59 protein-coding genes (2 of these 59 cut by a window edge) are annotated in these 54,806 nt (G+C 59.5%); 16 read left to right on the plus strand and 43 right to left on the minus strand.

The window, feature by feature from the left end; genetic code table 11:
- The 11 genes from ACX3M4_RS13420 to ACX3M4_RS13470 all read right to left on the minus strand — a co-directional run.
- On the minus strand, nt 1-207 hold the 5' portion of the coding sequence (locus ACX3M4_RS13420) for a hypothetical protein (protein ID WP_459359052.1). It extends 33 nt beyond the left edge of the window; 207 of the gene's 240 nt are visible here — the first part of the coding sequence; it begins with the start codon at nt 205-207; the stop codon falls past the left edge of the window.
- Nucleotides 204-947 (minus strand): CbiX/SirB N-terminal domain-containing protein, encoded by a 744-nt coding sequence (locus tag ACX3M4_RS13425; protein ID WP_459359053.1) that lies wholly within the window; start codon nt 945-947, stop codon nt 204-206. Before ACX3M4_RS13425 ends, ACX3M4_RS13420 begins: the two co-directional genes overlap by 4 nt.
- Nucleotides 904-2,451, minus strand: coding sequence for a cytochrome D1 domain-containing protein (locus ACX3M4_RS13430; protein WP_459359054.1), 1,548 nt, complete (start codon nt 2,449-2,451; stop codon nt 904-906). Before ACX3M4_RS13430 ends, ACX3M4_RS13425 begins: the two co-directional genes overlap by 44 nt.
- Nucleotides 2,426-3,646, minus strand: a complete 1,221-nt coding sequence (gene nirJ, locus ACX3M4_RS13435; RefSeq protein WP_459359055.1) for a heme d1 biosynthesis radical SAM protein NirJ — start codon at nt 3,644-3,646, stop codon at nt 2,426-2,428. Before nirJ ends, ACX3M4_RS13430 begins: the two co-directional genes overlap by 26 nt.
- Nucleotides 3,647-3,649: 3 nt before the next feature.
- Complete coding sequence (gene ahbB, locus ACX3M4_RS13440) at nt 3,650-4,138, minus strand: siroheme decarboxylase subunit beta (RefSeq protein ID WP_459359056.1); 489 nt, start codon at nt 4,136-4,138, stop codon at nt 3,650-3,652.
- Nucleotides 4,135-4,590, minus strand: a complete 456-nt coding sequence (locus ACX3M4_RS13445) for an Lrp/AsnC family transcriptional regulator (protein WP_459359057.1) — start codon at nt 4,588-4,590, stop codon at nt 4,135-4,137. Before ACX3M4_RS13445 ends, ahbB (ACX3M4_RS13440) begins: the two co-directional genes overlap by 4 nt.
- Complete coding sequence (gene ahbB / locus ACX3M4_RS13450) at nt 4,587-5,576, minus strand: siroheme decarboxylase subunit beta (protein ID WP_459359058.1); 990 nt, start codon at nt 5,574-5,576, stop codon at nt 4,587-4,589. The genes ACX3M4_RS13445 and ahbB (ACX3M4_RS13450) overlap by 4 nt, the downstream gene beginning before the upstream one ends.
- Nucleotides 5,577-5,579: 3 nt before the next feature.
- Nucleotides 5,580-6,728, minus strand: a complete 1,149-nt coding sequence (locus ACX3M4_RS13455; RefSeq protein ID WP_459359059.1) for a cytochrome D1 domain-containing protein — start codon at nt 6,726-6,728, stop codon at nt 5,580-5,582.
- A complete protein-coding gene (locus ACX3M4_RS13460; protein WP_459359060.1) occupies nt 6,725-7,039 on the minus strand; it encodes a c-type cytochrome in 315 nt (104 codons plus the stop codon). Before ACX3M4_RS13460 ends, ACX3M4_RS13455 begins: the two co-directional genes overlap by 4 nt.
- The gene (gene cobA / locus ACX3M4_RS13465) at nt 7,032-7,835 is read right to left on the minus strand and encodes a uroporphyrinogen-III C-methyltransferase (RefSeq protein ID WP_459359061.1); all 804 of its coding nucleotides are present in this window, start codon (nt 7,833-7,835) and stop codon (nt 7,032-7,034) included. Before cobA ends, ACX3M4_RS13460 begins: the two co-directional genes overlap by 8 nt.
- A gap of 75 nt (nt 7,836-7,910) precedes the next feature.
- The gene (locus ACX3M4_RS13470) at nt 7,911-9,674 is read right to left on the minus strand and encodes a cytochrome D1 domain-containing protein (protein WP_459359062.1); all 1,764 of its coding nucleotides are present in this window, start codon (nt 9,672-9,674) and stop codon (nt 7,911-7,913) included.
- Nucleotides 9,675-9,807: 133 nt separating this feature from the next.
- On the opposite strand from ACX3M4_RS13470, the gene ACX3M4_RS13475 reads away from it, so the two are divergent.
- The 8 genes from ACX3M4_RS13475 (at nt 9,808) to ACX3M4_RS13510 (ending at nt 18,316) form a co-directional block, all read left to right on the plus strand.
- Nucleotides 9,808-11,865 (plus strand): 4Fe-4S binding protein, encoded by a 2,058-nt coding sequence (locus ACX3M4_RS13475; RefSeq protein ID WP_459359063.1) that lies wholly within the window; start codon nt 9,808-9,810, stop codon nt 11,863-11,865.
- Entirely contained in the window at nt 11,865-12,749 is an 885-nt protein-coding gene (locus tag ACX3M4_RS13480) for an FAD:protein FMN transferase (protein WP_459359064.1), read from the plus strand. Before ACX3M4_RS13475 ends, ACX3M4_RS13480 begins: the two co-directional genes overlap by 1 nt.
- A 102-nt stretch (nt 12,750-12,851) precedes the next feature.
- On the plus strand, nt 12,852-13,304 hold the full coding sequence (locus ACX3M4_RS13485; RefSeq protein ID WP_459359065.1) for a c-type cytochrome: 453 nt from the start codon (nt 12,852-12,854) through the stop codon (nt 13,302-13,304).
- Between the two features lie 24 nt (nt 13,305-13,328).
- The gene (locus tag ACX3M4_RS13490) at nt 13,329-14,699 is read left to right on the plus strand and encodes a cbb3-type cytochrome c oxidase subunit I (protein ID WP_459359066.1); all 1,371 of its coding nucleotides are present in this window, start codon (nt 13,329-13,331) and stop codon (nt 14,697-14,699) included.
- A 5-nt stretch (nt 14,700-14,704) separates the two neighbouring features.
- Entirely contained in the window at nt 14,705-15,514 is an 810-nt protein-coding gene (locus ACX3M4_RS13495; RefSeq protein WP_459359067.1) for an AAA family ATPase, read from the plus strand.
- A 10-nt stretch (nt 15,515-15,524) separates the two neighbouring features.
- The gene (locus ACX3M4_RS13500) at nt 15,525-17,462 is read left to right on the plus strand and encodes a VWA domain-containing protein (protein ID WP_459359068.1); all 1,938 of its coding nucleotides are present in this window, start codon (nt 15,525-15,527) and stop codon (nt 17,460-17,462) included.
- Nucleotides 17,463-17,470: 8 nt separating this feature from the next.
- Nucleotides 17,471-18,037: a cytochrome c oxidase subunit 3 gene (locus ACX3M4_RS13505; protein ID WP_459359069.1), complete on the plus strand. Its 567-nt coding sequence runs from the start codon at nt 17,471-17,473 to the stop codon at nt 18,035-18,037.
- A 6-nt stretch (nt 18,038-18,043) separates the two neighbouring features.
- The gene (locus tag ACX3M4_RS13510; protein WP_459359070.1) at nt 18,044-18,316 is read left to right on the plus strand and encodes a cytochrome C oxidase subunit IV family protein; all 273 of its coding nucleotides are present in this window, start codon (nt 18,044-18,046) and stop codon (nt 18,314-18,316) included.
- On the opposite strand, the gene ACX3M4_RS13515 is transcribed toward ACX3M4_RS13510, so the two are convergent.
- Nucleotides 18,306-18,863: a DUF4202 domain-containing protein gene (locus tag ACX3M4_RS13515; protein WP_459359071.1), complete on the minus strand. Its 558-nt coding sequence runs from the start codon at nt 18,861-18,863 to the stop codon at nt 18,306-18,308. The genes ACX3M4_RS13510 and ACX3M4_RS13515 overlap by 11 nt on opposite strands.
- A gap of 2 nt (nt 18,864-18,865) precedes the next feature.
- Complete coding sequence (locus tag ACX3M4_RS13520; RefSeq protein WP_459359072.1) at nt 18,866-19,570, minus strand: Crp/Fnr family transcriptional regulator; 705 nt, start codon at nt 19,568-19,570, stop codon at nt 18,866-18,868.
- A gap of 169 nt (nt 19,571-19,739) precedes the next feature.
- On the opposite strand from ACX3M4_RS13520, the gene hemA reads away from it, so the two are divergent.
- Nucleotides 19,740-20,963, plus strand: coding sequence for a 5-aminolevulinate synthase (gene hemA / locus ACX3M4_RS13525; protein ID WP_459359073.1), 1,224 nt, complete (start codon nt 19,740-19,742; stop codon nt 20,961-20,963).
- Nucleotides 20,964-21,297: 334 nt separating this feature from the next.
- Nucleotides 21,298-21,681, plus strand: coding sequence for a c-type cytochrome (locus ACX3M4_RS13530; protein WP_459359074.1), 384 nt, complete (start codon nt 21,298-21,300; stop codon nt 21,679-21,681).
- A 439-nt stretch (nt 21,682-22,120) separates the two neighbouring features.
- Here ACX3M4_RS13530 and ACX3M4_RS13535 read toward each other — a convergent pair whose 3' ends face one another.
- The gene (locus ACX3M4_RS13535) at nt 22,121-23,605 is read right to left on the minus strand and encodes a recombinase family protein (protein WP_459359075.1); all 1,485 of its coding nucleotides are present in this window, start codon (nt 23,603-23,605) and stop codon (nt 22,121-22,123) included.
- Between the two features lie 556 nt (nt 23,606-24,161).
- Between ACX3M4_RS13535 and ACX3M4_RS13540 the strand changes: the two genes are divergently transcribed.
- Together ACX3M4_RS13540 and ACX3M4_RS13545 are read left to right on the plus strand one after the other, a co-directional pair.
- The gene (locus tag ACX3M4_RS13540; RefSeq protein ID WP_459359076.1) at nt 24,162-24,614 is read left to right on the plus strand and encodes a helix-turn-helix domain-containing protein; all 453 of its coding nucleotides are present in this window, start codon (nt 24,162-24,164) and stop codon (nt 24,612-24,614) included.
- Between the two features lie 176 nt (nt 24,615-24,790).
- On the plus strand, nt 24,791-25,042 hold the full coding sequence (locus tag ACX3M4_RS13545) for a plasmid partitioning protein RepB C-terminal domain-containing protein (protein WP_459359428.1): 252 nt from the start codon (nt 24,791-24,793) through the stop codon (nt 25,040-25,042).
- A gap of 16 nt (nt 25,043-25,058) precedes the next feature.
- Here ACX3M4_RS13545 and ACX3M4_RS13550 read toward each other — a convergent pair whose 3' ends face one another.
- The 13 genes from ACX3M4_RS13550 to ACX3M4_RS13610 form a co-directional block, all read right to left on the minus strand.
- Nucleotides 25,059-25,367, minus strand: coding sequence for a DUF736 domain-containing protein (locus ACX3M4_RS13550; RefSeq protein ID WP_459359077.1), 309 nt, complete (start codon nt 25,365-25,367; stop codon nt 25,059-25,061).
- Nucleotides 25,368-25,369: 2 nt separating this feature from the next.
- Nucleotides 25,370-25,627 (minus strand): DUF2274 domain-containing protein, encoded by a 258-nt coding sequence (locus ACX3M4_RS13555; protein ID WP_459359078.1) that lies wholly within the window; start codon nt 25,625-25,627, stop codon nt 25,370-25,372.
- Nucleotides 25,624-26,886 carry a TraB/TrbI/VirB10 family type IV secretion system protein gene (locus tag ACX3M4_RS13560; protein ID WP_459359079.1) on the minus strand — a complete coding sequence of 421 codons (1,263 nt, stop codon included), beginning with the start codon at nt 26,884-26,886 and terminating at the stop codon, nt 25,624-25,626. Before ACX3M4_RS13560 ends, ACX3M4_RS13555 begins: the two co-directional genes overlap by 4 nt.
- A 29-nt stretch (nt 26,887-26,915) precedes the next feature.
- A complete protein-coding gene (trbG, locus tag ACX3M4_RS13565) occupies nt 26,916-27,944 on the minus strand; it encodes a P-type conjugative transfer protein TrbG (RefSeq protein ID WP_459359080.1) in 1,029 nt (342 codons plus the stop codon).
- On the minus strand, nt 27,941-28,651 hold the full coding sequence (gene trbF / locus ACX3M4_RS13570) for a conjugal transfer protein TrbF (RefSeq protein WP_459359081.1): 711 nt from the start codon (nt 28,649-28,651) through the stop codon (nt 27,941-27,943). Before trbF ends, trbG begins: the two co-directional genes overlap by 4 nt.
- Nucleotides 28,652-28,661: 10 nt before the next feature.
- On the minus strand, nt 28,662-29,993 hold the full coding sequence (gene trbL / locus ACX3M4_RS13575) for a P-type conjugative transfer protein TrbL (RefSeq protein WP_459359082.1): 1,332 nt from the start codon (nt 29,991-29,993) through the stop codon (nt 28,662-28,664).
- A gap of 98 nt (nt 29,994-30,091) precedes the next feature.
- Nucleotides 30,092-30,802, minus strand: a complete 711-nt coding sequence (gene trbJ / locus ACX3M4_RS13580; protein ID WP_459359083.1) for a P-type conjugative transfer protein TrbJ — start codon at nt 30,800-30,802, stop codon at nt 30,092-30,094.
- On the minus strand, nt 30,792-33,251 hold the full coding sequence (trbE, locus tag ACX3M4_RS13585) for a conjugal transfer protein TrbE (RefSeq protein ID WP_459359084.1): 2,460 nt from the start codon (nt 33,249-33,251) through the stop codon (nt 30,792-30,794). Before trbE ends, trbJ begins: the two co-directional genes overlap by 11 nt.
- A complete protein-coding gene (locus ACX3M4_RS13590) occupies nt 33,245-33,502 on the minus strand; it encodes a VirB3 family type IV secretion system protein (RefSeq protein WP_459359085.1) in 258 nt (85 codons plus the stop codon). The genes trbE and ACX3M4_RS13590 overlap by 7 nt, the downstream gene beginning before the upstream one ends.
- Nucleotides 33,502-33,783 carry a TrbC/VirB2 family type IV secretion system protein gene (locus ACX3M4_RS13595; RefSeq protein ID WP_459359429.1) on the minus strand — a complete coding sequence of 94 codons (282 nt, stop codon included), beginning with the start codon at nt 33,781-33,783 and terminating at the stop codon, nt 33,502-33,504. The genes ACX3M4_RS13590 and ACX3M4_RS13595 overlap by 1 nt, the downstream gene beginning before the upstream one ends.
- Before the next feature lie 62 nt (nt 33,784-33,845).
- Nucleotides 33,846-34,826 carry a P-type conjugative transfer ATPase TrbB gene (gene trbB / locus ACX3M4_RS13600; RefSeq protein WP_459359086.1) on the minus strand — a complete coding sequence of 327 codons (981 nt, stop codon included), beginning with the start codon at nt 34,824-34,826 and terminating at the stop codon, nt 33,846-33,848.
- A complete protein-coding gene (locus tag ACX3M4_RS13605) occupies nt 34,819-35,343 on the minus strand; it encodes a CopG family transcriptional regulator (protein ID WP_459359087.1) in 525 nt (174 codons plus the stop codon). Before ACX3M4_RS13605 ends, trbB begins: the two co-directional genes overlap by 8 nt.
- Nucleotides 35,344-35,353: 10 nt before the next feature.
- Entirely contained in the window at nt 35,354-37,381 is a 2,028-nt protein-coding gene (locus ACX3M4_RS13610; protein ID WP_459359088.1) for a conjugal transfer protein TraG, read from the minus strand.
- Between the two features lie 391 nt (nt 37,382-37,772).
- Here ACX3M4_RS13610 and ACX3M4_RS13615 point away from each other — a divergent pair, with 391 nt between their 5' ends.
- Together ACX3M4_RS13615 and ACX3M4_RS13620 are read left to right on the plus strand one after the other, a co-directional pair.
- Nucleotides 37,773-38,123: a helix-turn-helix transcriptional regulator gene (locus ACX3M4_RS13615; protein ID WP_459359089.1), complete on the plus strand. Its 351-nt coding sequence runs from the start codon at nt 37,773-37,775 to the stop codon at nt 38,121-38,123.
- On the plus strand, nt 38,120-39,430 hold the full coding sequence (locus ACX3M4_RS13620; protein ID WP_459359090.1) for a type II toxin-antitoxin system HipA family toxin: 1,311 nt from the start codon (nt 38,120-38,122) through the stop codon (nt 39,428-39,430). The genes ACX3M4_RS13615 and ACX3M4_RS13620 overlap by 4 nt, the downstream gene beginning before the upstream one ends.
- Nucleotides 39,431-39,445: 15 nt before the next feature.
- Here ACX3M4_RS13620 and ACX3M4_RS13625 read toward each other — a convergent pair whose 3' ends face one another.
- The 10 genes from ACX3M4_RS13625 to ACX3M4_RS13670 form a co-directional block, all read right to left on the minus strand.
- Nucleotides 39,446-41,485: a DUF3363 domain-containing protein gene (locus ACX3M4_RS13625; protein ID WP_459359091.1), complete on the minus strand. Its 2,040-nt coding sequence runs from the start codon at nt 41,483-41,485 to the stop codon at nt 39,446-39,448.
- Between the two features lie 250 nt (nt 41,486-41,735).
- Nucleotides 41,736-42,215: a S26 family signal peptidase gene (locus tag ACX3M4_RS13630; RefSeq protein ID WP_459359092.1), complete on the minus strand. Its 480-nt coding sequence runs from the start codon at nt 42,213-42,215 to the stop codon at nt 41,736-41,738.
- Between the two features lie 20 nt (nt 42,216-42,235).
- The gene (locus tag ACX3M4_RS13635) at nt 42,236-42,706 is read right to left on the minus strand and encodes a DUF2840 domain-containing protein (protein WP_459359093.1); all 471 of its coding nucleotides are present in this window, start codon (nt 42,704-42,706) and stop codon (nt 42,236-42,238) included.
- Entirely contained in the window at nt 42,699-42,917 is a 219-nt protein-coding gene (locus ACX3M4_RS13640; protein WP_459359094.1) for a helix-turn-helix domain-containing protein, read from the minus strand. The genes ACX3M4_RS13635 and ACX3M4_RS13640 overlap by 8 nt, the downstream gene beginning before the upstream one ends.
- A 233-nt stretch (nt 42,918-43,150) precedes the next feature.
- Nucleotides 43,151-43,477 carry a DUF736 domain-containing protein gene (locus ACX3M4_RS13645; RefSeq protein ID WP_459359095.1) on the minus strand — a complete coding sequence of 109 codons (327 nt, stop codon included), beginning with the start codon at nt 43,475-43,477 and terminating at the stop codon, nt 43,151-43,153.
- A gap of 727 nt (nt 43,478-44,204) precedes the next feature.
- Nucleotides 44,205-45,920 carry a ParB/RepB/Spo0J family partition protein gene (locus ACX3M4_RS13650; protein ID WP_459359096.1) on the minus strand — a complete coding sequence of 572 codons (1,716 nt, stop codon included), beginning with the start codon at nt 45,918-45,920 and terminating at the stop codon, nt 44,205-44,207.
- Between the two features lie 126 nt (nt 45,921-46,046).
- Nucleotides 46,047-46,595: an antirestriction protein ArdA gene (locus tag ACX3M4_RS13655; protein WP_459359097.1), complete on the minus strand. Its 549-nt coding sequence runs from the start codon at nt 46,593-46,595 to the stop codon at nt 46,047-46,049.
- Between the two features lie 454 nt (nt 46,596-47,049).
- Nucleotides 47,050-47,478 carry a Ros/MucR family transcriptional regulator gene (locus tag ACX3M4_RS13660; RefSeq protein ID WP_459359098.1) on the minus strand — a complete coding sequence of 143 codons (429 nt, stop codon included), beginning with the start codon at nt 47,476-47,478 and terminating at the stop codon, nt 47,050-47,052.
- Nucleotides 47,479-47,885: 407 nt separating this feature from the next.
- Nucleotides 47,886-48,989, minus strand: a complete 1,104-nt coding sequence (locus ACX3M4_RS13665) for a Fic family protein (RefSeq protein ID WP_459359099.1) — start codon at nt 48,987-48,989, stop codon at nt 47,886-47,888.
- Between the two features lie 645 nt (nt 48,990-49,634).
- Nucleotides 49,635-49,874: a helix-turn-helix domain-containing protein gene (locus ACX3M4_RS13670; RefSeq protein WP_459359100.1), complete on the minus strand. Its 240-nt coding sequence runs from the start codon at nt 49,872-49,874 to the stop codon at nt 49,635-49,637.
- A gap of 112 nt (nt 49,875-49,986) precedes the next feature.
- Here ACX3M4_RS13670 and ACX3M4_RS13675 point away from each other — a divergent pair, with 112 nt between their 5' ends.
- Nucleotides 49,987-50,277, plus strand: coding sequence for a hypothetical protein (locus tag ACX3M4_RS13675; RefSeq protein WP_459359101.1), 291 nt, complete (start codon nt 49,987-49,989; stop codon nt 50,275-50,277).
- A 452-nt stretch (nt 50,278-50,729) separates the two neighbouring features.
- On the opposite strand, the gene ACX3M4_RS13680 is transcribed toward ACX3M4_RS13675, so the two are convergent.
- Complete coding sequence (locus tag ACX3M4_RS13680) at nt 50,730-50,945, minus strand: helix-turn-helix domain-containing protein (RefSeq protein WP_459359102.1); 216 nt, start codon at nt 50,943-50,945, stop codon at nt 50,730-50,732.
- Between the two features lie 55 nt (nt 50,946-51,000).
- Between ACX3M4_RS13680 and ACX3M4_RS13685 the strand changes: the two genes are divergently transcribed.
- Nucleotides 51,001-51,336: a DUF2285 domain-containing protein gene (locus ACX3M4_RS13685; RefSeq protein ID WP_459359103.1), complete on the plus strand. Its 336-nt coding sequence runs from the start codon at nt 51,001-51,003 to the stop codon at nt 51,334-51,336.
- An 11-nt stretch (nt 51,337-51,347) separates the two neighbouring features.
- On the opposite strand, the gene ACX3M4_RS13690 is transcribed toward ACX3M4_RS13685, so the two are convergent.
- From ACX3M4_RS13690 to ACX3M4_RS13710, 5 genes are all read right to left on the minus strand, one after another.
- Nucleotides 51,348-51,785, minus strand: a complete 438-nt coding sequence (locus ACX3M4_RS13690) for a DUF2285 domain-containing protein (protein ID WP_459359104.1) — start codon at nt 51,783-51,785, stop codon at nt 51,348-51,350.
- Between the two features lie 139 nt (nt 51,786-51,924).
- Nucleotides 51,925-52,170: a transcriptional regulator domain-containing protein gene (locus ACX3M4_RS13695; RefSeq protein WP_459359105.1), complete on the minus strand. Its 246-nt coding sequence runs from the start codon at nt 52,168-52,170 to the stop codon at nt 51,925-51,927.
- Between the two features lie 28 nt (nt 52,171-52,198).
- Nucleotides 52,199-52,837 carry an acyl-homoserine-lactone synthase gene (locus tag ACX3M4_RS13700; protein ID WP_459359430.1) on the minus strand — a complete coding sequence of 213 codons (639 nt, stop codon included), beginning with the start codon at nt 52,835-52,837 and terminating at the stop codon, nt 52,199-52,201.
- Nucleotides 52,838-52,922: 85 nt separating this feature from the next.
- A complete protein-coding gene (locus tag ACX3M4_RS13705) occupies nt 52,923-53,648 on the minus strand; it encodes a LuxR family transcriptional regulator (RefSeq protein WP_459359106.1) in 726 nt (241 codons plus the stop codon).
- Nucleotides 53,649-53,999: 351 nt separating this feature from the next.
- Nucleotides 54,000-54,806: the 3' portion of an ABC transporter ATP-binding protein gene (locus tag ACX3M4_RS13710; protein WP_459359107.1), read on the minus strand. 255 nt of this gene lie beyond the right edge of the window; only the last 807 of its 1,062 coding nucleotides appear in the window; its start codon lies beyond the right edge, outside the window; its stop codon occupies nt 54,000-54,002.

Consider the following 54,806-nt stretch of genomic DNA (forward strand, 5'->3'; position numbering starts at 1 on the left):
GCGCACCCATCTGGCGACGAACCAGGTCGCGGGCACGCCGAGCGGCAGGCACAGCCAGAGGCAGGCAACAGGCGAGAGGGCCGGCAGGCCGATTGCCTGTCCCATAAGGGCAAGCATGAAGAGGTTGATGGCGACGGCTGCCGCCGTGAACGGGTAAAACAGGATCGCCAGTTTTCGCACCGACCAGCCGGTTTGTGTGCCGGTCATGCAGCCAGATCCTTCCGGTTGGCGCCGTCGAGCGCAGAGGCAATAAGCTTCGGCATGAACGGCGTCTCGATCAGCGGTGCCAGGCGCAAGCCTTCGAAACCGGCCTGATCGAGCGCCTGTGGAATGTCCTCCGTCACGTGATGACCGTTGCCGGCAAAAAGCGGCAGCAGGATCGTCTTCAGGCCACAACGGGCCGCTGCATCTGCAAGGAACGGCGCTTCCTCCAGAAAACCGATACGTATCCGGGCATCCGTCAGGTCTTCGGCCAGCCCGACCGCAAAGCGCAAGGTGCATTGTGCGGTCGATGCTCCCGTTGCTGATCCGTGAGCGGCCAGCAGCACCTCATAACCGAAAGCATCCCAACGGGTTCTTGCCGCGAGCTCCTTCAGGTAGCCGGCGGTCAGCCGTGGCAGCTCGGGATGGACGCCAAGAGCCGTCATCTGCCTGGCTCTGGTGCCTTTCAACCTTCCTGCAAGGGCCTTTTGCGTGAACCAGCCTTCAGCCATGAAAATCGGAAAAACAAGCGGCTGGGGCCCTGCCAGATCCAGGCACCGCTCGAGACTGTTCCTTTCCGCCAGTGTGGCAGAGCGGACTGTCCAGCCGGGCAGGAACTCACGGACTTTTTGCGCCAGTAGCCGCAGATGCGCCTCGCCTGCTTCCGGCTGCGACGGCTGTCCATGCGCGACCAGGACAGCCTCAATGGCTTGTTCCTTCCGAGAAGGTGATCTTGTTCCAGACATTGTATTTTCCCGACGGTTTGCGCATGGGCATGCGCCTGACCTCTTCCAGGGTTTTTGCGTCATAGACGATCACCGCGCCGTCCTCCTCCCAGACCGAGACGAGGGCATGGCGGCCGTCCTTCGTGAATTCGACATGGGCGACAGTTGCGCCCACGACAGGCTTCAGCGTCCTGATAATCTTCAGGCTCTGCTTGTCGATGACGTGGATCTCGTCCTTGTTCGGACCAAAGAAGACATCGGCCCAGAAATAGGGCGTATTCTCATGGCTACGCAGGAAGAAGCCCGGTCCGTCCGTCCTGATGGTGGTGATCTCTTTCCAGGTGTCCGTGTCGATGATCGAGAGCTTGCCTTCCTTCAGATAAGGCGTCGCCATGACCCGGCGGCCCTCCCGCTCCCAGCTGATGCCAGAGCCGAGATGCGGCATGCCCTGGAGGGGCAGTTCGGCAATTTCCCGGCCGACCGTCAGGTTGACGACGACGCCGCGTTCGCCATCGCGCGAGGCACCGATCAGGTGGCGGTAATCGTCGTCGAAGAAGAAGTCGTCGAGCGGCTCGGCAGTTTTGATCCGGCGGCGGGCGAACAGCCCTTGAGACGACGGCAGCGCCTCGACCATGCCTTTCTCGCGGCTGTGCACGAAGCCCTCATAGACCGGCTCCGCATCGGGATCGGTAGCGACTTCCCAGATTTCCGGAGCGTCCTTCAGGGCAAGAATGAAGCTCTTGCGGTTGGGCGCCTGATAGACGGCGGAGACACGGCTCGCGCTCCCGTCCTTTGCCTTGACATCCATGACCTTGGCGACAGACAGGTCTTCGGTCGACAGGATCGTCAGCGTCATCGGCAAGTAATTGGCAACCGCCAACCATTTGCCGTCATGGCTCATGGCGATGTTGCGGCTGTTGAGGCCGGCGCGGATGCGCCCGACTTCCTGGAGGGCATAGAGATCGTATTTCTGCACCCAGCCGTCGCGCGACATGATGAAGACATAGCGTCCGTCCGGCGAGAATTTGGGTCCGCCGTGGACGGCGAAGGGGGTCGCGAATCTGTCCAGGGTCTCGAACGTGTCGCCGTCGAGAACGCTGACATGATGATCACCGGTTTCGACGACCAGGGTGATATTCATCGGATCGGAGGACCAGAGCGGCTTGCCGGCTGCTTCATAGTCCTCATTGACCACAAGGCTCTCGGCGATATCCGCTTCCTTCCAGTCCGGCACTTCGTTCAGGGGTTCCTTCAGAAAGGCGGCGAGTGCGTCGATCTGGTCCGCGCTCAGGACATCGGCGAAACCGGGCATCTGCGTTGCCTTGCGGCCGTTCCGGATGACAGCCCCCAGGTCCGGACCGCGCATGCGGCCGAGGGTTTCGGGGATCAGCGCAGGGCCGTGGCCGCCGAGGCGGCCTGCCCCGTGGCATTCGTGGCAATTGGCGGCATAGTCCTCCGCCGGTCCTGCAAAGGAGAGCGTCGTCGCCAGCAGAAGGGTGCTAAGCGAAGCGGTGAGCCGGATCATGGCGTTTTCCTCGGAACGGGGTCACGGCGAGGCGGTCGCCTGCGGAGCCGGTGAGCCCGATGTCGTCGTCGTTGAGATAGCAGGCCGGATCTTCCGCCCAGGGATCGCCGGTCAGCTGCAAGGCGCGGATGCGGGTGTTGCCGCCGCAGACATCCTTGAACGCACAGGCACCGCACCTTCCCTTCAGCGGCCGCGGACGTGTCCGGAGCTGCGCCAGCATCGGATCGGCGCCGGTCCAAAGGTCAGAGAACGCCGCGGTCTTGACGCTGCCGATGGTGTAGTTCGACCAGTAGGTGTCCGGATGCACATTGCCGAGCGTGTCGATATTGGCAACGCCCAGACCGGAGGAATTGCCGCCCCAGGCGGCCAGGTGCGTCCGGACGTGCTCCGCCTTGCCGTCTCCAAAATTTTCCCGCACCCAGTCCAGGAAATAGACCGCGTCCGCATCGTTGTTGCCGGTGACGATATCGAGCGGCCGGCCGCCGCTGACGCCCTGCCAGGCGCGGTCGAGCAGCAGGTCCATCGCCCAGCGGGAGCGCTTGTGCTCGGCATCCTCGCCGCGGTGCTTGTCGCCGCGGCCGGCATAGACAAGATGCGAGAGGTAGAACTTGTCGACGCCTTCGTCGTCGCACAGACGCAGGAGGTCGGCCAAGCTTTGATGGTTGCCCTCGGTCAGGGTGAAGCGAAGCCCGACCTTGATGCCGCGCGCCTTGCATTCGCGCACGCCGTGCAGGGCATTCAGATAAGCGCCTTCGACACCCCGGAACCAGTCGTTGGTGGCACCGATGCCGTCGATGGAGATGCCGACATAGTCGAATCCGATCTCGGCGACGCGATCCGCCGCAGCGCCGTGGACCTTGGTGCCGTTTGTCGACAGGGCCAGCATGCGGACGAGGCTGCGGGCGCGGGCGGCGATCTCGAAAAGGTCCTTGCTGTCCAGCGGCTCGCCACCGGAAAGGATCAGCGCGGGAATGCGAAAGCGGCCGAGATCCTCCAGCGTGGCCATCGCCTGCTCGTGGCTGAGTTCACCCGGAAAATCGACATCGGCCGAAACCGTATAACAGTGGCGGCATTTGAGGTTGCAGCGCCGGGTCAGGTTCCAGATCACCACGGGCTTGACCGGTCCGTTGCCTTGCCGGACGCGCACGGGGGTCGGCTCCACGATCTGGTGCATATATTCCGACAGACGGAACATCTTTCAGGCCTCCTTGCCGCGCAGGCGCATGCCGGTCTTTTTCAGGATGCGGGTGGAAAACAGGATGTCGCCGGCTTGAGCGGCATCGCCCAGCAGCGCCGCGATTTCGGTGCGCTTGGCCATGACTTCCTCGCGGTTCTCGCCATGCACCATGGCAAAGAGGTTGTAGGGCCAGTCCGGCAGTGCCCGCGGGCGGCGGTAGCAGTGGGTAACGAAGGAGAGCGCGCCGACCTTTTCGCCAAGCGCGTCAACTTTCGCGTCGACAACGTTCCAGACCGTCATGCCGTTGGCGGTCATGCCGAGGCGGTAGTGGTTGGGGGCAGCTCCGATCCGGCGGATGATGCCGTCTTCCTTCAGACGTTTCAGCCGATCGATCAGCTCCGCTTCCGAAAGCCCTAGATTTTCCGCGACGACGGCAAAGGGCGCGGGCACCAGCGGCAGGCCCGCCTGGGTCGCCTCGACGATCGTTCTGTCCTTTGGGTCCAAGCTCATGCGGTCACCCGGAAACCTATGAAAAATTCGCGTTCCTTCGGAAACAGGAGAACGGTGAGGCCCGTGTCACGCTCGATTGCCGCTGCGGTCGCGGCAATGGCGGCCTGGCTTTCGGTTGCCAGCACGAACCACATGTTCAGCCTGTGGTCCCGTTCATAGTTATGCGCGACTTCCGGGTAGGCATTGACTTTGGTTAAGACGTCCTCGAAACGCTCCGCGGGGACGGCCATCGCACAGAGACAGAAGGCACCGCCCAGAGCCTCGGCATCGAAGAAGGGCCCGAAACGCGTCAGCAAACCGTCGTCACGAAGGGTTCTGATGCGGTCCACCACGTCCTGTTCACTGAGACCCAGCTCCTCTGCCAGCGGGGCGAAGGGATGCGGCACCAGCGGCAGATCGTCCTGCAGGCGGTTGATCAGGGTCCGGTCCAGCTCGGAAAGCTCGTGGGTCATGCGGCTGCTCCCTGCCTCGCGATCAGCGCGCCGGTCTGCTTGAAGCAGCGGCTGGAGAAGAGCACCTCGTAACCGGCACCATTGACTTCCGGCAGCCGGGACGCCTTCTCAAGCACTTCCAGTGCCATCTGACGGCTCTGACCGTGGATCATGCAATAGAGCCGGTAAGGCCAGATGCCGGGAGCGGGACGGCGCTCATAACAGAGCGTGACACCCGGAAAGGCTGCCAGTGCAAGCCCGGCAGCAGAGATCCGTTCCGGCTCGATGTCCCAAACAACCATGGCGTTGGAGCGCCAGCCGAGCGCCCGGTGACGTACGATTACGCCAAGGCGCGCAATGATCCCGGCCTCCTGCAGGACGGTGAGCCGTTGCAACACCTCGCCTTCGCTTCGCCCAAGATCTTCCGCGATCCGCAAATACGGGCGTGAGACAAGCGGCAGACCCGTGGCTAGAGACTGCAGGAGGGCATCGTCTCCCTCCCGCAGTTGCTCCAGCCGGACCGTCCGGGGCGCTATTGGCCGGTCCAACCTGCCGTTCAGTCTGAAGCCGAGATCGATGTTGAAGGGCCGCAGGATCGGAAGATCGAGGACGGCAAGTCCCGTCTCCGTCCGGATAGCGTCGAGCACGTCATCCACATGGGCGCGGTCCGGTCCGGTGGCGACGAACCAGAGGTTCCAGGGGTTCTCGCGCAGATAGGAATGGTTGATGCCCGGTTGCGCGCCGACGAGAGCCGCGACCGTCTCGATCCGCGCCGGGGGCACCGACATTGCCGCGAGTGTACTGGCGGAAACGGTGTTCGGTGTGCAGGTGGCGCCGATGCGGGTGATCCGTCCGGCAGCGAACATCCGTTCGTACCGGTTAATGACTTCATCTTCCGGGCACTTCAGGGCGGTGCCGATTTCCGCGAAAGGCCTTTCTGCCAGCGGAAAATCCCGTTGCCAGTTGTCGAGCAGGGCAAGATCAAGCGGGTCGATGAGGCTCGTCATGGCTCACAACCCCGTCCTGTGCGCACGGGCGGTAAAGAAGATGCCGGAGGGGCTGTCCGCGTCGATCTCGGCTTTCTTCTCGAAGGTCCGCGTGTCGTAGACCATCACCTTGCCGGCATCCCGGACGGAGACCCAGACCTCGTTGCCGCGCGGGGTGAATTCCATGTGCAGGACCGCCGGTCCCGGCTTGAACTCGTGCACGACCTGCTTCGTCACCGTGTCGATCACCTGGATGGTGTCGTTGAGCGGATGGGCGAAATTCACCCAGACCTGGCGCCCGTCGGGGCGGGCCATGGCGAAGACGGGCTGCCCGTGCGTCTGCGTGCGTCCGGTCTCAGCCAGCGTTTCGCCGTCGATCCAAAGGACCTCGTGATGGCCGACCGCCGGCAGGACAAACTCGTTGCCGGCCTTCGCCCAGCCTTCCAGATGCGGCATCTTGTAGACCGGCAGGTCCGCTTCACCGCGGCCGTATTCCGGCAGCACCCGGATCGGCTTCGGCGTCTCGTCCCAGAGATCGAGCGCCGTCAGGCCGTCCTCGCCAAAGAGGCCGGTTATATAGAGACGGCCGTCGCCGGTGATGAGAGCGTCATAGGGATTGCGGCCCATGTCCGGGATTTTGGTAAGCTTCGGTGTCGCTCCGGAAAGGTCGGCGATCCAGGTCTCGCCCGTATCCCACAGGGTGAAGACGAACCGGCGGCCAGGTGCATCGACGAGCCCGATGGTCTTCGATCCGGTCGGTATATCGGCGACCATCTCCAGAGTCTCTGCATCGAAAATAAGCACCCCACCCGGCTCGTAGTTGGAAACGGCCACCAGCGTGCCGTCGTCGGAAATGGCGCCACCGATGGCGTTGCCCGACTGGACCACGCGTTTGGAAATGGTCTTTTCGATCAGGTCCACCTTGGTGAGGCCGCCGTCCCGGCCAAAGACATAGGCAAAGCGTTCGTCCGGCGAATAGACCAGGCTGGCATGGGAGAGATCGCCCAGCCCGACGATCCGTGTCAGTGCTGCCCGCTCGGACTGATCAACCAGGAGCAACGAACCCGAGGCGCGTTCGACGACGAGGCCGAGGTCGCCGGTGGCGACAACGGTCTGCGCCTGAGCCGCGCCCGTCAGCATGGCCGCCAGCGCGACCCCGCAAAGCCACTTCATTTCATGTCTCCCTTGAGAAGATATTCAGCAATCCGTTTGGCGTCGGCCTCCGACAGGATCGGCCGCCAGGGCGGCATTGCCGTTTCCGGAATGCCGTCCAGAACCACCAGCGACAGGGTGTCGATGTCGTAGTGACTGAGCGCGTCCGGCCGGATGTCCGGTCCGAGCCCTCCCTTCAGCGTCATGCCGTGGCAGGAGCCGCAATCCTGGCGCACCAGGTTGACGAGGGCCGCAGAACCGCTTTCCTCCGCAACGGCGAGGCTCGTGATCACCAACAGGCAGAAGGCAAAGGTCAGCAGGGTCTTAAGCATGGACCCGCCTTCCGGCAGCCTCGCTGCCGGCCGTTGCAACCAGGGTTTCAATGTCATGTGCCGGCCACTCGGCGCTCAGGGTCACGACCTTGCCGATGACAAAAAGAACGGGTGCCTTCAGGCCGGCATCGCGCACATCGAGGGCCACCGTGCCGAGATGCGAATAGAGCCTCTTTTCGCGCGGTGTCGTCGCGTTGGCGATGGCAAGCACGGGCGTCGTTTCGCTGAGCCCCTCGGCCACCAGCCGCAGGGCGATCTGCCCCATGTTGGCGACGCCCATGTAGACGACCAGGGTGGTTTCCTCGCTGGCAAGGCTCTTCCAGTCGAGATCCAGCGTACCGTTGGCCTGGCGGTGACCGGTGACATAACGAACGCCGGTGGCCAGACCGCGATGGGTCAGCGGCACGCCGGTGGCGGCGGCGGCCCCCTGCGCTGCCGTTATGCCGGGCGCATATTCGACGGGGATCCCGCGGGCAGCAAGATGCTCCGCCTCTTCCGAACCGCGCCCGAAGATGAGCGGATCGCCGCCCTTGAGACGGGCGACGGTCATGCCTTCCAGGGCAAGGTCTTCGAGGATTTCGTTGATCCTTTCCTGCGGAACGGGGTGATTGTCTGGAGATTTTCCGACCGGAACCTTCAGCGCGCCTTCAGGCGCGAGAGCCAGGATTTCGGGCGAGACCAGCCGGTCGAAGACGACCGCGTCCGCTTCCTGCAGCATGCGCATGGCCTTGAGCGTCAGAAGCTCCGGATCACCGGGCCCCGCACCGATCAGACAGACCTTACCTGGCTTTTTCATCTTGGGCTCCTGCGCCGGCTGGGTAGGTGGAGGCGTAAACGGGAGGGGCAGCGGTCCGCCCCTCCCGGCGGGACGTCAGTAGACGTCGGCGCGCGTGTTGTAGACGTTGAACTTGCCTGTCGGCGTGATCAGGCGCGGGTCCTTGATCACGGTCTTCAGCTCCAGCGTCTTGTCATCGACGACGACGATGGCGCTTTCCTGCTCCTTGCCGTTCCAGACCGAGAACCAGACTTCCGTACCTTCCTTGTTGAACTCGGGCTGCACGACGCGTGGCTGACCTTCGGGGCTACCGGCCCATTCGGCGATCGGCAGGGTCATGTATTCCGGGTCTTCCTCGGTATCGCCCGTCATCTTGGAGATATCGAACACTGCGACCGAGCCGGAGACTTCCGCTTCCGGGTTCAGCGGGGCATCGACATAGAGATGCGTCGATTCCGGGTGGGTCTTGATGAACAGCGACCCGCCGCCCAGTGCGTAGAAGCTGTCGACCAGCTTCCAGGCATGATCCGGATGTCCTTCCGGATCTGTCCCGATCAGGGCGACGGAATCGTCGCCGAGGTGCGACGTTGCCCAGACCGGACCGAATGCCGGATGCACGAAGTTGGCACCGCGGCCCGGATGCGGGGTCTGGCCGCCGGATTCGACCAGACCGACAAGCTTGTCTTCCTTGGTATCGACGACCGCGATCTTGCCGCGGGCGTTTGCGGCCACGAGGAAGTAGCGCTTGGTGCTGTCGAACCCGCCGTCATGCAGGAAGCGTTCGGCTTCGATCTCGGTGGTCTTGAGGTTCTTCAGGTCGGTGTAGTCCACCAGCAGGATCTTGCCGGTTTCCTTCACGTTGACGATGAACTCGGGCTTGTAATGCGAAGCCACGATCGATGCGACACGGGGCTCGGGGTGGTAGGTCTGATCGTCATAGACGTTGCCGCGGGTCGAGACGATTTTCAGCGGCTCGAGCGTTTCCCCGTCCATGATCACGTATTGCGGCGGCCAGTAGGACCCGGCGATCGCGTACTTGTCTTCCCAGCCTTCGAACTTCGAAGTCTCGATCGAACGGGCTTCGGACCCGACCTTGATTTCGGCGACGGTCGCGGGATGTTCCATCCACAGATCGATCATGTTGACCTTGGCGTCGCGGCCAATCACGAACAGATAGCGGCCGGAAGCCGAAATACGGCTGATATGCACCGCATAGCCGGTGTCGATCACTTCCTTGATCTCGTAGGTGCCCGCATCGATCAGGGCGATCTGGCCGGCATCGCGGAGCGTCACGGACATCAGGTTGTCCAGATCGAGCGAATTCATCTGGCTGGTCGGACGATCCTCCGGCTTCACCAGGATCTTCCAGGAGTTCTTCATTTCCGGCATGCCGAATTCCGGCGGAGCCGGCGGATCGAGCAGCACGTAACGCGCCATCAGGTCGATTTCGGCGTCCGTGAGTTCTCCGGAAGTCCCCCAGTTGGGCATGCCCGCGGGCGAGCCGTAGGTGATGAAGTCCTTCAGATGCTCATAGCCGAGGTCACGGGTGATGTCGGGCGTCAGCGGTTTGCCGGTTGCCCCCTTGCGCAGCACGCCATGGCAGCCGGCGCAGCGTTCGAAATAGATCCTCGAACCCTGCTGGAATTCTTCGTCCGTGATCACGGGGTCGCCAGCCTTGCGGCCCGGAATCTCGACCTTTATCGAACCAAGCGTCGTCAAGCTGGGCTCGTATGCGGCGGCTGGCGTATCGCCGTGACCGGCAGGCTTGTCCTGTGCCCAGGCGCTGCCTGAGACAAGAGCAAGAGCCATGGCCGCGCTGGCTAGAAGCGCGTACCTGACTGGGGACTTCTGGCTATTCATTGCGGAATTCTCCGTTGAGCTGGTGAGGCGATGCTGAAGATGCACGGCGCGACCGGCGGCCTCCTTGACTTTTGTTAAGGTGCAAAACAGGACGTCGCGGCACCCTCCCGGAGATCGGTTCGGGACCTGCCAAATGCGCTTTTTTTCTCTTCTGTTTCTTGGCTTGCTGCTCGCCGCCAGCTCCTCTCTGGCGACAGGTCTCAGCGGCGAGGTCATCACCCCGGCAGCCCCCGATGCGCAGCTTGCAGCCGAGCTGTTGGGCAGCAGCGATCCCCTCTCGCTCGAGCGCCAGGAAACCGGCGTGCCGTCCTGGACGGTCCTGCGTGACGGGCAGGTGATCGGCCATATCGGATCGACCTGGGAGATCGCCGGATCGATCGGCTATTCCGGGCGGCCGCTCGACGTGCTTGTCGCGATCAACCCTGATGCCACCATCGCCGGTGCGCGGCTGATGCAGCACAACGAGCCGGTGCTGACGCTCGGCATCTCAGACGAGGACATCGCCCGCTACGTCGATGGTTACCGGGGGGTGAACCTGGCGGCGGAACGCCAGTCGGTGCTGGAGCCTCAGGCCGACCTGCCGGATGTGATCGCGCGCGCCACGGTCTCGACCGGTGTCATCCGTGACGGCATCCTCAGGACAGCACGTACTCTCGCCCTTGCCCGCGGACTGATCGCAAGCGGCGGCATTGACCGCCTCGCCTATGAACCGGCCGGCTGGGATGCACTTCTGGAGATGGGCGCCCTGGCGCAGGCGCACGTAACGATGGACGAGGCGGCCGAAGCCTTGAAGGGGGCCAAGGTGCCGGTGACGCCTGGGCCGGGCAGCTTCCTCGATCTTTATGCGGGGCTCATCGATCCGCCGGCGGTCGGACGCAACCTGCTCGGCCAGCAGCTTTATACAAGGGTCATGGGCAAGCTCGGGCCAGGCGACAGCGCGCTCACCATCTTGACCGGTGGCCTGCAGTCACATCGCGGCACCGATTGGCGCCGCAGTGGCCGGTTCGACCGGCTGGCGATCGTCCAGGGCGAAACGCGTGTCGCCCCGGCGGAAGCCGATTATCTCTTCGTCAAGAAGCTTGCCATCGACGGCGCGCCTGACCTGAAGGAGATGAGCGTCTTCCGGCTCGGGCCCGAAATCGACCCAACGAAACCCTTCCGCGTCGAAGTGACCGCCGAACGCCCCGCCGCGTCGGATGGACCTGTCGCCATGACTATCGGCACGGATTATGAACTGCCGGACCGGTTCCGCCTGGCGCCTCCGCCGGAGGCAGAACCGCTCTGGCGCGAAATCTGGCGAACGAAAAAACCGGCAGCCGTTTTTGTCTGCGCACTGCTTGCCGCCCTGGCACTGGTGTTCATCTTTCAGGAGAGCATCGTCCGCCGGAAGAAACTGTGGCTTGGCCTGCGGATCGGATTCCTGTCCGTAACACTCTTCGTGCTTGGCTGGGGGCTCAACGGCCAGCTGTCCGTCGTGCAGGTCGTCGCCTTCCTCCATTCCCTCCTGACCGGGTTTCGCTGGGAGACCTTCCTGATCGAGCCGGTGATCTTCCTGCTCTGGTCGTTCGTCGCCCTTGGCCTGCTCTTCTGGGGGCGCGGGGTCTATTGCGGCTGGCTCTGCCCCTTCGGCGCGCTGCAGGAGCTGTTGAACTTTGCCGCCCGGCGCCTCGGGATCAGACAGATCACCGTGCCTCAGGCACTGCACGAGCGGCTGTGGATGATCAAGTACACGGCTTTCATGGCGATCCTGGCTTTGTCCTTTTATTCGATGCACGACGCGCTGGTGCTGGCGGAAATCGAGCCTTTCAAAACGGCGATTTCGCTCCGAATGATCCGCGCCTGGCCCTTCGTCGTCTTTGTGCTGGCGATCCTCGCGGCCGGACTTTTCATCGAACGGTTCTACTGCCGCTATATCTGCCCCCTCGGCGCCGCGCTCGCCATTCCCGCCAAGCTGAAGATCTTCGACTGGCTGCACCGACGGTCGCAATGCGGCCGCGAGTGCCGGCTGTGCGAGACAAAATGCACCGTCGGCGCGATCGATCCTATCGGGCGGATCAACCCCAACGAATGTGTGCTTTGTCTGCGCTGCCAGGTGATCTTCAACGATCCCGAGACCTGCACCATCCTGAAACGGCGGGTACGCACAGCCTCGCCCGTTTCGTCAGTGGCCGCACCCAAGGGAGAGGTCTGATGATCGACCGCCGCCGTTTCCTGACCATCGCCGCTGCCGCCACCCTCGTCTCGCCGGTGCGGGCGACCGAGACGATCGAATGGCGAGGGCGGGCCATGGGGTCCGCCGCACGCATTCTGCTGACCGGCACGGATCCCGACACCGCGCGCCGGCTGTTCCACAAGGTGGAGCGTGTGCTTGCCCGGGTGGAAGCCCGGTTCTCGCTCCATGCCGATTCCGGCCTTGTCCGCCTCAACCGCACCGGCCTTTGGGCCAGGCCGGATCCGGATGTCCTCGCGCTCTTCCGCCTGGCCGGTGACGCCCATGCGGCAACAAGCGGTGCATTCGATCCGACGGTACAGCCCCTGTGGCAAGCGGTCGCGACCGGCGGCGATGTCACCGCTGCGCGCGCACTGATCGGCTGGCGGGATGTCGAAGTCTCCAGGGAGGCTATCCGCCTTGCCCGCCCCGGCATGGCACTCACCTTCAACGGCATCGCCCAGGGCCATGCGGCGGACCGTGTCGCTGCCATGTTGAAGCGACATGGATTTGACGACGTTCTTGTCGATATGGGCGAGATCCAAGCTCTCGGGAGACGTCCGGACGGTAAAGCGTGGCGTGCCGGGATCGCCCTGCCCGATGGCAGGATTATCGGCGAGACGGAGTTGCACGACAAAGCCCTTGCGGTGTCTTCGCCCAGGGGAACCCTGATCGGTCCGAAGGCAACGGACAGCCACATACTCGACCCGTCCGGCGCAGCGCCCCGCTGGAACTTAGCCGGCGTAACAGCTCCGTCAGCAGCCCTTGCCGACGCGTTGTCGACCGGATTTTGCGTGATGGACCGGATCGCGATCGATGACGTCTTGAAGGCTTTTCCCGAGACCCGGTTGGCAGCACTCGCCTGAGCAATCCTAAATTTCCGGGCAGTTGACTTTTGTTAAGGATTCCGCCCTGCCGCTCCCCGAATGTTCAGCCACCATCAACGGCTACAAAGGGGGTCGGTCGCCATGCGCGAAGTCATGACCAAAAGCATGGCCCGGAACATATTCTATGGCGGGTCACTCTTCTTCATCATCATCTTTGTGGGGCTGTCGGCGCACAGCCACCTCTACATCACCGGCACGTCGACCGATGCCAGCACGCTGACCGACAGCGTGGCGGCGGGCAAGCGTGTCTGGGAGGACAAGGCCTGCATCAACTGTCACACGATCCTGGGCGAAGGCGCCTATTTCGCGCCTGAAGTCGGCAACGTGATGACCCGCTGGGGCGTCATCGACGATCCGGAAGCAGCATTCGATACGCTGAAGGGCTGGATGGAAGCCCAGCCGACCGGCATCGAAGGCCGCCGGCAGATGCCGCAGTTCCATCTGACGGACGAGGAAATCCGCGACCTCGCCAATTTCCTGATCTGGACAAACAAGATCAACACCCAGAACTGGCCGCCCAACGACGCCGGTTGATCTTGAACGCTAAGGAAACCCAAGATGAAATATCAATCCCAAAAGGTCGCGCTGGCGTATTTCGCCGTGGCGCTCGCCCTGTTCGCCGTCCAGGTTCTGGGCGGTCTGCTGGCAGGTTACATCTACGTGGCACCGAATTTCCTGTCGGAGCTGCTTCCCTTCAACATCGTCAGGATGCTGCACACCAACAGCCTGATCGTCTGGCTGCTGCTCGGCTTCTTCGGTGCCGCCTATTTCCTCGTTCCGGAGGAAGCGGAACGGGAGCTGCATTCGCCCAGGCTCGCCTATCTGCAGCTTGCCATCCTAGTGCTCGGCACGCTCGGCGTGGTGCTCACCTATGTCTTCAACTTCTTTGAAGGCAACTGGCTGCTCGGCAAGGAAGGCCGCGAGTTCATCGAACAGCCCAAATGGGTCAAGGTCGGTATCGTCGTTGCCGCGCTCATGTTCCTCTACAACATCACCATGACGGTGCTGAAGGGCAAGAAGACCGCGATCACCAACATCCTCCTGCTTGGCCTCTGGGGCCTGGCGCTGCTGTTCCTGTTCAGCTTCTACAATCCCAGCAACCTGGCACTGGACAAGCAGTACTGGTGGAACATCGTGCACCTGTGGGTGGAAGGCGTCTGGGAGCTGATCATGGCGTCCATCCTCGCCTACCTGATGCTGAAGCTGACGGGTGTCGACCGCGAAGTCATCGAGAAATGGCTCTATGTCATCGTCGCCGCCGCGCTCTTCTCCGGCATCCTCGGTACCGGCCACCACTACTACTGGATCGGCACCCCCGGCTACTGGCAGTGGATCGGTTCGATCTTCTCCTCGCTCGAAGTCGTTCCCTTCTTTGCGATGATGGCCTTCGCTTTCGTCATGGTCTGGAAAGGCCGGCGGGACCATCCCAACAAGGCCGCGCTGCTGTGGTCGCTCGGCTGCGCCACGCTCGCCTTCTTCGGCGCCGGCGTCTGGGGCTTCCTGCACACCCTGCATGGCGTGAACTACTACACCCACGGCACGCAGATCACGGCAGCGCATGGGCACCTGGCCTTCTTCGGCGCCTATGTATCGCTGAACCTGGCCATCATCAGCTACGCCATGCCGCTGCTGCGCGGACGCGATCCCTACAATCAGGTGCTCAACATGGTCTCCTTCTGGCTGATGGCCGGCGGCATGTCCTTCATGACATTCGTCCTGACTTTCGCCGGCACCGTGCAGACGCACCTGCAACGGGTGATGGGCGAGTATTTCATGGACGTCCAGGACCAACTGGCCCTGTTCTACTGGATGCGTTTCGGCGCAGGTGCCGCCTTCGTTCTCGGCGCGTTCCTGTTCATCTACGCGATCTCCGTTCCCCGGCGCGAAGTCATCCAGCCGGGTGAAGCAGCCGGTGCACCGGCGGAGTGATGGATATGGAAGCCAGTGTCTCCATGGCGAAGGGGGCGGCAGCCGCCCCCTTCTACCTCTCGCAAGGCGACGAATGCGATGTCTTCGAAGCCGCGCACAGAAACGGCCTGCCGGTCCTCCTGAAAGGACCGACCGGCTGCGGCAAGACCCGCTTCGTTGCCCATATGGCGGCAAGGCTCGGCCGCAAGCTCTATACCGTTGCCTGCCATGACGACCTCGCTGCCGCGGACCTGATCGGACGTTACCTCCTGAAGGGCGGCGAAACGGTCTGGGTCGACGGGCCGCTGACCCGGGCCGTCCGCGAGGGCGCGATCTGCTATCTCGACGAGGTGGTGGAAGCCCGCAAGGACGTGACGGTGGTGCTGCATCCCCTGACCGACGACCGCCGGACGCTGCCGATCGACCGGACCGGCGAGGAACTTGTCGCGGCCCCCGGCTTCATGCTGGTCGCCTCCTATAACCCGGGATACCAGAACATCCTGAAGACCCTGAAGCCTTCGACCCGCCAGCGTTTCCTGTCGCTCGAATTCGATTTCCCGCCGGCAGACCTCGAGACGGAGGTCGTCTGCGAGGAAAGCGGGCTCGACCGCGAACGCACCGCATCCCTGGTCCGCCTGGCCGGCAAGCTGCGCGCGCTCAAGGGCCAGGATCTGGAAGAAGGCGTCTCGACCCGTCTCGTCGTCTACGCGGCAACGCTGATTGCGCAGGGCATGCCGATCGAACGGGCCATCGAAGCGGCGATGATCGAGCCGCTGAGCGACGATGACGACGTGAAACGCGGGCTCCTTGATCTTGTCACGGCCGTGTTTGGGTGAGGCCAGACCGATGGGCAAGATCGACTTCGAGCCATGGGAACCCGAAGAAACAATCGGGAAACTGTGGCACGCGTTTGCAAGCCGCCTCGATGCACCCGAGGTGCATCATGGAGCTGCGGTCGGCCTCAATGAGGTCGGCGGGCGGCTTGCTGTCCTTTTCCGAGGACTGGGAGGAGCTCACGGCGTGGAGCTTCGACCGGTCAGCGAGGAAGTCTCGCGCCACCGCCTCGGTTTTCTGAGGCGCCTCGGCACCGAAGCCGAGGCCGTGGCGCGGGCAAGTTTCGACGGCGAGGTTCTGCGGCTGCCCGCAAGCCTCGCGGTTTTTCCCTTCCGTGAAGCCAATGCGGCGCTCTATGTGTGGCTGACGGCGCTGGCGGCCCACGCTCCTGTGCATTGTGCCGAACCTGATCCGTTTGCTGCGGATCTCCGGGCCTTGCAGGTCACCAGCGCAATGGTCCGCGAAACGCTGACCCAAGCGCCGGGCCTGCGCGAGCTTTATACCGCGCTCTGCCAACAGGCGCTTCTGCAACGCCCGTCTGCCAAGTTGCCCACGAGCGAAGACAGTCTGGAGCGGATTATCCGCTTCAGGCTGGGCGACCCGGCCCAGTTGACGAGCGAAGCCCAGGAGATGCTGGAGCTTATCGACCGCGGGGCGTTCTCCGATGTGACCGCTCCGCGCGGCTACCGCCCCTTCCGACCCGTTCCGCTCTGGCCGGATCTGCGCGAAGTCGTCTTTTCCGCAGGCGATGAAGTCGAAAGCCGGGAAACGGAAGGCACACCGGAAGAAGCCGCCGGCAAAACGGTCCGTGCCCGCCGCCGCAAGGCCGATCAGGCGGAGCGCAAGGACAGCCTGATCCTGCACAAGTTCGAGGCGATCCTCAGCTGGGCGGAATTCCTCAATCTTAACCGCCGTGTCGATGACGACGACCATGACAGTGCCAAGAAGGCTGCCGAGGACCAGGAGGAAATCGGTCTCGGCCAGATCTCCAAGGCTCCGGCCACGCGACTGAAACTGCATCTGGACCTTGCGCCGGAGGATGTCGACCGGGAGCGTCTTTCCGGAAAGCATCTTTATCCCGAATGGGATGCGCGCAGCGGCAAATACCTGCCGGACCATGTCTGTGTGCTGACCAGCCTTGCCGAAGCCGATCCGGAAAAAGGCACGGCCGCCTGGGACGAGCGCACTGCGTGCCGCATCCATGCTGTGAAGAAACAATTCGAGGCTCTGCGGCCCGGCCGCGTGACGACGCGCGGCCATCTGGACGGCGATGCGCTTGATCTCGACGCCGTCGTGCGTTCCGAGGCCGAGCGTTTCGCCGGCGGTGCCGGCTCGGAGCGGATCTGGCTGCAGACACGGCCGGAGGCGAGAGACCTGGCGGTCTCGATCCTGCTCGACGTGTCCCGTTCCACCGAAAGTGCCGTCACCGGCCGGGCCGTGATTGATATCGAACGCGAGGCGCTGACCGCGTTGGCCTGGGGCCTCAACGCCTGCGGCGACGACTTTGCGATCAATGCGTTTTCGTCGCTCAAGCGCCATCGCGTCTATCTTCAGGCCTGCAAGGGCTTCGGCGAACCGATGAGCCAACATGTCGAACAAAGGATCGGCAGCTTGCGGCCCGGTTTCTACACAAGGCTGGGAGCTGCCATCCGCCATGTTTCCCGTGACCTTGCGGCCCAGTCGCGCAAGCGCAAGCTGCTTCTGGTGATCACGGACGGCAAGCCGAACGATCTCGATCATTACGAAGGCCGCCACGGCATCGAGGACACCAGGATGGCCGTCCGGGAAGCCCGGCGCGCAGGACAATCGGTCTTTGGCGTCACCATCGACAAGTCGGCGAAATCCTGGTTCCCGCGGCTCTTCGGCCAGGGCGGCTTTGCGGTGATCCCGCATCCGGATCACCTGACCCGAGCCCTGCCCCAGATCTACCGCCAGATCGTCGGGGGATAGAACCGGCCGTGCACGCTTCCGCCCCGAAACCCGATACCGGCATGCTGGACAACCTGCCCGGCGAGTTGATGATGTGGGTGCTGATCGTCAGCGAGCTCCTGGTCTTCGGCGCCGGCCTTGCCGCCTTCATGAGCGTCAGGATTTCCGATCCGTCGGGATTTGCGGCAGCACGTGCCCAGCTCGATCCGGCGCTCGCCGGCATCAACACCGTCATCCTCATCACCAGCGGATTTCTGGCAGCCAGGAGTCTCGCTTTACGACTGAGATCAAAGCGTGCCGCAGCCCGCTGGCACCTGATCGGGGCCATGCTCCTTGGCGGCGCTTTTCTGGCGATCAAGTTTCAGGAATATGCAGCGAAGGCGGCGGAAGGCATCTCCACGGAGACGCATCCCTTCTTCACCTTCTACTATCTTCTCACCGGGTTTCACGCCACCCATGTCGCGGCCGGGATTTTTCTGCTGGGCATCGTTGCCTGGAAGGACGCCCCGCGCAACATCGAGACCGGGGCCGCCTTCTGGCACATGGTCGACCTTGTCTGGGTGCTGCTTTTTCCGGTGATCTATGTGCTGGGGTAAGGGCAGATGACATCCAGACCGCTTGTCTGTGCCTGGCTCGCCCTGATGGGCCTCAGCATCGCCACCGTTCTGGTCACGTCGGTCAGCGCGGATCTTTTCAGCCGCAGCCTCTTTGGCGGTCTGCTGCTGTTTCTGGCCTGGGCCAAGGCGCGGATTATCCTGTCGCGCTTTCTTGGTCTCTGGCAGGCGCCGGCATGGCTGTCGGGCTTCAGCTGGGTGATCGGGCTCTATTGCCTGCTGCTGCTTTGCCTTTATCTGGTACCGGCAATCACAGTCTGAAGGCGGCAGCGAGCGGTTCAGGCAGGTCGAATTCGGCCAGAACGCGGGCGCGACCTTCGTCCGACATCTTGCGGGCCGTCTTCTGAACGATGTCCAGTACCTTGGCATCCTCGTGCTTGGCGGCGAAGGGCGCAAAATACCACTTCAGGAAGACGAAGCAGATGACATCTTCCAGCGCCTGCACGTCCGCATCCCGCTTGATGCCTTCCTTGCGCAGCATTCGGGCTGCCGCCTCGATCTCTGCCTCTGAATACCCTGCCGCCGCCATGATGCCGCCGACGCGGTCCGCATGATGTTTCGCCAGGTCCCGGCGCCAGGCATGGTAGCCGGCCTTGCCCTCCGGATAGGAGCCGCGCGGCGAAGTCCAGCGTTCGATATGCTGACCCCTTGCAGCGATCTTCAGCGGATCGCCCGCTTGCGGGAAAAAGCGTGCCAGTTCTTCACTCATCCGCCGGCCGTAAAGCAGAGCCGCCGGCACCCCCTCCTCCCGGTTCGGATCGGCTGCGTTGGCGTCGTCGATGGCGGCGAGTGCGGTTTCAAGCTTCATGGTCAGCCCTTGTGCCACGCTTCGACCGGGTCCTCTTCGGAGAAGGCCCTGAGCCGTTCGATATCCTCGATTTCCGCATGGTTGCGGTTGATCTGAACGCCGACGGACTTCAGCCGCGCAAAGGACCGCGACAGGCTTTCCGGCTTCATGCCGAGACGGCCGGCGATCAGAAACTTGTCGTAGGGAAGCGTCACCTCGCAATTGCCGCTTTCCTGTTCGCACAGCTCCAGCAGGAACTCGGCGACGCGCTGCGGGCCTGTCTGCGCCTTGAGCTGCTCCAGCTGGGAGACCAGCGAATGCAGGTGGATGAAGGTGGAGGCAACAACGGAAACCGCAATCTCCGGATCCTTGCGCATGGCCTCGAGGATGGCAGTGCTTGGAATGCGCATAACCTCGCAATTGGTGACCGCTTCCGCCGAAACCGGATAGGCAAGCCCGCGGAAAGCGACCGCCTCGCCGAAACTCTCGCCCTTGGCAAAGACATTCACCACCGCCTCGCCGCCATTGGGCGCAATGCGGTAGAGTTTCACCCAGCCGTCCATGACGATGTGGATCGCCTGCGCCGTTTCACCCTGCAGGAACAGGGTCTCGCCGCGGTCATAGGTCCGCCAGCTTGACAGGCTCAGCACCATCTCGCGGATCTCCTGCGGAAAGCTCTTAAGCAGCAGCGAGTTCTGCGCGATTTTCCTCTGGCGATCGGTCGGCATGCATCTCTTCCTGATCAGGTTTTACGAGAAACCTCTACAGCGTCCCCGTAACCTTGCACAATAGAAAGGTCTGGTCATCACCGCTTTCCGCCTCTTCTTGACTATTGTCATTCAGGCCTCCGTCTCCGCCTCCTAAGTTCGTCCCGATACGTGAGAAAGCGGGGATGTCATGGACTATCAAGCCTTTTTCAAAAGCCGCCTGTCGGAGCTGAAACAGGCCGGAAACTATCGGGTTTTCATCGACCTGCAGCGCAAGCGCGGCAACTTTCCCGAAGCCCGCTGGACAAACGGCAACGGCACGAAGGACGTCGCCATCTGGTGCTCAAACGATTATCTCGGCATGGGCCAGCACCCGAAGGTGGTTGCCGCCATGCATGCGGCGATCGACCGCTGCGGCGCAGGCGCCGGGGGGACCCGCAACATTTCCGGCACCACCCACGACCATGTGCTCCTGGAAGCCGAACTGGCGGAACTCCATGGCAAGGAAGCCGCGCTCGTCTTCACCTCCGGCTATGTCTCGAACTGGGCGGCGCTCGGCACCCTTGCCTCGCAGATACCGGGGTGCATCGTCTTTTCCGACAGCCTGAACCATGCGTCGATGATCGAGGGCATCCGTCATTCGCGTGCCGAGAAGGTGATCTGGAAGCACAACGACGTTCAGGACCTGGAAGCCAAACTCCAGGCCGCGGACCCGTCGAAGCCGAAGCTGATCGCCTTTGAAAGCGTCTATTCCATGGACGGTGACATCGCCCCGATCGCCGAAATCTGCGATCTTGCCGACCGCTATCGCGCCATGACCTATCTGGACGAAGTCCATGCCGTCGGCCTCTACGGCCCGCGCGGCGGCGGCATTGCCGAACGCGAGGGCCTCATGGACCGCCTGACCGTCATCGAGGGCACGCTCGGCAAGGCCTTCGGCGTTGTTGGCGGCTATATCGCAGCTTCCGCGGAGCTCTGCGATTTCGTCCGAAGCTTTGCCAGCGGCTTCATCTTTACCACCGCCCTGCCGCCGGCCATTGCGGCGGCAGCGACCGCCTCCATCCGGCACCTGAAGCAAAGCAACGTGGAACGCGAGGCACACCAGGCGATCGTTGCCCAGGTGCGGCGGCGGCTCGACACCCTCGGCATCCCGCATGTGGACAATCCGAGCCACATCATCCCGGTCATCGTCGGCAATCCGGCCAAGTGCAAGTTCCTGTCGGATACGCTCCTGGAGGACTTCGGCATCTATATCCAGCCGATCAATTACCCGACCGTGCCCAAGGGGACGGAACGGCTGAGGATCACACCCTCGCCGGTTCACACACCCGGCGATGTCGACCGGCTTGTCTGTGCGCTGCATTCGCTTTGGGCACAGTGTCATCTGGCCCGCCAGCCTGTCGCGGCCGAATAGCCCGGCAACTGGTGTGGGCGCCGCTTGACGGTTGTCAAGGAGAGGATGTGCCCGGACGGTTATCTCATCCCCTACAGGCTGAGACTTGAGCGTTTCCTGGCGAAAGGAGAACCGGTTCGCCATCCGGAAACGCGTCATCCGAAGACCTGGAGCATGCCCCGTGGCTCAGACAAGCGGGACAGGCTCCGGACACCGGCCGTCCGACAATGAGGCCAGGGACGGACCGGCAAAGCCGGGCGAACGCAGTTTCGCCCGGCCCCCTCGGCCGCAATGCCTCGGGCCGTTCCCGCTCCGCTCCAGCGGCCGGGTTTCGACGCAAAGGAAAGGAAAACCCATGCGAATGACATTCACCTGCCTCGCCACCCTTGCCGGTCTGCTGGCAGTTCACCCTGCGCTGGCCGACGGCGATGCCGCCACCGGAGAAAAGGTCTTCAAGAAGTGCGCTGCCTGCCACGCGGTTGGCGAGGGAGCCAAGAACAAGGTCGGCCCGTCCCTCAACGGCATCGTCGGCGCCCCCGCCGCCCAGGTCGAGGGCTTCAAATACTCCGAAAACATGGTGGAGCTGGCCGCAGGCGGCCTCGTCTGGGACGACGAAACCCTCACCGCCTATCTGCACAAGCCAAAGGACTTGGTCCCCAAGACGAAAATGTCCTTCGCGGGCCTGCGCAAGGACGAAGACATCGCCAATGTCATCGCCTTTCTGCGGACGTTTGAGTAGGCGGGAAGCTCTTTAGTCAGGCGTTGCTTCGAGGGGAGTTCATTGGACTATCCGGTCGCAATGCCTGACCGAACCGGGTACGGGACTGGCTAAGGTTCCGTGCTGTCTTTCGCAGCTAATATGAGTGATCGAGTGCCAGAAGACTTCCTGAAACAAGATTTTCTCGAACAGAGAATGCAAATTGTTGTTCCAGATGCGCCCTCATAGCCCCCCCCTAAATATTAAATCTATAAAAACTGATCTCGCAGGAAAATTTTCAACTCTCGCAACTTCTCCAAATTTAGATGGCGTGAACATATTCGCCAACTTGGGACCACTAAGTTTTTTAGGAGTTTACGTTAAATTCAATTCTACATATGACTATTCCTTTCTTTTCTTAAGTTAATATCACAAAAATTATTTTGAATTTCCTCCGAACTTAACTTCGGCAATACTATCTTCAAGCCTCACATTGATTGTCATTGTATGCGGCTATAAACTTAAATCCACTGGTAAGTTCCATATCACAAAATCCGATATTTCGAGCGTAACGCAAGGGTTTCGCAAAAACTTTTCTAAGTATTTCGCCACGGAGTGATAAAGACGCTAACTCCCACACCCTCCAGACACCTCCAGATACCGCAATTAATAACTGTGATTGTAGATATATATGCTTCCAATTTTCTAAATATTCCCTTTCTTCCATATCTTGTGAAACAACTTCCCATTCTTTGAATACTTTCCCGCAACCCGTCTCGCAAAGTTTTTTCTTAGGACTTACAGCCAAACTCTCGTCGTCGGACTGAAATTTCTCATCCTCTTGCCAAATGTAACTGAATTTTGAGGCAAGACTTTTTATGTTCACTTTCTTATTACTAGAAACATCCCTCAACAAAAAATTTTCCTGAGAGCGAATTTTCTTAATAATCTCTTCGAACTCCTTTTCAATTACGTCCTTTTTGATAGATTTACGTTTCTCATCACAGTCATTATTAAAACATTCGTAGTAAAAATAGTGTCTACTGCGCCCCTTTGCTCGGTAGACCGTTAAGGGTTGCGTACATCTATGGCAAACTACATGACCTTTCAGCGGAAACTCCTTCTCAGTGTCTACGCATACTGGAGCATACGCACTTTCGCGAAGCCGGGCCTGGATACGTTGAAAAGCGTCCCATGTAATAAGTGCTTCATGCTTCCCTTTCGTCAGCGGCACCCCCCAAGGCTCATATTCGTAATAGCCCGCATAAATCTTGTTTGTGAGTAAGTTTTTTATCCGCTGCGGATGAATCTCTCCTCTGGAATTGCGGGCAAAGATCGAGTGAGATTCGAGGAACCGTTTCACATCAGACTGAGTTTGAAATCTGCCTGTTGCAAAACCACATAGCGCCGTTTCAATTACTGCAGCATCTGGGTCGTCTCGAACTAAAAATTTGCCACTATGAGCTTTCACACGTGCGTATCGATATCCTGTAGGAGCCCAAAAGGTGAAGTATCCATTCATGAGTCGAGCCTTCATGCGGTGGCGAACCTGTTCACCATTCTTTTGGCGAAAGTGCTGAGCCATACTGGCAACAATGTTTTCAAACAACATACTGTCTGCGTCTTCGCCGAATTCGATGGATGGACTTTCCAACCTAGCGCCTACAGCTCCTAAGGCATTGCGTAGTTTTCGATGAACCTCTGTGTCACGAGCTAAACGTGAAACATCGTCAATCAAGACAACGGGCAGCATCGACCGATGCGTATTTAGCCAAATCATCATACTTTTAAAACCGGGCCGATTTACATCGCCGCCGGAAACACCTTCATCCCGAAACACTTCAGCTACTTCATAATTTTTGTAGGCAGCAAACTCACGGCAGCGGTGCTCCTGAGAGGCTAGGCCGTCGCCCTTCATCACTTGAGTTGCACTGGATACTCGAGTGTAGATAACTGCTAACGTCATTTATGCCCTAATACTTTCTAAAATAGATTTTAATCAGACGAATTCTATAAATCTGAAATCTATCACTGTTGTCGGATGATTTTTCACTCCGGCAACTACCACATCCTATTCTAGGAATATAAAATACGAGTATCTCAAAATACTATTTTTATATTTGAAAAACATTACACTACATAAAATTTCCTTTCCAAACACTGATCTAGTTTTTCCTCTTAACTATTAACGAACTCTGCTTGCTAGGAGACAAAGAGAATTAAATCGTGTTTCACGAGACGGGGGTTATAGCGGCCGGCTAGATCGGAGGACACTTCGTTTTCTGTAGCGTTTAGGATCTCATTTTTGCTAAAAAGGGGTGATCGTTAGGTATTCTGAACCGGCGCGGTTAGCTGTCGATTTGCTTTCGGGATAGCCATTGTCTTTCGGAAGCGGTTCGTTGGTGCGAGCCGCTTCCGAGAGCTTGTAACAAGAATCGGCTAAAAAGTTCGGCCGACAGCATGGAGTTTACACATATTCTGGATTTATTCAAGCTATAAATTCAGTTTTTGTGTTTATTTGTATGGCACGACCTGCTAAGCCAAAAACAGAAGTTGCTCAGAGGCTTATACAAGTGAGGGGCGCGTTTTCACGCGATGATTTCGCGCAATCTCTGGGAATTGTTGCTGGGACGTACGCAAACTATGAAAGAGGGAATGTCGAACCAAGCATATCAGTTCTCCAGACCATTGCGCATGTTCATCAAATTAATCTCCATTGGCTTCTCACAGGGCATGGTACCCATGCACTCGCTGCCGACATCCAACCAGCCGTCGATACACTCTCCCAATACCGCGGTTTCGTGCATGCCGTTGTGTCGGTGTTCTGGGAACAACTCCCGCACGAGACTCTACCGCAACAAGCCGCTGAAGAGTTCGTCAATATACTTGATTATCTTATTGAACGCGAAGACATGACTTATGAAGCAGCCCTTGAAATAGCTCGATTCAGCGCCAAACGACTAAGAAAACCCTAAATCGAGATAAATCCCCAGCCCTTTACTGCACTTTAATATTCCGAAAAATAGAAATTTTTAATTTTAGGCAATAAACACTCTCTTTATTACTTTATAATCCCGAGATCGCATCAATTGTCCCATCGCCTTACGGCGACAGACTCCCAACGAAAGCAAAAAAGTGACTTCTATTGCCGGTGAAAGACATGATGGAACAAGAGTCGGAAAAACTCGATCGTGAGTTCCGGCTTTTGGAAGAAACCTATGGGCAGGATCATCTCGATCTCGTCATCGCCACCGGATATGTGAAGCGTCTGATCGACAACGCCCGCATCGTGCGATTTCTTGCCCGCTCTTTTCCGGAACTGCTTGCGGAGTTTCAGAAAGTCGTCGAGAGCGCGGAATCGGCACAGATCATTGCATCAAATCAAACGCAACACTCCCATTAAGTCCTGGGCAAAGTCCCTATCCCTCTCGCCGGTTCCACACCAAGAACGCGACATCTTCGTCGTCGAAAAGGGCTGCCCGGATAGGGTTGGGAAAGCTCGGATCGTCAAGCAATACACTCAGATAATCCCTTGGATGATCTCCAGTCGTCTTCGCTTTCCAGGCAGCGCCGAGCTCAGACCGGCCGGCATAGATCCGATAATGCGGGGCACTCTCCGAAGTCTTTTGTTCGTTCACCACGAAGCTGGCTTTGACATTCACGGTGAGCGTTCGGATTGTACCCGTATAGCCGTCCTTGTTGGCGGTGAAGCTGCCGATTGTCGCCATTTTCAAGTCTCCTGAGTTCGGTTGTGAATAGCCGGCGGCTGCCTTTCGGCAAGCCGCTTTCGTGCCCGTCTGAACCCCGTGTCTGCCTCCATAAACGAAGCCAGCATGAAGGGGATCAGGTCGGGAATACTTTCCTTCTGCCCATAGGTTTGGCGGTAGATTTCGGCATAGTCGGTCAGCGCCGCTTTCAGCTCTGCGTCTGCGGTGAATGTGATCTTTGCTCCTTGCCGATCGGGAAGCTTTCCCAATTTCAGGGTCATCGCGAGGTTCCTATCTCCCCGTATGGCCTCAAAGTAATGTCCTTGTGCACGATGACCCTGAGTGGCCAACCCGGACGTATGGTAATGGTCGGCTGAATGTTGAGGTTTCGCGTTGTTAGGCTTTGACCTGCCTGATTGGCATTTTCCTGGACTGAGCTTCTGAGCGCTTCAGCCAACTCGCTCTCTTCCTCACCGAAGGTCAGCTCCGTGCCGACACCAAGCAGCGTCGACAATGCAATCCCTTTCAAGAGCCGCCAGGTGTGATAGTCGACCTTATCTTCAAGGCCGGCATAGCCTGCGGGATCCGTTGCCGGCAGATTATCGAGCACGACCGAAGACCCATTCGGCATGATCAGACGTTGCCAAACGATCAAAGCCCGATCCTGGCCGAACGAGACCTGACTGTCATAGGTGCCGAAAAGGCGGGATCCTTGCGGCACGAGCAAATGCAGGCCTGTTGCGGTGTCGTAGACGTTGTTTGTGACCTGCGCGATGACCTTGCCGGGTAAATCGGAGTTCAGGCCGGTGATCAGGCTCGCGGAGATGATCGTTCCCGCCATGAGCTGGTACGGCGATACCGGATCCTGTAGGAGGTGTCTGCTATGGATCTCGTCGCTGACTTCGGCATTCAAAAACGCCTGCTTGCGACGCTGGCCGTTCTGATCCGGATCGGTTTCCGTTTCGAAGGAACCAATTGGAATCCCGGCCTGGAGGAGCGAAGCAGAAGTCGACTGCGGCCCGTCGGTGCCAGTCGATACCGGTTGGCCGACTGCAGTGCTTCCGCGGCCCTGAATCCCTTCAGAGCCAGAAACCCTCGTGTTGAGCTGGAAAAAGACACCGGACTCCCTTCCCTGCTGTGCCAGCCGCGCCAGTCGAATTCTCTCGGCGCGCGCAGCATCGGCCTCCGCGTCGGGACGGAATGGCGAAGCCGGCGCCGGTGCAACGCCGAGATCCCGCTCGGCCCGCACGATCCCGGCCCCAAGATCCCCCGGCAAAGGCGGTCCGAGTTCAATCTTCGGCGCGAGCTCGCCGTAGCTTTTGGGCAGTTGCTCAAGGCCATTGGGTTTTGGATGGTTTTCGGTCCGGTAAAGCTCGTTCCCGGTCTTCATGCGATCGAATATCTGGGGCGGATCCAGAGCTATGAACACTGCACTTGAGAGCAGCACCAGGCCCGTTCCCGAAAGCAGAAACAGGAGCCGCCGGTTGACCTGCTTGACGGGTCGGGGCCTTGCACGCAATGCAAGGTCTTCCGGGTCCACCTTCGGCGCGGAACTCATTTTTTCCGAACTCATTTGGAACTCCCCCCACTACGAGAAAAGAAACCAAAAATATTGCGTTTTCCGGAAGGACGGCTGTCAGCCCGAGTGATCCGAACAATTTGCTGCGGTTTGGTCCCGAGGCGCAATTCGGCAGCCGCAAAGAGCCGGTCGACGATGTAGTAGTTGCCGGTCACCCGGTAATTGACGAGCTGGTTTTCGCCGTTTGGCCCGACGACAAAAAGGGGCGGTGCATCGCCCTGGTCGAGCCTTTCCGGAAACTGGATATAGACCTTATTGGTGTCGTCGAAGACGCGCACCGGCCGCCAGGGTGGAGTATCACCGCTCAATCGATAGCGGAACTTCAACTGGTCCAGACGCAGGCCGCGATCGGCGACAATTTCCGCTGCCGATTGCGCTTCACTGTTGCCGCGTTGGAGTGCAATGAGCTCGTCCCTCGGATAGTGCCAGGAAACGGAGGCCATATAGGTGTCTGTGTCGCTGGTGAGCTCCAGGTGATAGGTGCGGCGATCCGTGATGATCACCAGATTGGTTTTCAACCCTTCCTTGATCGGTTTTACCAGAACGTGCGCACGCGCATTCTCGCCGGTTCCGCTCACCGTGTCCCCGATTACCCAACGGACGGTGTCTCCGGCAGAAACCGCAACAATCTGTTCACCCGTCTGAAGCGCAATGTCGCTGAGTTGCGCCGGAGCCGTATAAAGCTGATAAAGCGCGCCTTCGACGTAAGGGTAGACCTGGATCGCATTGATATATCCATCCCTTGAGGGTTCGATCTTGGCAGCCTGATTTGCGGCAGCGATGCGGTCTTCCGGCAGCCCCTCGTCCTTCTTTTCGCCACCCGGCCCTGGCGTTCTTTTGAGCTGACCCGGCAGCGGCAGGAGTTTCGGCTTTTCAACGATCGTTACCGGTCCAGGAGACTCGACCGAAAGGCTCGCGGGTTGGAAGGCGGCGGTATCGAAGTCGATCTCCGGGGGCAGATCTTTCTGCGCGCAGGCAGCCAGGCTCACCGAGGTCAAAAGGACGATCAGTCTTTTCATCTTTCTTCTCGCTTTTCTTCATTGGGGGTGAGTTCCTGGCTCCAGTTCACAGCGCGGACGTAAATTCCGAGCGGGTTCTTGCGCAGGGCCATTTCGGTGCGAGGTGGTTTGAGAATGACTGTCAGGACTGCACGGTGGCGGGTGGAACGCTCGTGCGCGCCGCTCTCGAAAGCTTCCTCCAGCCAGCGAATATCGAAGCTCTCTGGCGAAGACCGCACGACGCTTGTCACCTCGATGGTGACGGATCTTTTGCCTATCCTGCCGAAGGGGTCGTTCCTGCGCGCAAACTCACTCAGCGTCTTGGCCGCTTCCGCGGTCGTATAGTTGTATGCATCCAGCCAGTTTTGCCGGACGACGATCGGATCGACCGACAGCGAACGCACATTTTCAATGAAGCGGGCGAGGTGCCAGGCGATCTGGGCATCGGAGGGTGAATAGGCTTCAAGGGCCGGGCCGACCTCCCTCACCTCACCCAGCCGATCGACCTCGACAACATATGGGGTGATCGTGCTCCGGCCGGCCTGCCAGACCACTCCGGCTGAAAGTGCGCCCGCCAGGGCCAGGCACCCAAATGCCATCAAGCGCCAGTTCCGTGCCTGAACACGGGCCGAACCGATCCGCTCGTCCCAGACCTGCGCAGCCTTGTGATAAGGCGTTTCCGCCTCCGGTGTCTTGCCATAGGAAAGCATTGCTCGCTTGAAGAACATCGCGTGCCTTTCAGTCGTTGGGATCGAGTTTGGGGGCGTCGCCGGAAACCGGCCGGTCTCCGTCGCGCAAGGTGTGGGCAGCAATCGTCACGCCTTCCCGCAGCCGCTGTTCCCGGCGCAGGCGATGTGCCCAGGACGGCGTACCAGCGGCTGCCAGTTCCCCCTGATTGCCTGGAGCACTTGCTGTGCTGGTTCCACCCGTTGCGGAAAACGCCGCGCGTTCGCCGCTCTCAAAGGATGCCCGGATGCCGCTCGTCGCATCAGAAGCCAGGTTGCGGGCACCTTGAGCAACAGCACCCGCCCCTGCCTGAGCAACACCTGCCAGCCCTGACGCAACGCCTGCAGTGCCGGTCGTTCCGGAAGTGGCCTGAGCCAGTTGGTAGGAGGCTGATGCGCCGCCAGCGAGCGCTGCAGCAGCGCGCGTCGAACGAACACCGCCGGCTGCGACAGTTCGGGCTCCTCCCAGAGCAAGACCACCGGTTGCCGCTCCGCCGAGGGCCAGTCCCGCCGCCGAACCGGCGATGGCTCCTGCCCCCAATTGCGGGGCGCCGGACACCAGACCGGCAGCAATACCGGTTCCAAAGATGCTGAGCATGAAGATCGAGAGAGCGCCCAGAACCGTTGAGGCTGCTTGCGCCAGCGTGATGGCGCCTCCCGCAAAAGACGAGGTGAACTCACCAAACAGCGTCGAGCCGATGCCGACGATGATGGCGAGCACCATCAGTTTGATGCCGGCGGCAATCACATTGCCGAGCACCCGTTCGGCGAGAAAAGCCGATTTGTTCCAGAGCGCGAAGGGAACCAGAACGAAGCCGGCAAGCGTTGTCAGCTTGAACTCCAGGATCGTTATGAAGAGCTGGATAGCGAGGATGAAAAAGGCAATCAGCACCACGATCCAGGCAAGCATCAGGACGACGATCGTGACGAAATTCTCGAAGAAGGCGATCGGGCCGATGAGGGTCGACACTTCTTCCAGAAGCGGTAGTGCCGCATCATATCCGGCAGCCGCAACAAAACCCGGCCGCATCAGGTCTGCAGCGCTGATCGGAGATCCCGTTGCCTGCAATCCGAGCCCGGCAAAACTTTCAAAGACGATTGAGGAGAGGCTTGCAAAGTTGTTCAGGAGGAAGGCAAACGCGCCGACATAGAGGACCTTGCGGATCAGGGACGGCAACAGCGACCTATCCTCGGAAAAGGCCCAGAACAACCCTGCCAGCGTGACGTCGATCCCGATCAGGACAGTCGTCAGGTAGGCGACGTCGGGCTCCAGCAGCCCGAAGCCAGACTCGATATAGGTGACGAAGGTTTCGGTGAACCGGTCGATTACATTCAAATCGTCCATTTCCATCTCCTTCGTTTGTGGATTGAAACGCAGCTACCCGTGCCGCGCGGCCGGCTCGCAGCCGCCCGGGTGGACGCCATTCTCAGCCTGGGTTTCCGTCAGTGCGGTGAGTACGCGGACCCGCTCCCCATGAACTGTTTGAAGCGGGCCTGGCCACGCTCGCGGGCCGCAAGGGCGTCGGCCTCGGACAGGGCTTCGGCGCGTGCGGATGCCGCAAGAAGGCTCTGGAGTTGCATCGATTGTTTTGCGGCAAGGGCGGTCAATTGATTGCCTGCCTGAACGGCCTGGAGATTGCCAACCGCCCCTTGGCTTTCGCTGATCAAACGGTCAAGCGCCGCAGCATCGGACCTGATTTCACCGACGACGCTCGCCTGGACTTCAAGTGCGTGCCGGAAGCCTTCGCGTGCCAGGTTCCAGGTCGCCCGGGCATCCTGCAGGATCTTGGATGTTGAAACGCCGCTTTCATATTGATCGGGGAAAAACTGCCGGTAGGTGCTGTCGATCTCCGAAAGCTGGTATGCGATCCCCTGCGCGTCCTGGATGAGACGGTCCACCTGATTGAGTGATCCCTGGAGTTCGCCGGCGATCGAGAGCGGAAGATTGGCGAGGTTCTTCGTCTGATTGATCAGCATCTGCGCTTCGTTCGAAAGCTGCAGGACCTGATTGTTGACTTCCTCAAGCGCTCGGGCGGCCGACAGAACGTTTTCCGCATGGTTCCATGGATCGTAGACCACCCGCCAGGCCGCGGTTTGCCCAGGCAGAATTGCAATTGTTGCGGCAAGTACGCCGATGAGAAAACTACGCGTCATCAAAGGTCTCCATTGTTTTCTGATTGGTGGAATTATTTGCCAAGAGGTCCGCGGCCCATTCGAGCCCGCGATGACGCAGCCAGGCTTCGGCAAATGCCGCTTCGCCATGCAAATCAAGAAGCTCATCCATCAGCAGGTGATCCTGCCTGCCGGAGGCGGCGAGAAATGCGAGCGCAAGTGGTCCCGGATTGAGTTCAAAGAGCCGGTTGCCGCGGCGGGACTGGTAGTAGTAGTCGCGTTTCGGCGTTGCTCTCGCGATGATGTCGATCTGGCGGCCGTTCAGTCCGAAAGCTTCGTAGATCGCTTTTGCCTGGGGTTCGACCGCGCGGTCGTTGGGTAGAAATATGCGGCTTGGGCAGCTTTCGATGATCGCGGCAGCGATTGACGAACTCGCAATATCCGATAGGCCCTGCGTTGCAAAAACGACCGCGACATTGCGCTTTCTGAGTGTCTTCAACCATTCGCGTATGCGTGCTGCGAATGCGACGTGATCCAAAAACAGCCAGGCTTCATCGAGGATCAGGAGCGCCGGCGATCCGTCGAAGGTTTGTTCCAGCCGATGAAAGAGATAGGTGAGCACGGGAAGAACCGCGCCATCGCTCTGCATCAGTTCTTCCATTTCGAAGCACTGAACCGATCCAAGTTTCAACCGGTCCCGGTCGGCATCGAGCAATCGGCCATAGGGTCCTTCGAGCGTATAGGGAAGGAGCGCCTGGCGCAGCTCGCTGCTCTGCAGAAGCGTCACTAGACCCGTCAGTGTGCGTTCATGCTGCGGCGCTGCGCCCAGGTTTGAAAGCGCGGACCAGACCGCATCCTTGATCTCCGGCGAGACCGGGACCTGTTCCTGGGCGAGCAATCCGAGAACCCATTCCTGGGCGAAAGAACGCTCGGAGATAAGGTCGACATTCACGAGCGGCTGGAAGGCGAGATCGTATTTCTGTTGGCCCTCGCCGCGCCCAAGATCGAAATAGGCGCCGCCCATGCCGAGCACGCTTGCCCGTGCCGATCCGCCCTTGTCGAAGATCGTAACCTGCGCATTCGGATAGCGCCGGAACTGCAGGGCGATCAGCGACAGCAGCACCGACTTGCCGGCGCCGGTCGGCCCGACAACGATGGTATGCCCGACGTCGCCGACATGCGTGTTGAGGCGAAAGGGTGTCGTGCCATTGGTGCGAACGGTCAGGAGCGGCGGACCGTTCAGATGATCGTTGCGTTCCGAGCCGGCCCAGCTTGCCGAGAGCGGCATCATGTGAACCAGGTTGAGCGTGTTGACCGGGGCAGCGCGGACGTTCGCATAGACATGCCCGGGCAGCGAGGAGAGCCAGGCTTCGACCGCGTTGAGGCTTTCCTCGATTGTCGCAAAGCCCCGGCCGTCCATGACGCGCTGTGCGGCCCGAAGTTTTTGATCGGCCTGGTATTCGTCTTCGTCGCTGACGACAAATGTCGTCGTGACATAGCCATAGGAGACGAGATCCGCGCCGACTTCCTGAAGGGCAGCATCGGCGTCCGCCGCCTTGTTGTCCGCGTCGGTATCGACCAGAACCGATTGTTCGTTGGTCATGACCTCCTTGATGATCGCGGTTATGGATTTTCGTTTGGCGAACCATTGGCGGCGGTATCTCCGGATCATCCTTTCGGCGGCCGGTTTGTCGAGCGGTATGAACCGCGTCATCCAGCGGTAGGAAAAGCCGAGGTGATTGAGGTCGTCGAGAATGCCGGGCGTGGTCGCGCCCGGAAATCCGAGAGCGGTGAGGGTTCTGAGATGCCTGCCGCCGAGTTTCGGGGAGAGCCCACCGACAAGGGGCGTATCGGCCAGCACCGCATCGAGGTAGGCCGGGATTTCGGGCACTGAAACAGGATGCCGGCGAACCGAGATGCAGTTATGCAGGTAGGTCAGGGTTTCGGCATCCGAAAGCGGGATTGCTTCGGGCATGATCTGCTGCAGGAGATCGATCGCCCGGTCTGTGCGACTGAGGAAGCTTTTGAGGTGGCCCTGATAGTCTCCTTCCTTACCATGACCTGCTTGTTCGACCAGATAGCGTTCTGCACGATTGACGGTCTCCGCCGGCGGGAGCCAGGTGTAGGTGAGGATGTATGAACTCTCAAAGAGGGCGTCGGCCTCTTCGAACGCGGCTCTGCGTTCCTCATCGACCAAAGCCGACAGGGGATCGGGAAATTTCGAAAGAGGATAGCGTGCTGCTTCGTGCCGGTCGGCCTCGAAGAAGAGGGCCCAGCCCGATCCGAACCGTCTCAACAGGTTATTGAGCCGGGCTGTGACCGCGACGAGTTCGGCCTCTGTTGCGCTTTCAAGATCCGGTCCGCGAAACCGCACCGAACGCTGCAAGGATCCGTCCTTGTTCAGGACGATGCCAGGTGCGACGAGGCAACCCCAGGGCAAATAGTCCGCAAGGCAGGCCGGCTTCTTGCGGTATTCGGCAAGGTTCAACATGAAAGATATCCTTTGTGGCGGATATGGCGGGTAAGGACTTCCATGAAGGCGGGGTCCTTGCGGGCGGCGAGGACCGCGATCACGTGCCCGATCAGCCAGACGGCGGTGCCGGCGCTCCAAAGCTGAAGCCCAAGTCCGAGCGCGGCTGCCAGAGTGCCATTGGCGATCGCAACGTTCCGCGGCACGCCGCCCATCAGGATCGGCTCGGTCAAGGCGCGGTGGAGCGGGATTTCAAAACCTTCTACGGCCATCAGATGAGCGCTCCGCCCGCGAAGGAGAAAAAGGACAGGAAGAAGGACGTGGCGGCGAAGGCGATTGAGAGACCGAACACGATCTGGATCAGGCGGCGGAACCCGCCGGAAGCTTCACCGAAGGCAAGCGACAGGCCGGTGATGACGATGATCATCACCGCGACGATGCGTGCGACAGGACCTTCGATGGATTCCAGGATCTGGGTGAGAGGGGCTTCCCAGGGCATGCCGGACCCGGCGGCGTAAGCCCGGCTGGTCAGAGAGAGAACAATGGCCGGCATTGCAGCGAGCCTGGCAAACCGGTGAAGCGGCATGATCGATCGAGTCATTGAGGGTTCCTTGGTCAGACGGTTGGATTGGGTGGCGAAGGCGTCAGGGGGGCCAGGCGATAGTCGCCGTTCGCATCGAGGCCCTTGAGGGCTGCGACCGTCTCGACCCGTCGTCCCGGTCCTCTTCCCTTCAGAAAGACGACGATGTCGATCGCCTCGGCGATCAGGCGCCGCGGCACGGTGATGACGGCTTCCTGGATGAGTTGCTCCAGCCGGTAGAGACCGGCCTGACCCGAATTGGCGTGGAGCGTCGTGATCCCGCCCGGGTGTCCGGTGTTCCAGGCTTTCAGCATGTCGAGGGCTTCCGGTCCGCGTACCTCGCCGATGACGATGCGATCGGGGCGCAGGCGTAGGGTTGAGCGGACGAGATCCGCAAGCGAGGCAACACCTGGCTTGGTGCGCAGGGTCACGCAGTCCTCAGCCGCGCAATGAAGCTCGCGCGTATCCTCGATGATGATCACCCGGTCGCCGCCACCTGCAACCTCGGCCAGGAGCGCATTGACGAGGGTTGTCTTGCCGGAGCCTGTGCCACCGACGACCACGATGTTTTGCCGCGTCTCGACAGCTTCGATGAGAGCGGCGGCTTGAAGCGGGGTGACGATTTGCGAAGCGACATAGTCGCTGAGGCGGTAGAGAACCCTTGCCGGTTTGCGGATCGAAAAACAGGGACCTGTCACCACAGGCGGAAGCAGACCTTCGAAGCGCTCGCCTGTTTCTGGCAATTCCGCGGAAACAATTGGTGCGTTCGCATGACATTCCGCGCCGATATGGCTGGCGACCAGGCGAATGATGCGTTCGGTTTCTGCGGGCACAATCGTTAGACCGGTTGAAATCCGGCCGTTGCCGTGCCGATCGAGCCAAAGCCGTCCATCCGGATTGACCATGACTTCGATCGTCAGATCGTCGGCAAGCGCCTCGGCGATCTTCGCTCCCAGCGCCGTTTCAAGCATGGCCCGGCGACGGCGGCGGACTGTGGCGTCAAGCTGCTCACTCATCACCACTCTCCCGGTTTATGCTTGGCGGGTTTACGTCTTCCGGTTTTTTGTACTGGTCACCGCGGACATTCCGCAGCGCTTCGATCTCGGCCTCAGTGAAGAATTCGCTTTCGTCCGCGCTGACCTCTTCGAGGACATCGCGGATCATGTTTTTTCCGCCTGCGATGCGCCGCGCGAGCTGCCTGGTAAAATATTCAAAACGTTCCTTGCCGAGCGCCCGGGCTGCCTCCTGATCGGCATTCGGCAACGGCGGCGTGACGGTCAAAAAGAAGCGGATGAAGAGCGCAAGCGTCTCGGTCGTGATGGAAAGATTGCGTTCGAGCCGGTCATGGTGCCGGCTCATCCGGTCGAGCCTGCGGATCAGGGCGCCGTCGCGCTGGTCGTCGAGTTCCTTGGAGAAAAACCCCAGAAGCGCTGCTTCGACGATTGCGGCCTTGGTGACACCCGGACGTTTTGCGGCGATTTCGACCCGTTCGGAGATCTCGTGCGCGATATGGACATTCAAGCGGGGTTTCATCGGTTTTCCTTCAGAACCTGGGCATCAGATCGTCGTCGGACTGGTCCATCGCGTGGGCACGGCGAATGGCGGCGGTATCGCGGTTGACGTCCTTGAGACGCGTTGCTGCGCTTTCGTCGAAATCGTCTTCCAGGAGACCGGCATCCGGGGCTTGGTCCGGCTCGATTTCGGCAGGATTTTCTTCCCCCAGCTCCGGCTGGCGCTTCAGTCCGCCGTCGTCTTCACCAAAACCGAATGTCTCGTGCTCCTGCGGATCGGCGGTTGCAGCCGTGTTCATTCGAACAGCACCCGACCAGTCGTCAGGTCTGGGTGGCGGACGGTCCCGATAAGGACCGTCCGCCTTCAGGCCAGGCGGGGGCAGCACCCGGCCCGAAAGGTTTTCATCTTCGAAGTAGCGGAGTTTCTGGGCCCGGATCGGCGGATGGCCGGAGATCATGACGATCTCCTGGTCTGCCGGCAGCTGCATGATTTCGCCGGGTGTCATGAGGGCACGCGCGGTTTCCTGCCGCGAGACCATGACATGGGCGAGCCAGGGCGCGAGGCGGTGGCCGGCATAGTTCCGCTGCGCGCGCAGTTCCGTTGCCGTGCCAAGAGAGTCCGAGATCCGCTTGGCGGTGCGCTCGTCATTGGTGGCAAAGGCGATACGAAGATGGCAATTGTCGAGAATGGAATTGTTCTCGCCATACGCCTTGGAAATCTGGTTGAGGGACTGGGCGATCAGGAAGCTGCGCACGCCGTAGCCGGCCATGAAGGCAAGGGCGTTTTCGAAAAAGTCGAGCCGTCCGAGAGCCGGGAACTCGTCCAGCATCATCAGGATCTGATGCTGACGGGATTTGCTCGCACCGTCCTCGAGGCGTTCGGTGAGGCGGCGGCCGATCTGGTTGAGGATCAGCCGGACGAGCGGCTTGGTGCGCGAGATATCGGACGGCGGAATGACCAGATAGAGAGAAACAGGATGATTGCCGTCCTTGAGATCGGCGATCCGCCACTCGCAGGCACTGGTGGTCTCGGCGATGGTCGGGTCCCGGTAGAGGCCGAGGAAGGACATAGCGGTAGAGAGCACGCCGGAGCGTTCGTTTTCGGACTTGTTAAGGAGCTCCCGCGCGGCTTCGGCGACGACCGGATGAACCTTCGGGGCCTTATCCGTGCCGAGATGGTTGGTGCGCATCATGAGACGCAGGGTGTGTTCGAAGGAACGTTTGGGATCGGAGAGGACAGTTGCGACCTGCGCCAGGGTCTTGTGCTCTTCGGCATAAAGGACATGCAGGATGACGCCGACGAGGAGGGAGTGGCTTGTTTTCTCCCAGTGGTTCCGCCGCTCCAGCGCGCCTTCCGGATCGACGAGAATGTCCGCGATATTCTGGGCGTCTCGGACTTCGCTCGGGCCTTTCCGGACTTCCAGGAGAGGATTGTATTTGGCGCTCGCCGGATCGGTCGGATTGAAGAACAGGCAATGGGAAAAGCGCGACCGCCATCCGGACGTGAGCTGCCAGTTTTCACCCTTGATATCGTGAATGACGGCCGAGTGCGGCCAGGTGAGCAGCGTCGGAATGACGAGGCCGACGCCCTTGCCGGAGCGGGTCGGGGCAAAACACATGACATGTTCCGGACCGTCATGGCGCAGATACCGGTCCTTGAGCTTTCCGAGAAAGACCCCCTTGTCGTCGGCAAGCCGGGATTTGGCGATTTCGGTCCGGGTTGCCCAGCGGGCGGAGCCATAGGTCGTGACCAACTGGTTCTGGCGCGCGCGCCAGAGCGATCCGGCAATTGCGACTGCGACACCGGCGATGCCTCCGGAGGCTGCGATCAATCCGGCTCTGTGGAAGATGTCCGGCGCGTAAGCCTCATAGGCGTACCACCACTCGAAGAGACGCCAGGGCAGGTAGATCTTCCATCCGGCTATCTCGAACCATGGGGGTCCGAGGCGCGGCTGGTTTTCAAGCGCGACTGCGGCCCATTGTGTTGCTCCCCAAACGGTTCCGATGACGATCGCAATGACGATCGTTATCTGGCCGAGAAGAAGTCTGGTGGGGGTCATGGATCTTTCGCCGTCCGTTGAAGTCGGGCTGAAGATCGTCGGATTTCCGGTTTTCAATCAATGAGATCGACCCCAGGATGGTCCAAGGGAGGCAGCGTCAAGAAGGCTGGAGAAATGTGCGCCAGAAACGTCCAGGAAGATTTCGATGAGAGCCCGGTGCCGGCGTCGCTTGGGATTGGTGCGTGATGATTTTGTCGTATTATTCGGGAGGCGACTTGCGATTCCACCGCCACACCCTTCACCTAAATGACATTTAAGTCACTTTTCTCTTGATTTTAGTCTTTGGATGCCAAATTTGGCATTTTACCTTCAAAAACTAGCCTTTCATTAAAATGCCATATGTGTCATCTTAATATCGAATTCGGCATCCTAAACGACAAAGTTGGCACTTATGCAGATTTCCCAGGATAGTTCCGACGAAGCCGTCCTGAAGGAACTTGGCAACCGGCTATCCCGCTATCGCCTCAACCGCGACCAGACACAGGAGGCGCTTGCCGAGGAAGCGGGCATCTCCAAACGAACGCTGATCCGGCTCGAGGATGGAGAGCCTGTCCAGGCCACGAACCTGATCCGGGTCCTGCGCGCGCATGGCCTGTTGCAGAATTTCGATGCTTTGGTACCGGCACCGGCGCTCAGCCCCATCCAGCAAGCAAGGCTGCAGGGCAAGACCCGCAAGCGTGCCTCCTCGCCGCAGGAAGAGACAGAAGAAAAGTCCTCCTGGTCCTGGGGAGATGAGACATGACGACGGCGGTGGTCAGGCTTTGGGGCCGGGATATCGGCGCGGTCAGCTGGGACGCGGAAGGGTCAGTCGGCAATTTCGAATACGATCCGGCCTTCCGTTCGAGCGGTATCGAGATCGCCCCGCTGACGATGCCGCTTTCAAACCGGATCTACAGCTTTCCCGCCCTGCCGCGTCCGACCTATCACGGATTGCCCGGCCTCCTGGCGGATTCCTTGCCGGACGATTTCGGAAATGCGCTGATCAATGCCTGGCTCGCCCGCCAGGGCCGGTCACCGGAAACATTCGATCCGGTGGAGCGGCTTTGTTACACGGGAACCCGGGGCATGGGCGCACTTGAGTATCAGCCGGCCCGTGGCCCGGCGCTCGACCAATCGGTGGAAGTCGATGTCGCGGCCCTGGTCGATCTTGCCAGCGAGATCCTGACACGGCGCAACAATCTGCAAGGCTCGTTCCTACCGGACGAGCGGGAGGAGACCCTGCGGGACATCTTGCGTGTCGGCACGTCCGCGGGCGGGGCGCGCGCCAAGGCCATCATCGCCTGGAACGAAAGGACCCACGAGGTCCGCTCCGGCCAGGTCGCGGCCGGCGACGGGTTCAGCTACTGGCTCTTGAAGTTCGACGGGGTCTCCGGCAACCGGGACAAGGAACTCGACGATCCGGCCGGCTTCGGCCTGATCGAATATGCCTATTACCGGATGGCCAAGGAGGCGGGCATTCAGATGAGCGACTGCCGGCTCCTGGAGGAAGGCGGGCGCAGCCACTTCATGACTAAGCGCTTTGACCGGACGGAGACGGGAAGCAAACTGCATATGCAGTCGCTTTGCGCCATGGCGCATTTCGACTTCAAGCGCGCCGGCGCCTATTCCTATGAGCAAGCGCTGCAGACGATCCGCAGGCTCGGTCTTTCGATCGAAGCGGTCGAAGAACAATTCCGGCGCATGGCTTTCAATATCGTCGCCCGGAACCAGGACGACCATGTCAAGAACATCGCCTTCCTGATGGACCGCACAGGACACTGGTCGCTGTCGCCGGCCTATGACATGACCTACAGCTACAATCCGCAGGGCGACTGGACGAGTTCCCACCAGATGACGCTGAACGGCAAGCGCGACGGCTTTACCATGAAGGATTTCGAGGCCTGCGCCCGGCTCGCCTCGATGAAGCGCGGGCGTGCCAAGGAGATCCTTGCCGAAGTCCATGCGGCGGTGCTGCGCTGGCCGGAGATCGCCGAAGAGACCGGCGTCGATCCAGGCCGCATTCGGGAGATCAGGAATAATCAGCGGCTGACAATTGCCGACGGAGACTGACTCGCATTCACTTGATCAGAGCCCGAGCCCGCGTTTGCGGGAGACATCGAAGGAGATGCCCGATCCGCTGAGGCGCCCGGACACCGTCTTGCCGAGCTGCCGCTCCAGGGCCGGCCGCCAGGGCACCAGCGTGAACTCTTTCGATTTCTCCAGGATCGCGAACCGGCCGCTCGCCAGTTTGACCGAGCGTTTGTAGACGCCTTCAAAATGCGCGCCGTCCGGCGTCCCGGTAAATGCCAGGCCCATTTCCTTCGAAAGATTTGCCCCAGTAGCCTGGAGCTCTCTTTGCCGCAGGAATTGCAGAAGATTTCGCCGGTAGCGGATCCCCTCGCCCTGCCTTTCCGCCAGGCCCTGGTCAATCAGCTCCTCCTGCCGGCGCGCCAGGGCGGAGCGTGTCAGATCGCCGAAGCGCCCGCTTCTCAATGGGAGCGGACCTGCCTCGGTCAGTTGCCGGTCAAGCCATGTCGCTCCTTCCGCACTGACTTGAGCGTCGAGCGAGAGATAGCAGAGTGTCGTGATGCGCGCCGGAAAGCGGGCTGCACTCAAGGCGGCACCGGCAATTCGTTCCTCGAATTTCTCCGGAATGTCCCAGGAGCCGTCCGAATGGCGCTGGACAATATCCTGGCGCCTCAGCGCTTCAAGCCGCCTTGTGTGTGCCTTGAGATATTCCGGAGATGCAGTGCTGTCGTGGTGCCGGTGCAGGTCTTGCGAGTAGAGTCCCGCATTCTCTCTGGCGACTTCGGCAATGGTGCGATCCGCTTTCTGCAGGCCGCGGCCTGCAGGTTCGACTTCGACCAGAGCTCCAAGGGGAAGATCCTCCATATCCTGGCGTGGATCGAGGGCTATGTGATGCACACGGCCGTCCGCCCCGTCGACCAGAATGTAATGCCCGTCGTTGAGCTCATCGTGCAGGCCGCGGTCGACAATCCGGCCAGTGACTTTTTTGGCGCGCGGATCGGCCGGATCGAAGATGGCATAATCGGCAGCCCCCACATCAAGTCCAGAGGCTTTGAGGCCGGCCGCTTTCAGACCGCGATGCATGGTCTTGATGATATCGCCACGCTCCCCAGCCCGGCGCAACGTCGTTTCAAGATGCGGAGAGAGCTGCCACCGGCCTGGAGCGAGTTCATGTGCGAGGCCGCGCTGCTCCAGGACCCGAAGACGTGCGGTTTGCAGCGTTTGTTGCCTGCGCTTTTCGCTTGGGCTTGTTTCGGTGCGCAGTTCCAGCACTCCGTCTTCGGCCTGGCGGAGGAGGCGCCGGTCGAGATCGGTGAAGCGGTCCTGATCGACCTGCCGCTCAAGCTTGCGATGGAGGTCCTGTTGGGTTTGGGGCCCGAGTTCCAGCGTCAGGAGTTCGCTGGCGCGCTGGCGCATGCCATGGCCTATATAGTCCCGGGCGATCACAAGATCCTGGCCCTGATCGTCCTTGCCACGCAGCAGAATATGGGAGTGAGGCTGGGCGGTGTTGAAATGATCGACGGCCACCCAATCGAGCCTGGTGCCGAGATCCTGTTCCATGGTCCGCATCAGGTCGCGCACGAAGGGTTTGAGATCCTCAAGCTCGATCGCGTCTTCGGGCGAGACGATGAAGCGGAACTGGTGCCGGTCGCCCTCACTGCGATGAAGGAACGTGCCGCCATCCGCCTCGTCACTGGCCGCGTCATAAAGCTGTCCCGGCTCGTGTTCCCTGGAGACGCCATCGCGCTGAAGATATTTGAGATGCGCGCGCGCGGCTCCTAAACTGCTCCCTCCACGGCCCCCTCCCCGGCTTGCCAGTTTGACGATCCGGGACTTGATGACGACACGGCGGGAGGCGGGACCGAACCTGTGACCGGCGCGATGCCGGTTCAGCCAGTCGTTGCCGCGCCCGATCCTCCTGCCTGTGAAGTCGCCCGATCGATTGGAACCTGTTCCCGTTGCCCGTTCAGCGGACACCTGATGCAGCACCTTGTTGAGGAAGCTTTTGCTCTTGGTGCCGCCCTGGCTTCGAATGCGCCCCGGCTTCGGCCGGAAGCGGTCATCCTTGTCCTTGTCCTTGTCCCTGTTTCTGGTCATGTCTGTTGGAAGCCTGGAGCCAATTGAACGAAGCAAGGGCGATCTGCTAGCTTGCACCCGGTCTTCTTTTGAGATTTCAGAAGCTTGACCTGTTTCACCTGCACCTGAGGCCTGCCGCCTGGTGCAGGTGAAACCTGATGTGCAGACCGGTGCTGAAGGTGTCTTGCACCCTCCCCTTTTATCTTGCCATCCGCCGCCTTCATCCAATTCAACTGCTTTGAGCCACAAAGCCCGGCCAGGCCCTTCGCCCTTATTGCCATATCGGGAGGTTCAGACGTGTCGCACGCCCGACAATCCGGGAGCGGTCGACGATGCCAAAATACCGGCTGTCGAATGACTCCGGATGCGGCTGCAGCACGAAAATCTGATGATCCTGCAATTGGTGACAGCCTTGCCAGCGGGGCAATTGCCAGCCGTTTTTGCCTTTTGTTTTTGCGTTGGCGGCCAGGACCCCGTTGATGAAAATCCTGTTGTTCCAGCGGCAGACCAAATCGCCCTTTGTGGCTGCGATTTGCTTGATCAGGGGAATGCCGGGGGGAAGATAGCGGCGCACTTCGATGAGGTTTTTGAGCCACTCAGGTGGTTCGATCAGCACATAATCTCCGCGCCGGGCAGGCATCTGGTCGACCCGGTAGAAGCCGGTCGGTGCGCTTGCCGAGCCGTTATAGACGAGCTTCAGCGGCAGGATATTCGTGCCGGCGTTTCCCATTGCAAACAGGCAGGCTGCCATCGCAACAAGTACTGGCGCTCTCATCCGCGCACCCTGTCTGATGCCTGGACAGCTCTTTGCTGACCGATGGAATAGGGACGGAACCCGAAGCCCGTCAGGCTGCGATTGTGGAGATGCCGGTAGTAGGCGGGCGAGATTTCCGGAAGCGCGAAGCCGCTTGTTTCGAGGGCATCGAGATGCTTCAGGATGCGCTTTACACGCGCCGCACCACTCAACTGCAGCAGGATTTCGGCACCTGGTCTGACGCCTTGAAGACGGGTGATTGGCTCTCCCGGTCTGGCCGTCCTGCCGACCGCAAGGCTCCAGATTTGCGTCCCGAATTCATTGGCCGTCCAGCGCAGGTAGCCGAAGAGTGCTCCGGGTCTGAAGACGGCAAGCGCGCGTCTTTTGTCGAGCGTGAGGCGCTGTCGCGGTGCGCCGAAGCGCAGCCGGTCATTGCGGAATTCGGGATAAAAGACCAGATCGACGACGGTCAGAAATTGCTCAGACATCCGAGGTCGAATCCTTCTTTCTGAGGTTCGACCAGTCGTTGAGATCGTCGATGTGATAGCGCACGTGGCGACCGTGTTTGCGGTAGATCGGCCCGCCGCCGTAGACGCGCATCTTTTCCAGCGTATTGGGTTTCAGCTTCAAGAAGCGCGCCGCTTCCCTCGTAGTGAGGAAGGGACCGCCGTCGACTTCATGGGGAGTGTGATCGCTCATGGCCGCTCCTGTCGTTGGACGCCGGAGCGGCGTGTCCGTCGGCAGGGGTGCCAAAGGACGGAAGGCTGCTCCGGGGACCGCCAAGATCGGCGAAGCGGAGCCACTTGAGCACCGGCGAAAACTTGTGGGGCCGGTTTTCGCCGGGGAAGAAGCCGGAGCGATCGCGCGGACCTGCGAAGCGGTATTTCAAAAAGTTGCCCCCGCGCCGCCTGGCGCGGGGGCTTTTGTTTGCCTCAGGCCGGGTTCCAGAGGATCGCCATGAGGTTTTCGTTTGCTTCGCCTGCCGCCCGGCCGAGATTGGCGAAGATCCGCTGCGGTCCGAATTCGGGGGCTGCGAAGGTCAGGGAGATATAGGATTTTCCGCTGACTTTGCCGGTCCGGTTCCAGCCGCCGCCGATTTCGATACGATCCTCTGTGAAGATCCGGAAGTCGGGCTGGCCGTCGCTTTCCTTGGCCTCGTTCGGCTTGATGCTGATGCGCTTTTTAAGGCTCATCATGGAGAGCGTGCCTTCGAAAGTGCCGTTTTCCGTCTTCGTTACATATCCAAGTGCCTGTGCCATTTTCTTCATCTCCTGGTTTCTGCCGCCTCGGGGCCTCTCCCCTCGGCTGACGCGGGACCGGAAATGGCGGGCGGGGACCGGGCGAACCCGCAAGGGCCGCAGCAAAGCGGAGGACTGCCGGAGAGCGGTTTTTTGGGGGCGTCAGCCCCATGCGCGAGGAAGTCCGCTCGAAGAAGTGGACGGGGAAAAAACCGCAAAGCGGCAGTTTCGCCCGGGCACCGTTCGCCATAGGTCCAACAAGCAAAGCCGGAGGGGAGAGGTCTTGAGGCAAGGAGTGCGCCGGGGTGCGGAAATGGCCAGGCCGGGCAACGGATACGGGGGGAAGTGATACGGATTTCGATTGCCGCAAGGAGCTCGACATTAGCCTTATGCTGGCTCCTCAGTGTGCACAGTGACAGGGTGGGAGCCCGGGCCAGCAATTCCGGTTCAAGCGATCCCGCCCTTCGATTGCGGCTGGAACCAGACCGCTAAAGTCAGCGGATAATCCAGTATCTCGCGTCGCTGCCCGCACCGTCTGCGATGAACTTCAAGGGGCCTCTCGCCGTCTGTAATCTCAGCTGGTCGGCAGTTCAGATCACTGGAAATCCTCATGGTGATCCCATGGAACCGATCATCAAACAAAGCCCGCGCCGGATCGGCGCGGGGGGCATTTTGGACGGATGATGAACCGCGCGGCGAGGTGCGAAGCTTCTGGTTTGGTGAAAGCTTCGCCCCCCGCCTTTCCTCTTCAGCCGGAATGCTTTTTGGCACGATCCGCCATGTCGCCAAGCCGTCCAGCTCCGGCATTGGTGTAGGCCGCGAAGGGGAATTTGAGGTAGCGCGGCAGCCAGCTGGGGTTTTCGCCATCGTCTTTCCGTGTGTTCAGGCTGTCCCGGATCGCCTGTTTATGGACTTTTGCCGTTGCGCCGATTTTGGCATTTGCGACCTCCCTGCCGCCGGTTTCGACGAGGATTTCGTGGAGGGCCGACTTGTCGCGCAGAAGGTCGAAGAAGGCGTCTTCCGGCTCCCAGAGCTTGGCCATATCCACCGCCAGATGATTGCCGATCTGCTCGGTGATGCTGGAACCGGCGCTCAGGGTTTCAGCCATGACGAAGGTCAGGACGCGCAGGATTTCGTCGTCGGAGAGGGCAATCAGTTTGGCGAGGAGCGCTCCGATGCGGGTATCGGTGCCGTAGGGACGCGCGAGCGATTTGCTCTCCTCAGTGAAACCCAGCAGAGCCAGGACTTGGCTTCGCTCGCTGTCGAATGCTGCTTGTGCCTTTGAGTTTGCAAGACTTTCAGCGGTTGTTTCCCGGTCGGCTTTTTGCGGTTCCGGGCGGACCTGCCAGAGGTCCGATCCGCAGATGGCGTGGGCGGCGATGGCGCGCAATGCCAGTTGCGGTGCGCGCAGCAAAGCAAGGCGCACAGCGGCATGGCGGTGAAGTTCGATATAGTTCTGTGCGACGGCGGTGAGCTCGGGACGAACGGCGGACGTCTCGCTGTCTTCCTCGCTCGCAGGATCGAGGTTTTTGAGGCGCCGCTCGTGTTCCTTGCGGGTGAGGTAACCTTCGTGGAAGGTCACCTCGCCGTTGGGTCTGACTTCCACATAAATCCGGCCGCCGTCCTGCTTTTCGGTTTCCACGTGATCCCAGCGCTGGAAATATGCACCCGGTTCGAGCAAGACAGTTTCCTGCCAGCCGTCTGATTTGAGGGCTTCGCAGCGCTCGGCGATGGCCTTGTTCTGCAGCTGCCAGAAGAGATCTGCGTCGGAAAAGTAGCCACTGTCGCCGAAGAGATCGGTTACGATCTCCCCGGAATAGGCGTCGGGGGAGAAGAGGGCTGCTTCGAGTTTGAGTTCGCTGCCGAAGAGCCATTGTTTGAGGCGGCTGCCACGCGGTTCGCGCTGCTCAGGATCGTCGAAAAGTTTCAGCCAGTCGGCTTGCTGTTTTTCGGTTGCGAGGGTCAGGTGCCGGATGGTTTCGGGATCGATGTCGCCTTCGCGGTAGGCCTTCCGGATTTCGGGCAGGAGCGAGCCGAGGGCGAGCGAGCGTTTGACCATGATCTCGGTGACGCCGAAGATCGTGGAAATTTCTTGGACGTTCCGTCCTTCGGCCTGCAGCCGGGCGAAGGTTTCGAAGCGTGTCATTTCATCGGGCGCGAGGCGGGCGACGTTTTCGATCAGTGAGGCTTCGAGCGCTGTGGCGTCGTCGTCTTCGGCCATGATGGCGCAGGGAACCGGCGCGACGTCGCCACCTTCCTTTTCGATCTTCTTGAGGCAGTGGAACCGCCGTCTTCCGGCGACGATTTCGTAGCCGCTGTCGTTCTTGCGCACGAGCAGCGGTTGCTGCACGCCTCTGGCGCGGATCGAGGGCAGGATGTCGGAGATGTCGGGCGCTTTTTTCGCATGGCGCATGTTGAGCGGCGATACTTTCAAGTCGCTAAGCGGAATATGTGCAAGTTCCATTGGAGTTGCTCCCTGAGGCGGGCCGGTGCTCTCACCGGGAATTGCTTGTGTGAAAATCGGATTGGGTCGGACCGGTTGTGTGTGACCGGTCCGGTGATTGCGATTGGCAAAGAATGGGATCCGGGCTCAGCGGTTCCAGAAGACGTGGACGTCTTCGAAGCCGAGTTCGAGTGTGAAGACTTCGCCGCCGAGCTCCATGTCGCGGGCGATAGCCTGGTAATCGATATAGTTGGCGAGCCGGTCGGGGATGTCTGTGGTTTCTTCGACGATGTCCTGCGCGTAGTCGGCGAGCGAGCGATAGCAACCGGCGTAATTGTCGAAGGCCTCTTCCGCGTCTTCCAGATCCCCGCAAAAGTGCTGCAACAGCTTGCCGCCGAGGGCACCGCGTTCGGTGATGAACTCCGCGAGTTTCGCGACGGTTTCGATGCTTGTGTATTCGGCGATCTCCGCCCCTTCGAAGCCTTCGTAATCGTGGATGGCCCATTCCTCGGCCTGATCAATTGGCGAGGTTTTCAGCATCTCGGAGATTTCCGCCCTGATGTCTTCTGCGTCCTGATCGGCGCCGATCCACTCCCCGTGCAGGCAGCCGTTATTGTAGGCGGCCAGACAGGCCACATAGATCCGTGGTCCGTGCGCATCGGCTGGTTTCGGTGCCGGTTGGCTATTCCCGTTCATGTCTCAAACCCTCCATTCCGCCGCTTTTCCCCCGAGGTGGGGGCGGCAGAAGGCCCGTCAGCCCCGAGCTTTCAGGGCGCGGCGCAATGGCTTCGGTAGGAGAAAATTGAATACATGGACGCCAAAGGTCCGAAGCCGTTGCGGCGTGACCGCTCGGGGCTAAAAGGGCTGACCGCCCCCACCGGAAGGGAAAAGAAAAAGCAATAAACTTCGCCGGCCAAAAGCCGGCGTCCGCTTTCCGGAGCGACAGCTTCGGACCTGCGACAGGGGGCGACACCGAATGGTCGAGACAAGCCGGAGCACAGCGACATGGGCTCGGTTCATGAGCACCCGGCGCGCGAGGAAAGCGCGGTCGCGAAAAAGTTCAGAAGCCACTCAGAAATGCCAACGGCGCAGCTCTCCTTGAGAACTGCGCCACGGAACGAATTGGGCCTCGCGGAGTGGCTGCGAGGTGTTACTTTTTGGACTTGCTCTGTTTTCTCTGCTGTCCGAGGCCCATTTTCTTTGCAAGTTCAGACCGGGCTGCCGCGTAGTTGGGAGCGACCATCGGATAGTCGGCATCAAGTCCCCACTTTTCGCGGTATTCTTCCGGCGTCACATTGTAATGGGTGCGCAGGTGCCGTTTCAGGGATTTGAACTTCTTTCCGTCTTCCAGGCAGATGATGAAATCCGGGGTGACGGACTTCTTGACCGGAACGGCCGGCTTCAGCGGCTCGGGTTCTGGCTCGACGGAACCGGCTACCGTCTTCTGCAAAGCTCCATAAACTTCGTTGATGAGGCCAGGCAGGTCTGCAGACGCGACGGTGTTGTTGCCGACATAGGCTGAAACGATGTCTGCCGTAAGATCAATAAGGTTTGCGTCGGAACTGTTTTCTTCGGCCATCTTGAAATGATTCCTTCCGTATTAGGCTTGCATGAAAATACACAATAGGCTTCAAGAGTAAATCAGGCAGAATTCAGTTCCAGTCTTTATTTAGTCCAAAATTCCCACCAAAAGAGAGCCGCAATTCAACAAAAGACGAGATTGCATCTAAGATTTTTCGCCAGGCGTTGCCGCCCTTCCCCGAAACCACATGGTCCTTGCTCTCACAAAGAGCCGCCCCACAGAGTGCCGTTGCCTTTCGGCCTTCCGCTGTAGCCATCAGGTGCTGGCATTATTGATGCAGAACGAGTTGAAGTGCCAAAACCGCTGCCCCTCGATCAAAACCGACGCTCTCTCATTCAAGTACGTCAAGCCAATTTGCCCGCATCAACGTGCTGGAGAATAAGCGGCTACGATTTTTTCAACCTTCATTCGGCATAGCTCTCGAAAATTTTCAGCCAATATCGCGTATACCGACGCTCACCCGTTTTGATAAGCGCACTTTTTTGAACGAGGTCAGCAAGATCACGTGTTGTTGTCGGCCGAGTAGCACCTGTAATAGCCATGTAATTGTCAGCACTCAAACCACCTTTAAAGCCCTCGGGGCCTTCCCGGAACATCCGCTCTATTGCCTCTTCCTGCCGTTTATTTAACGATCCGTGCAAGCGATCATAGAGTTTTGTCTTGGCGATCAGAAACTCAATAAGGCGAAGCGAATACGCTTGGGCGGCAAGGATCGTTTCTGCGAAATAGGTGATCCACTCGTCGATCTGAAGCCCTTTGTTCGCTTGCTCCAGGTTCGAGTAATAGTCCTTCTTTTTGGATTGAATCGCGTGGGAGAGCGCTAGCAGCGTTGGTTGCCCAAGGTTTTGAGACAGTGCTTTTTCAGCGATGGCGCGACCAATGCGTCCGTTGCCGTCCTCGAATGGATGAATGCACTCGAAATACAGATGCGCGATGCTGGCGCGTGTGAGTGGGGGCATAGACGTGCTGTGGTTAAACCACTCGATAAAGCGATCCATTTCGCTTTTAACCTGTGCGGAGGGAGGCGCTTCAAAATGGACCTTGGCGGCATACTCTGGGCCGGAAACAATTTGCATTGGCTCGATGTGGGTACGGTAGCGACCGATGTCGTTCAAATCTCTTCGTCCGCTGGTCAGCATCTTATGCCACTGGAATAGCATCTTGTCCGATAGATCCTCGGCATAAGTTTTGTAAAGTATGGTCATCATCTCGGCGATGCCCTGTTCTGCAGGCGTTGGACGTTTGCCGCCTGCCTCCAGTCCGAAGTTTCGCCTGATCGATGCTTGAACGGAATCTCGGTTCAGGAAATCACCTTCGATTTCTGACGTTTTGACGGCTTCAGTGCTGATCAGATCGATGATGAGATCGTCTTTTGCGTTCTGCCCAATATGTTTGAGCGCGCCAACAACGACACCGGATTGCTTCAAAAATTGTGTTTCGAGCTCTTCCAGCTTCGCATTATCATAGCTAAATGAGGGCCAATCAGACTGTTGCCAATTCCATTGCATGATTTATAGAAACCTTTTCTATAAATCACTATATCACAATTTTGCGATTTATAGAATATCTTCCTATGCATCATCCGCTGATGCAATTACCCCTTTCACCCCACCTGCTACCGGCTGCATGGCCCGCTCCTTGCGGGCATCGAGTTTCTCTCAGATGAAGGCAACGGCCCGGGTGCGAAATTTGGCAATCGACCAACTTATTCATGAACGAAGCTGTGAGGTAAGTTTGTCGGATTTCCTGTACTCATGAAGAACCGACCCTCAGCGTGCCGCTGCTTTTCGGTTTTTCACATGCGACATGCAGCTGACAAGAAACACCACTTTTAGTTTTTTCTATTCGATTTTCAGAGTTGAATTTCAGGGGACGCTAAGAGAGCCCGGTTTCTATTGTCCGTTCTTTTCGCAGTTTCGATTTGCACGCCAGCTCATGCTTGAGGCGATCTTGGTCAAGAGGCCATTTGTGAAATGGCGTTTCAGGAACTGAACGCCGATGCCAGATCCAAGGGTGTGAAGTTGATGCGTTGGCTTCCTAAGAATTCAGGTCCAACAAACTTGCCGCCAGGGAGTGAAGCCGACTGGCCGAGACTGGTCTCAAACCAGGTTCGGTTCACGAGCGCCCGGTGCGCGCCGACAGGTGCGTAGGCGTCATTCGCATTTTGTTAGCTTTTTCAGAATGTGAATTGGGTCGGATCCGATCGCTTCGGCAACGTCCAGAAACTCCACCAGGTCCAGCCGTCTCTCCCCTCCTTCGTATTTCGCGACGAAGGATTGTGGTTTGCCGAGCTTGGAAGCCAATTGTTCTTGCGTGAGACCTGCAGCCTTCCGCAGTTGAACCAACTGTTCCAACAACAAGATGTGGCGCTTAGTTCTCAGGGTTTTTGGCATGGAATGAACCGGTCGGGAAATGACCGGATCACCAAATAATCCCAGTTTCGGATTATCCCATTTTGGGATAGTTTGTTCAGATAGACCGAAACTCCCTCTAGGTTGTCATCGCATGAAAAATCCGAATTCGCAGTGCGACTTGCAGCTCGGCCTTCCTTCCAAGTCCTCCACCCTTACCGCCTATGACGCCGCGCATTTCACGACCTATATGCAACTGCTCACATTTGCTTCGGACGGCGTGAGCACGAAGGAAATGGCCAGGGACGTACTCGGTCTCGACCCTCTTGCCGATCCTGCCGTTGCCGACGCAGATGGTGCAACACGGTCCGTCGAGGCGCATTTGCAGCGGGCAACCTGGATCCTGACTTCCGGCTACAAGGAACTCTTCCGGCCGGCCGGCTGAGGATTCTTTACAAGTCACCTAGCGCAGCAAATCCAGGCACCCTTCCGTCACGGGATATCGGCATCGCCGGATTGTACCGCGGATCTGGTCGCGCAGGTGATCGCCGGGCTCCGTCCAGTCCCGATCTGCTCTTTCCTCGACCAACAATGCGAGTGCGATTTCCCGGTGGGTCGCGCCGGTTTTCCTCCTCAATGATTGACCACTTCCTGCTCTACGCCGTGATCCGCTGTACGACCGAAACGCGAAACCGCAAAGCGGACGCTCGATAAACTTTGACTTTCCAAGAATTCAGGCCGCCCCAAATGCCACGCCAGGGAGCGAAGCCGGCTGGACGAGACTGGTTTCAGGCCAGGCTCGGTTCACGAGCGCCCGGTGTACGCCTGCGGGCGCACGGGTGCCTTTAACATTGTCTATGCAGATCGAGTTAATTCGGCGCTGGAAGCTCTGCAGCTTTAGTTTTGCTCTCGGCAAAGTAGCGTTGAAGGATCGATTTCGAGCACGGACGCGAGCTTTTCAATCATATCGATGCTGGCAGCATAGTTGCCGCGCTCCAGAGCGCTGACATATGTCCTGTCGATATCGGCCTCATGCGCCAACGTTTCTTGCGATAAGCCTTTTTTCTTCCGGTAGTAGCGCAAGTTTCGGGCAAAAACGGTTCGTAGCTCCATGCATGAGAGGCCACTCCCTTGCAGAGCATTTCACCACGGAGTATACTCTGCAAAATTGAATATTTCCTACGGGATTCAGTTTCTGGTTGTTGAGCTGGATCGATCAGTAAAGAGCAGGTACGCGCCTTTGGCATCCTCGACAGATTGCTCTCAGATCTCCGTTTCCTCCACCACCCTCACCGCCTACGACACCGAGCATTTCACGACCTATATGCAACTGCTCACATTTGCTTCGGACGGCGCGAGCACGGAAGAGATGGCCAGAGACGTTCTCGGCCTCGATCCTCTTGCCGATGCTGATGGTGCGAAGCTTTCCGTCGAAACCCATTTGCAACGGGCAAACTGGCTCCTGACTTCCGGCTATAAGGACCTCTCCCAGCCGGCCGGGTGAGCCCCCAAACATCAACGCAGCAAGTCCAGGTATCCTTTGGTCATGAGATAGCGGCCCCGCCGGATTGCACGGCGAACCTGATCGCGAAGATGCTCGCCGGGATCCGACCAGTCGCGATCTACTCTTTCTGCACCAAATAATGCGAGTGCGATGTCCCGGTGGGTTGCGCCGGCGAGAGCTCCATCCAGGGCTTGCAGGATGACCGCAAGGCGTTTTGCGCGGGGATGAGGGGGAAAGAGGCGGGGCGGAAATTTTCCTGTTTGGAGGAGCGCATTCAGGGCTTCCAGAGAGGTTAGGCGTCCTACAGCCAGATGCCTCGGCCACAGCGCGTTGGTCTGCAGGGAGAGCGGTACGGACATGTCTGTTGCATTTACCACCAGCTGAAGGCTTCGCCCCGCTTGTTCCAGGAGAACTTGATACTCGTCCTGACCGGTCTGAAGGACGGTCACGTCACAGGGCAACGCTCTGAAGTCCAGTTGCCCCTCCCCTGAGACAGGCTCTGGCCCTACCCCCACCTGTGCCGCTGCTGCTTTTACGGGAAGCACACGGGAGAAGAGATGCGGGTGCCAGAAAACGTTGGCATCCGCATTAAGTGATGTCGCGAAAAAAGGCCCCCCAGTGCATTGGCAGGTGCCCGGGGAGTTGTAGATGTTGCTCCGGCCCGTCCGAGGTCTCGTTGGCTAGGATAAAAATGCGATGGAAATCCTCCTGGAAGTCCTGATTTCTCCGCAGGTATTCCCAGGCCCAGCCGTTTTTCGTCAGCGTATTACAAGCGGCGTAGTTTTCTCTGTCGTGCCAAATGCCTATCCCGGGTCCCGAGGGAGGGAAGCACATGATTGGGAGACCGGCCTGTCGGTTTCTTTCAGCTGTCCGGTTTGAGGTAGAGAACCGGCGCCCAGAGGACGGGCTGGTGGAAGTCTCCCCTCTCGCGCATGTTTTCCAGAATATCCAAAGAGACTTCGACGAAGCCGGCGAGCGCCATTGTGTTGCCGATCTGTTGGGGTGAGCCCAGTCTCTCGAGCGGCCAGCCGGCCTTGCGCAGGATCCGTTCCATTCGGGTATCTGTGACTGTCACGATGCGGCCGGCGTTTCGGGCGATGGCATATTCGAGCATGGCTGCAAAGAGCTTGTAGGTGTCGACGGCGATGCCATGGCGGGTCTTTTGAGCTCCGCTGTCGAGATCGAGGGCAAACCGGCTACTTTCCAGGATCGAGGCGTCCTCAGGGACTGCGGTGCCGTCAAGCAGGGCGGGAAACGTATCGCGCAGCATTGTCGGGCCGGTTGTTGGTAGAAAGCGGACACAGCCCGAGACACGCCCCTTGTCGTTTTTCATGACAAGGTAGTCGGGGCAGTCGGCATCGTAGGTATCGATTTCAAAACCGCCTTTGGCAGGCACGTCCCACTGGAGCCGATCGTTGAACACGCGATGGCGCAGCAAGTGCATGTCCTGAATCTCACCGGCGAATTCACGGTACCAGTGCTTTGAAATGAGTAATATCATCATCTTCTCCAATTGCTGAGGACGCCATTGGAGCGAGTTGATGCGAGTAATCATCCTGACAACCATTACAGGTTGCATTTCGCTTTCAGATCAGATCCGACCTGGAAGCGGCCACGATGGTGATTGCCTGAGCGACCGTGCGGACCTTGAACTTCCTGCGCACGTTTTCGAGATGAAAGACAACGGTGCGCCGCTTGATGCCGAGGATTTCGGCCGTATCCCCGGCGGACTTTCCGCGCATTGCCCACTGAAGGCATTCCAGTTCCCGCTTTGTCAGCACGATGCCGTCGACAGTCTCGGCTCGAGACAGGAGCCTTCGGGCGTGGATGTGAAAGCAGGTCGCCATCAGCTGGAGAGCTTGCCGGTGGTGCTGCACGGTCTTTTCAAAGCGAACGTCTTCGGCAGCGGCAGCAAAGGTCACTGCCGCCTTTTTCTGGAAACGGTCGTGAATAGGAATTGTAAGGCCGCGGCCTATTCCATAGTCTCCGGCCTCCTTGAGAACGACTGCCACTTCTGCGGTCAATCCCGGGGAATGATCGCCGAATGGCCATGAGAAAGTCCCGGGCTGCGTTTCCATCTTCAGTACGACCGGATCGATCCTGTGATAGTTCCGCTCCCGATAGCGGGCGGCCCAATCTTGCGGGTAGTTGGTGATGATGTGCGGCTCGGCGCGTTTTCCGTCGGAATAATAGATGTATGCGAATAGATTTATTTCAAATTCGCGAACCGCGATGATCATCGCTTCGCAAAAGTCTTGCTTGTCGGCGCTACTCGATAGTTGGGTCAGGAATGTTTCAAAAACGTGCTGCATCCGGAGTGTCCGAATTACGAACATTCTGCCGTGCTGTTGTCGAGCTAGAGATTTTCGCAACCTTTCCGGGATCAAGTTAAATTTGGTTGGGTCCGGGCCACAGCAGACTAGGGGAAGTTAGCTGCTGCTGTCGGAGGTGACTGGCCCGGACCTAAACAGCCTGATGCGCCCATGAACCTGCAATGGCTACAGTCTTGCAAGTTGTTGGCTACGCAATCAGGCTGTTATCGGCTAAAAGAAAATATTCTGCGCGAGTTTATGGCGAGCTCCCAGATGGCCAATATTCCTGGGAACAAACTTCGGTCTATTGAACCAAATATTTTCTTTTCTGAGGTTTACGCAAATGTGAGATCACGAAACCAATCGCACGTCTCTTGGTTCAAAGCTAACGAACACAGCTTCTCCAACTGAAATAGGCGTTTCGGTGACACTCGAAGTAATGAACAGGCTCCCAATTGATCCTTCAACCGTGTACTGGATCATGTTACCCAGATAGGCTGCAGAGGTCACTTCGGCTGCAAAACCATTCTCTGAGTTCTTTCTACAAATACTAATTTGATGCGGCTTTACTGCGATTTTTACCTCATCGCCAAGTCCGTTACAGTGGGAAACGGAAATTTGCCGGTCGCCTAATCGTACTATTGAGGCTCCCGCTTCTTGCCTGACAACTTCGCAAGGCACCAAATTGGCATCGCCAATAAAGTCAGCAATGAATGCTGAAGTTGGCTTTTCATAGAGGTCCCAAGGTGTCCCGCTCTGTGCGATTTCGGCATTGTTCATCACGACAATCCGATCTGAAACGGCCATCGCCTCTTCCTGATCGTGCGTTACATAGACAGCCGTTAGGCCGAGATCTTGCTGGATCTGGCGGATTTCCTCGCGAACATGCCGACGCAGCTTTGCGTCGAGATTGGACAGCGGTTCATCCAGCAGCAGCACTTCAGGTTCGAGCACGATGGCCCGGGCCACCGCCACTCGTTGCTGTTGTCCGCCCGAAAGCTCACTTGGCAACCGCCTTCCGAACCCCTCTAGCCCGACCATCGACAGGCCACACTCCGCTTTCTCATTAGCTTGCTTGCGAGGCATTCCCTTGACGGTTAGTCCGTAGGCGACATTTTCAACGACGGTCATATGAGGGAACAGCGCATACGACTGGAA

The sequence above is a fragment of the Roseibium sp. M-1 genome (genome assembly GCF_054515675.1).

Coding starts and splice junctions, on each gene's coding strand:
- trbE (WP_459359084.1), bottom strand. CDS start 33,251: ATGTTGAACCTTGCCGAATACCGCAAGAAGCCGGCCTGCCTTGCGGAC.
- cobA (WP_459359061.1), bottom strand. CDS start 7,835: ATGAAAAAGCCAGGTAAGGTCTGTCTGATCGGTGCGGGGCCCGGTGAT.
- ACX3M4_RS13460 (WP_459359060.1), bottom strand. CDS start 7,039: ATGCTTAAGACCCTGCTGACCTTTGCCTTCTGCCTGTTGGTGATCACG.
- ACX3M4_RS13620 (WP_459359090.1), top strand. CDS start 38,120: ATGACGACGGCGGTGGTCAGGCTTTGGGGCCGGGATATCGGCGCGGTC.
- ACX3M4_RS13520 (WP_459359072.1), bottom strand. CDS start 19,570: ATGCCGACCGATCGCCAGAGGAAAATCGCGCAGAACTCGCTGCTGCTT.
- trbB (WP_459359086.1), bottom strand. CDS start 34,826: ATGAGTGAGCAGCTTGACGCCACAGTCCGCCGCCGTCGCCGGGCCATG.
- ahbB (WP_459359056.1), bottom strand. CDS start 4,138: ATGAGCTTGGACCCAAAGGACAGAACGATCGTCGAGGCGACCCAGGCG.
- ACX3M4_RS13630 (WP_459359092.1), bottom strand. CDS start 42,215: ATGGCAGCCTGCCTGTTTGCAATGGGAAACGCCGGCACGAATATCCTG.
- ACX3M4_RS13535 (WP_459359075.1), bottom strand. CDS start 23,605: ATGACGTTAGCAGTTATCTACACTCGAGTATCCAGTGCAACTCAAGTG.
- ACX3M4_RS13705 (WP_459359106.1), bottom strand. CDS start 53,648: ATGCAGCACGTTTTTGAAACATTCCTGACCCAACTATCGAGTAGCGCC.
- ahbB (WP_459359058.1), bottom strand. CDS start 5,576: ATGACGAGCCTCATCGACCCGCTTGATCTTGCCCTGCTCGACAACTGG.
- ACX3M4_RS13445 (WP_459359057.1), bottom strand. CDS start 4,590: ATGACCCACGAGCTTTCCGAGCTGGACCGGACCCTGATCAACCGCCTG.
- ACX3M4_RS13595 (WP_459359429.1), bottom strand. CDS start 33,783: ATGCCGGCCATTGTTCTCTCTCTGACCAGCCGGGCTTACGCCGCCGGG.
- ACX3M4_RS13480 (WP_459359064.1), top strand. CDS start 11,865: ATGATCGACCGCCGCCGTTTCCTGACCATCGCCGCTGCCGCCACCCTC.
- trbG (WP_459359080.1), bottom strand. CDS start 27,944: ATGAAAAGACTGATCGTCCTTTTGACCTCGGTGAGCCTGGCTGCCTGC.
- ACX3M4_RS13510 (WP_459359070.1), top strand. CDS start 18,044: ATGACATCCAGACCGCTTGTCTGTGCCTGGCTCGCCCTGATGGGCCTC.
- ACX3M4_RS13455 (WP_459359059.1), bottom strand. CDS start 6,728: ATGAAGTGGCTTTGCGGGGTCGCGCTGGCGGCCATGCTGACGGGCGCG.
- ACX3M4_RS13615 (WP_459359089.1), top strand. CDS start 37,773: ATGCAGATTTCCCAGGATAGTTCCGACGAAGCCGTCCTGAAGGAACTT.
- ACX3M4_RS13645 (WP_459359095.1), bottom strand. CDS start 43,477: ATGGCACAGGCACTTGGATATGTAACGAAGACGGAAAACGGCACTTTC.
- trbL (WP_459359082.1), bottom strand. CDS start 29,993: ATGGACGATTTGAATGTAATCGACCGGTTCACCGAAACCTTCGTCACC.
- ACX3M4_RS13590 (WP_459359085.1), bottom strand. CDS start 33,502: ATGGCCGTAGAAGGTTTTGAAATCCCGCTCCACCGCGCCTTGACCGAG.
- ACX3M4_RS13680 (WP_459359102.1), bottom strand. CDS start 50,945: ATGGAGCTACGAACCGTTTTTGCCCGAAACTTGCGCTACTACCGGAAG.
- ACX3M4_RS13660 (WP_459359098.1), bottom strand. CDS start 47,478: ATGGCCGAAGAAAACAGTTCCGACGCAAACCTTATTGATCTTACGGCA.
- trbF (WP_459359081.1), bottom strand. CDS start 28,651: ATGTTCTTCAAGCGAGCAATGCTTTCCTATGGCAAGACACCGGAGGCG.
- ACX3M4_RS13485 (WP_459359065.1), top strand. CDS start 12,852: ATGCGCGAAGTCATGACCAAAAGCATGGCCCGGAACATATTCTATGGC.
- ACX3M4_RS13670 (WP_459359100.1), bottom strand. CDS start 49,874: ATGCCAAAAACCCTGAGAACTAAGCGCCACATCTTGTTGTTGGAACAG.
- ACX3M4_RS13605 (WP_459359087.1), bottom strand. CDS start 35,343: ATGAAACCCCGCTTGAATGTCCATATCGCGCACGAGATCTCCGAACGG.
- ACX3M4_RS13475 (WP_459359063.1), top strand. CDS start 9,808: ATGCGCTTTTTTTCTCTTCTGTTTCTTGGCTTGCTGCTCGCCGCCAGC.
- ACX3M4_RS13495 (WP_459359067.1), top strand. CDS start 14,705: ATGGAAGCCAGTGTCTCCATGGCGAAGGGGGCGGCAGCCGCCCCCTTC.
- hemA (WP_459359073.1), top strand. CDS start 19,740: ATGGACTATCAAGCCTTTTTCAAAAGCCGCCTGTCGGAGCTGAAACAG.
- ACX3M4_RS13700 (WP_459359430.1), bottom strand. CDS start 52,837: ATGATATTACTCATTTCAAAGCACTGGTACCGTGAATTCGCCGGTGAG.
- ACX3M4_RS13540 (WP_459359076.1), top strand. CDS start 24,162: ATGGCACGACCTGCTAAGCCAAAAACAGAAGTTGCTCAGAGGCTTATA.
- ACX3M4_RS13555 (WP_459359078.1), bottom strand. CDS start 25,627: ATGACCCTGAAATTGGGAAAGCTTCCCGATCGGCAAGGAGCAAAGATC.
- trbJ (WP_459359083.1), bottom strand. CDS start 30,802: ATGACGCGTAGTTTTCTCATCGGCGTACTTGCCGCAACAATTGCAATT.
- ACX3M4_RS13625 (WP_459359091.1), bottom strand. CDS start 41,485: ATGACCAGAAACAGGGACAAGGACAAGGACAAGGATGACCGCTTCCGG.
- ACX3M4_RS13675 (WP_459359101.1), top strand. CDS start 49,987: ATGAAAAATCCGAATTCGCAGTGCGACTTGCAGCTCGGCCTTCCTTCC.
- ACX3M4_RS13550 (WP_459359077.1), bottom strand. CDS start 25,367: ATGGCGACAATCGGCAGCTTCACCGCCAACAAGGACGGCTATACGGGT.
- ACX3M4_RS13530 (WP_459359074.1), top strand. CDS start 21,298: ATGCGAATGACATTCACCTGCCTCGCCACCCTTGCCGGTCTGCTGGCA.
- ACX3M4_RS13610 (WP_459359088.1), bottom strand. CDS start 37,381: ATGACCCCCACCAGACTTCTTCTCGGCCAGATAACGATCGTCATTGCG.
- ACX3M4_RS13500 (WP_459359068.1), top strand. CDS start 15,525: ATGGGCAAGATCGACTTCGAGCCATGGGAACCCGAAGAAACAATCGGG.
- ACX3M4_RS13665 (WP_459359099.1), bottom strand. CDS start 48,989: ATGCAATGGAATTGGCAACAGTCTGATTGGCCCTCATTTAGCTATGAT.
- ACX3M4_RS13635 (WP_459359093.1), bottom strand. CDS start 42,706: ATGTCTGAGCAATTTCTGACCGTCGTCGATCTGGTCTTTTATCCCGAA.
- ACX3M4_RS13470 (WP_459359062.1), bottom strand. CDS start 9,674: ATGAATAGCCAGAAGTCCCCAGTCAGGTACGCGCTTCTAGCCAGCGCG.
- ACX3M4_RS13655 (WP_459359097.1), bottom strand. CDS start 46,595: ATGAACGGGAATAGCCAACCGGCACCGAAACCAGCCGATGCGCACGGA.
- ACX3M4_RS13650 (WP_459359096.1), bottom strand. CDS start 45,920: ATGGAACTTGCACATATTCCGCTTAGCGACTTGAAAGTATCGCCGCTC.
- nirJ (WP_459359055.1), bottom strand. CDS start 3,646: ATGTTCCGTCTGTCGGAATATATGCACCAGATCGTGGAGCCGACCCCC.
- ACX3M4_RS13490 (WP_459359066.1), top strand. CDS start 13,329: ATGAAATATCAATCCCAAAAGGTCGCGCTGGCGTATTTCGCCGTGGCG.
- ACX3M4_RS13430 (WP_459359054.1), bottom strand. CDS start 2,451: ATGATCCGGCTCACCGCTTCGCTTAGCACCCTTCTGCTGGCGACGACG.
- ACX3M4_RS13425 (WP_459359053.1), bottom strand. CDS start 947: ATGTCTGGAACAAGATCACCTTCTCGGAAGGAACAAGCCATTGAGGCT.
- ACX3M4_RS13640 (WP_459359094.1), bottom strand. CDS start 42,917: ATGAGCGATCACACTCCCCATGAAGTCGACGGCGGTCCCTTCCTCACT.
- ACX3M4_RS13695 (WP_459359105.1), bottom strand. CDS start 52,170: ATGTGCTTCCCTCCCTCGGGACCCGGGATAGGCATTTGGCACGACAGA.
- ACX3M4_RS13515 (WP_459359071.1), bottom strand. CDS start 18,863: ATGAAGCTTGAAACCGCACTCGCCGCCATCGACGACGCCAACGCAGCC.